General features: G+C 50.1%; 54 protein-coding genes (2 of these 54 cut by a window edge). 29 read left to right on the top strand and 25 right to left on the bottom strand.

Annotated features, from left to right (window positions below):
* Positions 1 to 495: the 3' portion of a DedA family protein gene (locus KTO58_RS10785; protein WP_095839352.1), read on the top strand. 102 nt of this gene lie to the left of the window's left edge; only the last 495 of its 597 coding nucleotides appear in the window; its start codon lies off the left edge, out of view; the stop codon is at positions 493 to 495.
* A gap of 182 nt (positions 496 to 677) precedes the next feature.
* Here KTO58_RS10785 and KTO58_RS10780 read toward each other — a convergent pair whose 3' ends face one another.
* Complete coding sequence (locus tag KTO58_RS10780) at positions 678 to 2,147, bottom strand: M28 family metallopeptidase (RefSeq protein ID WP_095841614.1); 1,470 nt, start codon at positions 2,145 to 2,147, stop codon at positions 678 to 680.
* A 217-nt stretch (positions 2,148 to 2,364) separates the two neighbouring features.
* Positions 2,365 to 2,619 carry a hypothetical protein gene (locus KTO58_RS10775; RefSeq protein WP_095839353.1) on the bottom strand — a complete coding sequence of 85 codons (255 nt, stop codon included), beginning with the start codon at positions 2,617 to 2,619 and terminating at the stop codon, positions 2,365 to 2,367.
* A gap of 278 nt (positions 2,620 to 2,897) precedes the next feature.
* On the opposite strand from KTO58_RS10775, the gene KTO58_RS10770 reads away from it, so the two are divergent.
* Entirely contained in the window at positions 2,898 to 4,994 is a 2,097-nt protein-coding gene (locus tag KTO58_RS10770; RefSeq protein WP_198314945.1) for an SEL1-like repeat protein, read from the top strand.
* A gap of 515 nt (positions 4,995 to 5,509) precedes the next feature.
* Here KTO58_RS10770 and KTO58_RS10765 read toward each other — a convergent pair.
* The 3 genes from KTO58_RS10765 to KTO58_RS10755 form a co-directional block, all read right to left on the bottom strand.
* A complete protein-coding gene (locus KTO58_RS10765; protein WP_095841615.1) occupies positions 5,510 to 6,418 on the bottom strand; it encodes an acyl-CoA desaturase in 909 nt (302 codons plus the stop codon).
* A 139-nt stretch (positions 6,419 to 6,557) separates the two neighbouring features.
* Complete coding sequence (locus KTO58_RS10760) at positions 6,558 to 8,777, bottom strand: multicopper oxidase domain-containing protein (protein WP_095839355.1); 2,220 nt, start codon at positions 8,775 to 8,777, stop codon at positions 6,558 to 6,560.
* Between the two features lie 118 nt (positions 8,778 to 8,895).
* Positions 8,896 to 9,294 carry an HYC_CC_PP family protein gene (locus KTO58_RS10755; protein ID WP_225860190.1) on the bottom strand — a complete coding sequence of 133 codons (399 nt, stop codon included), beginning with the start codon at positions 9,292 to 9,294 and terminating at the stop codon, positions 8,896 to 8,898.
* Between the two features lie 197 nt (positions 9,295 to 9,491).
* On the opposite strand from KTO58_RS10755, the gene KTO58_RS10750 reads away from it, so the two are divergent.
* From KTO58_RS10750 to KTO58_RS10705, 11 genes are all read left to right on the top strand, one after another.
* On the top strand, positions 9,492 to 11,924 hold the full coding sequence (locus KTO58_RS10750) for a heavy metal translocating P-type ATPase (RefSeq protein ID WP_095839357.1): 2,433 nt from the start codon (positions 9,492 to 9,494) through the stop codon (positions 11,922 to 11,924).
* Between the two features lie 35 nt (positions 11,925 to 11,959).
* Entirely contained in the window at positions 11,960 to 12,169 is a 210-nt protein-coding gene (locus tag KTO58_RS10745) for a heavy-metal-associated domain-containing protein (RefSeq protein WP_095839358.1), read from the top strand.
* 186 nt (positions 12,170 to 12,355) lie between these two features.
* A complete protein-coding gene (locus KTO58_RS10740) occupies positions 12,356 to 12,763 on the top strand; it encodes an HYC_CC_PP family protein (protein ID WP_095839359.1) in 408 nt (135 codons plus the stop codon).
* A gap of 111 nt (positions 12,764 to 12,874) precedes the next feature.
* Positions 12,875 to 13,480 (top strand): DUF2231 domain-containing protein, encoded by a 606-nt coding sequence (locus KTO58_RS10735; RefSeq protein ID WP_095839360.1) that lies wholly within the window; start codon positions 12,875 to 12,877, stop codon positions 13,478 to 13,480.
* 24 nt (positions 13,481 to 13,504) lie between these two features.
* Positions 13,505 to 14,173, top strand: a complete 669-nt coding sequence (locus KTO58_RS10730) for a DUF3347 domain-containing protein (protein WP_095839361.1) — start codon at positions 13,505 to 13,507, stop codon at positions 14,171 to 14,173.
* A 12-nt stretch (positions 14,174 to 14,185) separates the two neighbouring features.
* Complete coding sequence (locus tag KTO58_RS28790; protein WP_095839362.1) at positions 14,186 to 15,463, top strand: efflux RND transporter permease subunit; 1,278 nt, start codon at positions 14,186 to 14,188, stop codon at positions 15,461 to 15,463.
* Positions 15,460 to 17,415 carry an efflux RND transporter permease subunit gene (locus KTO58_RS28785; protein ID WP_255614328.1) on the top strand — a complete coding sequence of 652 codons (1,956 nt, stop codon included), beginning with the start codon at positions 15,460 to 15,462 and terminating at the stop codon, positions 17,413 to 17,415. Before KTO58_RS28790 ends, KTO58_RS28785 begins: the two co-directional genes overlap by 4 nt.
* 5 nt (positions 17,416 to 17,420) lie before the next feature.
* Positions 17,421 to 18,689: a TolC family protein gene (locus KTO58_RS10720; RefSeq protein ID WP_095839364.1), complete on the top strand. Its 1,269-nt coding sequence runs from the start codon at positions 17,421 to 17,423 to the stop codon at positions 18,687 to 18,689.
* A gap of 8 nt (positions 18,690 to 18,697) precedes the next feature.
* The gene (locus tag KTO58_RS10715) at positions 18,698 to 19,864 is read left to right on the top strand and encodes an efflux RND transporter periplasmic adaptor subunit (protein WP_095839365.1); all 1,167 of its coding nucleotides are present in this window, start codon (positions 18,698 to 18,700) and stop codon (positions 19,862 to 19,864) included.
* A 2-nt stretch (positions 19,865 to 19,866) separates the two neighbouring features.
* Complete coding sequence (locus KTO58_RS10710) at positions 19,867 to 21,099, top strand: efflux RND transporter periplasmic adaptor subunit (protein WP_157753039.1); 1,233 nt, start codon at positions 19,867 to 19,869, stop codon at positions 21,097 to 21,099.
* Between the two features lie 42 nt (positions 21,100 to 21,141).
* Complete coding sequence (locus tag KTO58_RS10705) at positions 21,142 to 21,453, top strand: four-helix bundle copper-binding protein (protein WP_095839367.1); 312 nt, start codon at positions 21,142 to 21,144, stop codon at positions 21,451 to 21,453.
* 4 nt (positions 21,454 to 21,457) lie between these two features.
* On the opposite strand, the gene KTO58_RS10700 is transcribed toward KTO58_RS10705, so the two are convergent.
* From KTO58_RS10700 to KTO58_RS10675, 6 genes are all read right to left on the bottom strand, one after another.
* Entirely contained in the window at positions 21,458 to 22,207 is a 750-nt protein-coding gene (locus tag KTO58_RS10700; protein WP_095839368.1) for a DUF4397 domain-containing protein, read from the bottom strand.
* Positions 22,208 to 22,426: 219 nt separating this feature from the next.
* The gene (locus KTO58_RS10695) at positions 22,427 to 23,176 is read right to left on the bottom strand and encodes a DUF4397 domain-containing protein (protein ID WP_225860189.1); all 750 of its coding nucleotides are present in this window, start codon (positions 23,174 to 23,176) and stop codon (positions 22,427 to 22,429) included.
* 207 nt (positions 23,177 to 23,383) lie between these two features.
* On the bottom strand, positions 23,384 to 24,433 hold the full coding sequence (locus tag KTO58_RS10690) for a DUF4249 family protein (protein ID WP_095839370.1): 1,050 nt from the start codon (positions 24,431 to 24,433) through the stop codon (positions 23,384 to 23,386).
* Between the two features lie 28 nt (positions 24,434 to 24,461).
* Positions 24,462 to 27,065 (bottom strand): TonB-dependent receptor, encoded by a 2,604-nt coding sequence (locus KTO58_RS10685; protein ID WP_095839371.1) that lies wholly within the window; start codon positions 27,063 to 27,065, stop codon positions 24,462 to 24,464.
* A 63-nt stretch (positions 27,066 to 27,128) separates the two neighbouring features.
* Entirely contained in the window at positions 27,129 to 28,127 is a 999-nt protein-coding gene (locus tag KTO58_RS10680; protein WP_095839372.1) for a FecR family protein, read from the bottom strand.
* Between the two features lie 63 nt (positions 28,128 to 28,190).
* The gene (locus KTO58_RS10675) at positions 28,191 to 28,766 is read right to left on the bottom strand and encodes an RNA polymerase sigma-70 factor (protein WP_095839373.1); all 576 of its coding nucleotides are present in this window, start codon (positions 28,764 to 28,766) and stop codon (positions 28,191 to 28,193) included.
* Positions 28,767 to 29,364: 598 nt separating this feature from the next.
* On the opposite strand from KTO58_RS10675, the gene KTO58_RS10670 reads away from it, so the two are divergent.
* Both KTO58_RS10670 and KTO58_RS10665 read left to right on the top strand, forming a co-directional pair.
* Positions 29,365 to 32,400: a SusC/RagA family TonB-linked outer membrane protein gene (locus tag KTO58_RS10670; RefSeq protein ID WP_225860188.1), complete on the top strand. Its 3,036-nt coding sequence runs from the start codon at positions 29,365 to 29,367 to the stop codon at positions 32,398 to 32,400.
* Between the two features lie 17 nt (positions 32,401 to 32,417).
* A complete protein-coding gene (locus KTO58_RS10665) occupies positions 32,418 to 33,824 on the top strand; it encodes a RagB/SusD family nutrient uptake outer membrane protein (protein ID WP_095839375.1) in 1,407 nt (468 codons plus the stop codon).
* 79 nt (positions 33,825 to 33,903) lie between these two features.
* Here KTO58_RS10665 and KTO58_RS10660 read toward each other — a convergent pair whose 3' ends face one another.
* Positions 33,904 to 34,935: an oxidoreductase gene (locus KTO58_RS10660; RefSeq protein ID WP_095839376.1), complete on the bottom strand. Its 1,032-nt coding sequence runs from the start codon at positions 34,933 to 34,935 to the stop codon at positions 33,904 to 33,906.
* Positions 34,936 to 35,071: 136 nt separating this feature from the next.
* Here KTO58_RS10660 and KTO58_RS10655 point away from each other — a divergent pair, with 136 nt between their 5' ends.
* The 3 genes from KTO58_RS10655 (at position 35,072) to KTO58_RS10645 (ending at position 38,424) form a co-directional block, all read left to right on the top strand.
* Entirely contained in the window at positions 35,072 to 35,677 is a 606-nt protein-coding gene (locus tag KTO58_RS10655) for a Crp/Fnr family transcriptional regulator (protein WP_095839377.1), read from the top strand.
* Between the two features lie 363 nt (positions 35,678 to 36,040).
* On the top strand, positions 36,041 to 36,925 hold the full coding sequence (locus KTO58_RS10650) for an EamA family transporter (RefSeq protein ID WP_198314946.1): 885 nt from the start codon (positions 36,041 to 36,043) through the stop codon (positions 36,923 to 36,925).
* Between the two features lie 227 nt (positions 36,926 to 37,152).
* Positions 37,153 to 38,424, top strand: a complete 1,272-nt coding sequence (locus tag KTO58_RS10645) for a DEAD/DEAH box helicase (protein ID WP_095839379.1) — start codon at positions 37,153 to 37,155, stop codon at positions 38,422 to 38,424.
* A 47-nt stretch (positions 38,425 to 38,471) separates the two neighbouring features.
* On the opposite strand, the gene KTO58_RS10640 is transcribed toward KTO58_RS10645, so the two are convergent.
* Together KTO58_RS10640 and KTO58_RS10635 are read right to left on the bottom strand one after the other, a co-directional pair.
* Entirely contained in the window at positions 38,472 to 39,386 is a 915-nt protein-coding gene (locus tag KTO58_RS10640) for a carbohydrate kinase family protein (protein WP_095839380.1), read from the bottom strand.
* Positions 39,387 to 39,424: 38 nt separating this feature from the next.
* Positions 39,425 to 40,012 carry a methyltransferase gene (locus tag KTO58_RS10635; protein ID WP_095839381.1) on the bottom strand — a complete coding sequence of 196 codons (588 nt, stop codon included), beginning with the start codon at positions 40,010 to 40,012 and terminating at the stop codon, positions 39,425 to 39,427.
* A 74-nt stretch (positions 40,013 to 40,086) separates the two neighbouring features.
* Between KTO58_RS10635 and KTO58_RS28995 the strand changes: the two genes are divergently transcribed.
* Positions 40,087 to 41,421: a TIGR00341 family protein gene (locus KTO58_RS28995; RefSeq protein WP_095839382.1), complete on the top strand. Its 1,335-nt coding sequence runs from the start codon at positions 40,087 to 40,089 to the stop codon at positions 41,419 to 41,421.
* Here KTO58_RS28995 and KTO58_RS10625 read toward each other — a convergent pair.
* The 3 genes from KTO58_RS10625 to KTO58_RS10615 are packed head-to-tail and all read right to left on the bottom strand — an operon-like array spanning position 41,395 to position 43,473.
* The gene (locus KTO58_RS10625; RefSeq protein ID WP_095839383.1) at positions 41,395 to 41,970 is read right to left on the bottom strand and encodes a GNAT family N-acetyltransferase; all 576 of its coding nucleotides are present in this window, start codon (positions 41,968 to 41,970) and stop codon (positions 41,395 to 41,397) included. The genes KTO58_RS28995 and KTO58_RS10625 overlap by 27 nt on opposite strands.
* 34 nt (positions 41,971 to 42,004) lie before the next feature.
* Positions 42,005 to 42,610: a hydrolase gene (locus KTO58_RS10620; protein ID WP_095839384.1), complete on the bottom strand. Its 606-nt coding sequence runs from the start codon at positions 42,608 to 42,610 to the stop codon at positions 42,005 to 42,007.
* A gap of 20 nt (positions 42,611 to 42,630) precedes the next feature.
* Complete coding sequence (locus KTO58_RS10615) at positions 42,631 to 43,473, bottom strand: alpha/beta hydrolase (protein WP_095839385.1); 843 nt, start codon at positions 43,471 to 43,473, stop codon at positions 42,631 to 42,633.
* Positions 43,474 to 43,537: 64 nt separating this feature from the next.
* On the opposite strand from KTO58_RS10615, the gene KTO58_RS10610 reads away from it, so the two are divergent.
* From KTO58_RS10610 to KTO58_RS10595, 4 genes are all read left to right on the top strand, one after another.
* Positions 43,538 to 44,131, top strand: coding sequence for a Crp/Fnr family transcriptional regulator (locus KTO58_RS10610; protein ID WP_095839386.1), 594 nt, complete (start codon positions 43,538 to 43,540; stop codon positions 44,129 to 44,131).
* An 83-nt stretch (positions 44,132 to 44,214) separates the two neighbouring features.
* Complete coding sequence (locus tag KTO58_RS10605; protein WP_095841616.1) at positions 44,215 to 44,697, top strand: DoxX family protein; 483 nt, start codon at positions 44,215 to 44,217, stop codon at positions 44,695 to 44,697.
* A 115-nt stretch (positions 44,698 to 44,812) separates the two neighbouring features.
* On the top strand, positions 44,813 to 47,089 hold the full coding sequence (locus tag KTO58_RS10600; protein ID WP_095839387.1) for a glycoside hydrolase family 20 protein: 2,277 nt from the start codon (positions 44,813 to 44,815) through the stop codon (positions 47,087 to 47,089).
* 218 nt (positions 47,090 to 47,307) lie between these two features.
* Positions 47,308 to 47,877: a DUF4142 domain-containing protein gene (locus KTO58_RS10595; RefSeq protein ID WP_095841617.1), complete on the top strand. Its 570-nt coding sequence runs from the start codon at positions 47,308 to 47,310 to the stop codon at positions 47,875 to 47,877.
* Positions 47,878 to 47,883: 6 nt separating this feature from the next.
* On the opposite strand, the gene KTO58_RS10590 is transcribed toward KTO58_RS10595, so the two are convergent.
* The 7 genes from KTO58_RS10590 to KTO58_RS10560 all read right to left on the bottom strand — a co-directional run bounded on the left by KTO58_RS10590 (position 47,884) and on the right by KTO58_RS10560 (position 51,696).
* A complete protein-coding gene (locus KTO58_RS10590; RefSeq protein WP_225860187.1) occupies positions 47,884 to 48,294 on the bottom strand; it encodes a DUF6691 family protein in 411 nt (136 codons plus the stop codon).
* Between the two features lie 20 nt (positions 48,295 to 48,314).
* The gene (locus KTO58_RS10585) at positions 48,315 to 48,881 is read right to left on the bottom strand and encodes a YeeE/YedE family protein (RefSeq protein WP_095839389.1); all 567 of its coding nucleotides are present in this window, start codon (positions 48,879 to 48,881) and stop codon (positions 48,315 to 48,317) included.
* A 97-nt stretch (positions 48,882 to 48,978) separates the two neighbouring features.
* Positions 48,979 to 49,260, bottom strand: a complete 282-nt coding sequence (locus KTO58_RS10580) for a GNAT family N-acetyltransferase (RefSeq protein WP_095839390.1) — start codon at positions 49,258 to 49,260, stop codon at positions 48,979 to 48,981.
* 22 nt (positions 49,261 to 49,282) lie between these two features.
* On the bottom strand, positions 49,283 to 49,714 hold the full coding sequence (locus KTO58_RS10575) for a (4Fe-4S)-binding protein (protein ID WP_095839391.1): 432 nt from the start codon (positions 49,712 to 49,714) through the stop codon (positions 49,283 to 49,285).
* A gap of 1 nt (position 49,715) precedes the next feature.
* Positions 49,716 to 50,174 carry an OsmC family protein gene (locus KTO58_RS10570; RefSeq protein WP_095839392.1) on the bottom strand — a complete coding sequence of 153 codons (459 nt, stop codon included), beginning with the start codon at positions 50,172 to 50,174 and terminating at the stop codon, positions 49,716 to 49,718.
* Entirely contained in the window at positions 50,171 to 51,118 is a 948-nt protein-coding gene (locus KTO58_RS10565) for a ring-cleaving dioxygenase (protein ID WP_095839393.1), read from the bottom strand. Before KTO58_RS10565 ends, KTO58_RS10570 begins: the two co-directional genes overlap by 4 nt.
* A 41-nt stretch (positions 51,119 to 51,159) precedes the next feature.
* Positions 51,160 to 51,696: a YceI family protein gene (locus tag KTO58_RS10560; protein ID WP_095839394.1), complete on the bottom strand. Its 537-nt coding sequence runs from the start codon at positions 51,694 to 51,696 to the stop codon at positions 51,160 to 51,162.
* Positions 51,697 to 52,009: 313 nt separating this feature from the next.
* Between KTO58_RS10560 and KTO58_RS10555 the strand changes: the two genes are divergently transcribed.
* Positions 52,010 to 53,398, top strand: a complete 1,389-nt coding sequence (locus KTO58_RS10555) for an exonuclease domain-containing protein (RefSeq protein WP_225860186.1) — start codon at positions 52,010 to 52,012, stop codon at positions 53,396 to 53,398.
* A gap of 322 nt (positions 53,399 to 53,720) precedes the next feature.
* Here KTO58_RS10555 and KTO58_RS10550 read toward each other — a convergent pair whose 3' ends face one another.
* Positions 53,721 to 53,939, bottom strand: a complete 219-nt coding sequence (locus KTO58_RS10550; protein WP_095839396.1) for a hypothetical protein — start codon at positions 53,937 to 53,939, stop codon at positions 53,721 to 53,723.
* A 220-nt stretch (positions 53,940 to 54,159) separates the two neighbouring features.
* On the opposite strand from KTO58_RS10550, the gene KTO58_RS10545 reads away from it, so the two are divergent.
* The 5 genes from KTO58_RS10545 to KTO58_RS10525 all read left to right on the top strand — a co-directional run.
* Positions 54,160 to 54,756: a TetR/AcrR family transcriptional regulator gene (locus tag KTO58_RS10545; RefSeq protein ID WP_095839397.1), complete on the top strand. Its 597-nt coding sequence runs from the start codon at positions 54,160 to 54,162 to the stop codon at positions 54,754 to 54,756.
* 12 nt (positions 54,757 to 54,768) lie between these two features.
* On the top strand, positions 54,769 to 55,908 hold the full coding sequence (locus KTO58_RS10540) for an FAD-dependent oxidoreductase (RefSeq protein WP_095839398.1): 1,140 nt from the start codon (positions 54,769 to 54,771) through the stop codon (positions 55,906 to 55,908).
* Between the two features lie 19 nt (positions 55,909 to 55,927).
* Positions 55,928 to 56,803 (top strand): NAD(P)-dependent oxidoreductase, encoded by an 876-nt coding sequence (locus KTO58_RS10535; RefSeq protein ID WP_198314947.1) that lies wholly within the window; start codon positions 55,928 to 55,930, stop codon positions 56,801 to 56,803.
* Positions 56,804 to 56,888: 85 nt separating this feature from the next.
* Positions 56,889 to 57,194: an ArsR/SmtB family transcription factor gene (locus KTO58_RS10530; protein WP_095839400.1), complete on the top strand. Its 306-nt coding sequence runs from the start codon at positions 56,889 to 56,891 to the stop codon at positions 57,192 to 57,194.
* Positions 57,195 to 57,239: 45 nt separating this feature from the next.
* Positions 57,240 to 57,671, top strand: partial view of a zinc-binding dehydrogenase gene (locus KTO58_RS10525; RefSeq protein ID WP_095839401.1) — the 5' end (the start) only. It continues 531 nt past the right edge of the window; 432 of the gene's 963 nt are visible here — the first part of the coding sequence; it begins with the start codon at positions 57,240 to 57,242; its stop codon lies off the right edge, out of view.

The raw sequence follows: 57,671 nt of genomic DNA, 5'->3' as shown, positions 1-57,671 counted from the left end.
GGTGGCTTCCTCTTTATGGGGGGCGTAATGGTGGCGACCGGCGTGCTAGACTATAGCCTCTTTACAATCCTGGCATTAGGTGTGCTAGGCGCCGTATTAGGCAACCTGACCGGCTATTGGATCGGCATAAAAACCGGCCCGTTGCTATACAAACGGCAAGACTCCCGGTTCTTCAAACAACAATACCTCATCAAAGCAGAGAACTTCTATAAAAAACATGGTGGCATCGCCCTGAGCATTGGCGTGTTCCTGCCTATCGTGAGAACTTTTGGCCCTATCGTAGCCGGTATAATTAATCTCAATTTTGTACGCTTTCTGCTATATGTTTTTACCGGCTCTGTAGGATATATCCTCAGCTTCACAATGGCAGGTTTCCTCATTGGCAGCATGCCCTTCCTACAGCCTTACCTCAAGTATGTCGTAACCGGTATCATCGTCGTTGTTACAGTCCCAGTAGTGATAAAGATCATACGCGAATTCAAAAAGAAAGACTAATGTCCGGTCAGCAATAACAAGTTACTTTTCCCATTTTTTCTTTTCCCATAAATGCAACTGCTTCAGTATCGCAATCAGTGCGGTGGCTTTCTCCGTGCGCTTGTAAATAGTTGGTGGCGGCACCGTTCGGAGAACATGCCCCTTCTCCACCACTCCTTCCTATACCATTTCCGCATGGCCGCCTACCGCTCCAGCTTGAACCCCTTCTCCAGGGCGGGCCTTTCCGGCATATTAGCCACAGTAAATCCCGTCGCATACATCCAGCGTGCAAACTTTGTCAGCTTTTCAATATTGATGGTGCTGGCTTCATCCGCCGGCGTATGATACAACGCATGCGGCAGAGAACTGAAATAAAGCACCGGGATGTTCTTCTTGGCATAAGGGAAATGATCACTGCGGAAATACCAACCTTCCGGATGCATAGCTTTATCCCAGGTAGTGTCCAGTTTGAAGCGCGGACCTTTATTGTTTGCCTCCAAACCTATCTTAGCCAGTGTGGAAGAACTCAGGTGGGGCGGTAACAGGCCCAATAAAGCCGCACTATCAGGCGCATTGTTACCGATCATATCAGCATTGAGAACAGCTACCAGCGATTCCCGCGGCACAGTAGGATGATCCGCATACCACGTAGAACCGAACAGCCCCCTTTCTTCAGCACCATGCCAGATGAAAAGCGCAGACCGCTTTCCGGGCTGGCGGTGAAAGGCCCTGCCTATAGCCAGCAAAGCAGCACATACCGTCGCATTATCGTCAGCACCATTGTAAATAGAGTCCGCTACACCTACCACATTCCTCACACCATCATGGTCAGTATGCCCGCTGAATACCACATACTCTTTAGACATGCGCGGATCGCTGCCTTTCACTTTAGCTACCACATTCACCGAAGGATAGCTGAACGTTTCGGAAAACAAATGCGCATAAAGCTGCTGTCCAGTAGCTTGTACCAATGGAAGTGCATCCTGTTGCAGCCATATAATAGGCACACCCGTGAGTAACTGCCGGTGAAACAAACTCCCCTCGATCTGGTAAGACCCACGGCTATTATACTGCGTAGCTTTAGACCAGTGCTGCGCCGCAAGGTCGTCCGAGATGAAAATGATCCCCACAGCTCCCTTCTCCGCTAACCGCCGTACCCAGTAGTTAACGACGATACCAACATAACGCATGGGGATATGAATACGCGGATCAGATATGCCACGGGGAGAGAATGGCAGGGCGACTACCTTGCCCCGGATAGTAGCAGCTGATACCGTATCGGCTTGCTGTATGAATACAATAGGCGCATCTATATCGGCAAAAGTAGGCTCATACACAATCGCATCTTGCCAGAGCTTAAAAGACCGGTTGCCGATCGATAGACTGCTGCGACTGCTCACCCGCTCGCGTATCATAGGGAAATACTGAAAATAAGTACCGTCATCCCCAGCCGGCTCCAATCCGGCCTTCCGGGCCTGCTCTGCCAGCCAGGCTGCCGCCTTCAACTCGTCAAGGGTACCTGCCTCACGCCCCCGGAAATGATCGTCCGCCAGGTCATAAAGGTCTTGTTTAATATCCGCCTGCCTGATGGCGTCAATAGGTTTTTTACTTTGGGTAATCCCCGTCAGGGACACCAGCAATGTCGCCAGTGTAATGGATAGTTGTCTCATCATAGGAATACTTTCTATAGTAAATATAGAACAGTAAATAATAAAAAGAGCATATCGTGGATACTGCTTGCCGATCTTGTGCATCATCGAATTGAACAAAACCATCAGGACCTAAAAAAGAGCATGCAAGAACTGGAACAACAAGTAATAGGAAATAGGAATAACAAATTAATAACACATCGGTAAGGGTGTCTCATACACGGATGAGACACCCTCGCTTTTATCGTAAAAACAGGATCTTCCCGTATTTACAGGGACGATATTTTGTACCGTCATAATAGTAAGTACAAGGCATGTCCCAGTCCGCTCCCGGACCACAGATAAAGTCCACATTCTCCACACCTGCAGGGTAGAACTGACCTTGGTAAAGATAATACTGTGTCTGCTTCGCACAGTCAAAGGGCTCTTGCCCGACAGCAGCAGTAATGCCTGCAAGAATAGCTAACGCAAATAGCGTAAATCGGATCTTTTTCATAGTGTAATAAACAATTGGTGATAAGAAGCTATTGGTATTATCCAGGGGCACAGGCGGTCGGGCAAAAGGTACCGTAACGTTATGAAGATAGAGAATAAATACTTATCATTATCTCCCTGTTTTCAGGTAATCAAATGGTGGTAAACACCGCCAGCGTCGTTATAATAGTAAGCAGTATAACCCATTAGTAACTTAACCATTCATATCGGCCCGGCAACGGGCGCAAGGCGAATGCAGCAATGCTATCGCCTTTACATAAAAGTTTTTATTATTGCAGTATGGCACAAGTACAGATTAGCATAGCGGGATTCATTCACCGGTGTATAGAAGACGGAGATATTGACGCCATCGAAAGCCTGTATACCGGGCTGCAGGAAAAATTCGAAAGTGACCCCTCTCACGAAGATTTCTTCAATGCCGTCAGCGACTATCCGTCAGAAACAGTCGCCGGTATGTCCATCGCGCAGGATTGGCTGGATAAATATCCCCGTTCCTATGTCGCACATATCCTACTGTCTCAATGTATACTCGCCGCAGGATATGCGCGCAGAGGTTCCGGCACCGCCGACCTCGTCTCCGCACATGGATGGGAAGCCCTTAACGAAGCCTTCGATACCGCAAACAACCTCCTCCAGGACGCACTCAAACTACATAAACAACCATTCTTCGCATGGCTCTATATCGGTAGGCTATACGGATTCGATCCCAGGTTCGGCTCCGATGAACGCGTACTAATTTCCGCGGGCGAACAAGGCATCGCCAAACCCACCGCCCCCGAAATTAACGATGGTCAAATGCCCCGCTGGTACCGAGAAGCCGCCCGCATCAGCCCGGCATCCTATGTATTGCGTGTAGTCATGATGGATGCCCTCCGCATCCGGTGGGGAGGCTCCGCGCAGGCAATGGAAACATTCGCCTACATGCAACATCCTGGCCTCACCGCCGATCAGCTCGCACAACTCAAGGCTTTCTATCATATCAACCACGCCGACTACATATGGCGCTGGGAAGGCACAAAAGAAGGACGCAAAGTATGGATAGAAGAACACTTCCTCCATGCATACACCCTCAGCCCCAGAAGAGCCGCCCACTACCTGGGCGAATTCTACTGGCACCAGGGCCATCCCGAACTGGCAGAAAAATATATGCTCGAAGATATCCGCCACTGGCCCGAAAGCGGCGATAGCTATCTGTCCTATGGCGAATTCCTCTCCACCATACCCGACCGCAGACACGAAGCCAGAGAACAATACGAAAAAGCCGCCGCCCTCGAACATATACCTGCCTGGATAAGACTAGGCTCCGGCTTCCGCGAAGGAATCGATGGCTGCCCGCTCGACTTCGACAAAGCCATCAGCTGGTACACCAAAGCCTATATGGCCGGCAACCTCGAAGCAGGCGAATACATGGCCTCCATGTACTGGGAAGAAGGCGATACCGATACCTCCATCGCCATGTGGCGCAAACTGGCAGAAGAAGGCCTCCCATTCGCCTGCGCCCGCATGGCCGATATGCACCTCCATGGCGATATGGTAGAATACGATTTCGACCAGGCCGTTGCCTACGTCACCCGCGGCATCTACCTCGGTAGCCCACAATGCTACTACCTCCTCGGCAGCCGCCTCCACGAAGGGGTCTTCATGCTCGACGACGACAACACCCTCATCCCGGGAAATGGCGAAGCCACCGACAAAGAAAAAAGCAGCGGCATCTGGTACCTCCACAAAAGCGCCGATCTCGGATACCTGAAAGCCATGCGCGACCTCGCTTACTGCTACTACACCGGCGACGGCGTAGAAGAAGATAAAGCAGAGGGCGCCAACTGGTACTGCCTCGTAGCCGACCGCGACCCGGAAGATACCCTCAATTGCTGCTGGGATGCCTTCATAGAAGTAGCAGAAGAACAAAACATCCCCCATAACGCCGATGCCGCCGCCAGGTACCTCCACCAGGGCGCCAGCCAGGATGGCTCCCAATGCCAGGTACGCCTCGCTTATGAACTCATGGAAGGTGGCTTCGCATACGACGAAAAAAACAACCTCCATGTACACGATGGCCCCGCCGATCAACGCAATACCGCCATCGCCGTCACCCTCTACGAACGCGCCGCCGCCGCCGGTAGCCTCAATGGCATCCATAACCTCGGCGCATACTATGATGCCGACGACCGGGACCTCCAAAAAGCCATGGCTTACTTCATGCAGGCAGCAGAAGCAGGATACGCCTACGCACAAACCCAGGTAGGCCGCTACTACCTGCAGGGCCGCGCCGTCCCCAAAGACAAAAAACAGGCTCGCTACTGGCTCGAACTCGCCATCGAAAATGGCGACGATGCCGCAAAACCCCTCCTTAAAAAAGCAAGATCCATCTGGTAAATATATTCCCCCCTCAACCACTTTTGTTATAAGTGATTGAGGATTAATTTGTTGTGTGTTTTTGGTGATAAGTGATTAATAACCATTAGTTTACTTATTATATTGAATATCCCAAGTGACTGATTATCAAATTGATGACTGCTCACGTCCACCTCTCCCTTAAGTAACCTATAGCTCTCCTGTATCATTCCTATAAGCATCCCCCTATACTACTTGTTTTCCAGTAACAGCAATTACAGGTATCCGGGTATTTCCCCTGCACCGGCCTTACAATACCTTTATAAAGTCGTGTTGCACTCCTCCGTCATCGTACGTGAAAGCGCATCAAATAGTGTCTTCCCCTTACAGGGAATATATTAATGACCAGGATAGCCCCTGGCACACGTTCATACTTATAGTTGGTTAAATGCAAATGCCGCTCCCTCTCCAGGAAGCGGCATCTTGTTGCCAGCACACAATAAAAAAGGGCCAGTGGTCCACCACCAGCCCCGTAAAAATATGCTAAAGGAGATATGTTAAACTGCTGCCTTACTCATCGGCCGCAATTCATTATCCGCACCGAGTTTATTACTCTCCTTGATCTTCTCAGATACTCCGCGTATATCCCACACAATACCAAAGAAACCAAGTAGACGCAAGATATAATAGGTCGGGTCAAATTCCCACCAGTAAAAACCCTGACGCGCAGTACTCTGGTAATAGTGGTGATTATTATGCCAGCCCTCGCCCATAGTAACAATAGCCAGAATGAAACTGTTGCGGGACTGATCGCCTGTCTTATAACGCTGCTTGCCGATCTTGTGCATCAGCGAATTGATCGTAAAAGTACCGTGGAACAGGAAAATAGTGCTGGCAAAGAAACCTATCAGCAAAGTAGACACACCCGCCCCCCAATCAAAGAAACCAGTACCGTTCACCTTATTACCAATCAGCCATACCGCAATGGCCAATACCAACGGTGGTACAAAATGATACTTGTTCAACCAGTACAACTCACGGTGTTTCAGATCACGGATCAGGTCATAACGGGTAGGTTTGTACTCAGGCCCCATGATCCAACCCATATGTGCATACCAGAACCCGTACACGTTCGCAGAATGCGGATCGTCCGGCGTATCACTGTGCTTATGATGTATACGGTGATTAGCCGCCCACCACAACACGCCTTTCTGCACACTGCTCTGCGCTCCACCCGCCAGTATAAACTGAAAGAAACGCGAAGTCTTGAACGTTCGGTGAGAGAAATAACGATGATAACCTCCCGTCACAAAAAACATACGCGCAAAATACAGGAACACACACAAAGCCCAGTCAAAGGCCGTAGTGCCCGTAAATATCGCAAAGAAGGGTATCAGGTGCATACCCAAAAAGTCTATCTGGCGCCACCAATTGGGCCCTTTTCTGTCTTGCTTTACCAATTCCATATGCCAAAGGTACACTTTTGCTGTTTTCAAACTATGATTTTCATCAGCACTATTTATTAGGTTACTTTCCAATGACATACATTCCGCCAGCATAAGCACAACGACCTTTGCCCCATTCAGGGCAAAGGTCTGCCCGTGCCTAAAAACGCATCACTAAACCACCGCCAAACTTATACCGCGAATCATACCCGGCAGACAACGAAAATCGCTTGCTCAGCATATACAAAAGATCCGTATGATACTCCCAGTCCGTATTCGCCCGCCAGTTCAGAAACAACCGGGGCAATAACCATTGCTCTCCCTCCAGCTGCAACCGTACCCGGCCCTTCAGATTCACCCGCAGATCCGCCTCCACAAAAAATGGCAAGGTATATCGTAAACCTACCACCGGCAAACTGAAATCCTGCTCAAACAACTTCCGGTTATTGAAAACGTTAAAATATTCCTGCCGCGTAGCAGAAAATCCTACATACGGACGCAACCAGCCATTTATATAACGCTCATAACTTCCCTCGATCTCATATTGCCCGGAGTAATTGGCATCGGCTTCCACCCGGAAAGCATTGTTCAGATTGATATAATTCGCCTGCAACTCCGCAATATGACTTTTCGCCGCCACACTTCCGTAAAAGAACCATTCCTTTTCCTCCTTTAACAATTTCTTTAAAGGAAATGCCTGCAACACCGTGTCCCTCGTACTGCCTTCATAATGGAAAATACGCCCCATCCCACTCATCATATGATACAACACATGACAATGGAAAAACCAGTCCTTATCTTCTACCGCATCAAAAACAATCGTAATGCTCGTCATCGGCGGCACATCCACCGTATGTTTCAGCGGCGAATAATCCCCTTGCTCATTCAACACCCGGAAGAAATGACCGTGCAGATGCATAGGATGGTTCATCATCGTCTCGTTCTTAAGCGTTACTTCCACTACTTCCCCGCGTTTAATAGCGATCTTATCCGCCTTCGAAAGCGGTACATTATTTATCGACCATACATAACGGTACATATTACCGGTCAACCGCAATGTCATCTTACGCACCGGCTTGCTACTATCAAATGTCGTCGGCGCCAGCGCCCGCAACATATTATAGTTGAAAACCACCATACCAGTGTCTTTCTTCAAAGAATGTTTGCTATGATTCATCGGCATATCCATGTCCATCTTCATCGTATCCTTCCCCATCATATGTTTGCTGTGATCCATCGGCATATCCATATCCATCTTCATCCCATGCCCGGAATGGTCCATACCTTCCATCCCCTTCATATTACCATGGTCCATCTGGCCGGGCATATTCACCGCCATGCCCATCATCATCTCGCTCATCTTCCACACATTCGGGCGGGGAATAGTGGGGGCAGCAATAGTATCCCCGTGGCCAATATATGCCGAGGCGTAACCGCTCACATCCTGTGCCGTCGCCCGCAATTCATAACGCCCGTGCATAGGCACCCGGATCACAAAATCATATGTTTCGGCAATACCGATCAGGATACGGTCTATCTGTACCGGCTGCACGTCAATACCGTCTGCGGATACCAGCTCCATCTTACCGCCCGCATATTGCAGGTACATATAAGTCGACGACGAACCGTTGATCACCCGCAAACGTACCGTACTGCCGGGCTTTAAATGGGATAGGTCCACCTTCGGCTGCCCGTTCAACAAAAATCGGTCATACAATACATCCGACAGGTCCATCGGTGGCATCCGCTCCAATCCTCCTTTTACACGCTCGCCCCAGGCCTTATGCTGGATCAGCTTGTCCAGACTCTGTGGATACCCTTTTTTAATACTGTACCATTCACTGCCGCCATCATTACGTCGCAGCGTTTTGAGTATCTCATGTGGCTTTTCATTACTCCAGTCAGAAAATAATAATACCACTTCCTCATCCGCAAGTGGCTTTTTGTCCCTGGGGTGTATCACAATACTCCCGTACAGACCACTCTGCTCTTGTAACATCGTATGCGAATGATACCAATAGGTGCCAGACTGCCGTAAGGGAAATTTATAAGTAAAAGTACTGTGAGGTTTAATGTAAGGAGTCGTCAGGTAAGGCACACCGTCCATCTCGTTGGGCAACAGCAATCCGTGCCAGTGCACAGAACTCTCATGCATCATCGTATTATGCACACGGATCACCGCCGTGTCGCCTTCTCTAAAGTGTAAGACCGGCCCGGGTATCTGCCCGTTGATCGCCATAGCATGCCGGACCTTACCAGTATAATTAACAGTAGTATCGCTGATGTAAAGATCGTACGTCGTAGTCGAGGAGGCCTCCTGGGCACGCGCAAAAGTGCTGATAAGTAAAGCCAGTAAGGCTATTAAAAAGAAACGGTTCATATCGTAGTAAATAAAGTATGAGCAGGCTGCCGCAGGTGTCAATATGTCGAATTAACAACGGGCAGTTACAATAGTTCGGAGATAAGCTGCAATAGCCGGGTGGGAAAAACACGAACGATCAGATCAGGAAGGTACAATGCCGGACAAATAGGGGAGTGGCACCGGCTGCCAATAATACCTGGGGCACAGCAGAACGGGGAAATAAATAGGTGGCAAAAACAGGATGATCCGCATACACCACAAATGGAAGTGATAATATCGCTGGCTGCAACTCCACATGCCCTTCCGCACTGTGTTGCTCCTGCGGCAACTTCAAGGGCACATGCGTATCCGCACAACAGTCCGCTGACTGCCCGCCACTACGCTTCATGCCACAATGCGTACACTTGTCCTCAGCACCGTCATGCCACAACTGCCAGCTCACCAGCTCACCCATACAACTGTGTATATGCATCGTTGCACCAGTCGAAGCGGCGAGATAAAGAAATAACAATATAGTGGCCAATATGCGTTTCATCAGGGCAAAGATAATACCTGCTATCATCTGGAATGCATAAAGTGGAAATTGTATAACACTTTGTCGGAATTCTGTAAGATCCACGTTAGCGCTGATTTACAACGCCTTCCCGCCGAGAAATTCTATAACACTTTATAGGAATTGTATAACACTCCCCAACCGCCTGCTTCGGACCTTTGCCATACAATCCTAAGACAATGAGAACTAAAGAAACATCGACGATCTATCTTCCACTTTCCGGCGTAGAAAGCGAACATTGCGCACTGACAGTCGACAAAGGCCTGGCAGGAGTGAAAGGTATCAACAAACATAAAGTCGAACTCAATAACCACCGCGCAGTAATAGTAACAGATGAAGATAATGAGACCGTAATAAAAGCAGTAGATGCCATCCGAGGACTCGGCTACGATGTGGACACCGTCAAACAACAGTACTCCCTTACCGGCATGAGCTGCGCTTCCTGCGCCGTTAGTGCAGAATCCACCCTCATAGCCACCAAAGGTGTAGTCAACGCCAGCGTTAACTTCGCCAACACCAGCGTACAGGTAGAATATATACCGGGTGTCATCGACGTTACCGGCCTCCGCTCCGCCTTGCAGGCTGTCGGCTACGACCTCATCGTCGGAGAAGAACAGGATGCACAGGAAACCCTCGAATCCATCCACCGTAATCAACTACAACAACTTAAAACAAAAACCCGCTGGGCCGTCATATTCTCTATACCACTGTTCATCATCGGCATGTTCTTCATGAACATGCCCTATGCAAACTACATCATGTGGGCACTCGCAACTCCCGTCGTACTGGTGTTCGGCCGCCAGTTCTTTGTCAACGCCTGGAAACAGGCATCCCATCGCCAGGCTAACATGGACACATTGGTAGCCCTCAGCACCGGTATCGCCTACATATTCAGCGTATTCAATACCTTATTCCCGCAATTCTGGCATAGCAGAGGCGTACATGCACATGTATACTTCGAATCCGCTGCCGTCGTCATCGCTTTCATCCTCCTCGGCAAACTCCTCGAAGAAAGAGCCAAAGCATCCACCTCCTCCGCCATCAAAAAACTGATCGGCCTCCAACCCAAAACCGTCACCCTCGTTCTTCCGCACGATGAGACAAAAGAAATTCCCATCAGCGAAGTAATAACCGGCAACATCCTCCTGGTTAAACCGGGAGAAAAGATACCCGTAGATGGAGAAGTAGTCGCTGGCAACTCATTCGTAGACGAAAGCATGATCAGCGGCGAACCCGTACCGGTAGAAAAAGAAAAAGGACGGAAAGTTTTTGCCGGCACCATCAACCAGAAAGGGTCCTTCCAGTTCGTAGCAGAAAAAGTAGGTGGCAATACCTTGCTGGCACAGATCATTCGCATGGTACAGGAAGCACAGGGCTCCAAAGCCCCGGTGCAGAAACTGGTAGATAGGATCGCAGGCATATTCGTTCCAGTAGTGATAGCTATCGCCGTACTGGCTTTTATCACCTGGCAAATACTGGGTGGTGATAATGCCCTCACCCAGGGACTACTGGCACTGGTCACCGTCCTGGTTATCGCTTGTCCTTGCGCCCTCGGCCTGGCCACACCTACCGCCATCATGGTAGGAGTAGGTAAAGGCGCCGAACAGGGCATCCTCATCAAAGATGCCGAAAGCCTCGAACTGGCCCACAAAGTCAACGCCGTCGTCCTCGATAAAACAGGTACCATCACCGAAGGCAAACCTTCCGTTACCGCCCTCCAATGGTTCGACAACAGCATGCCCGAAGCCGCACAGGTGCTTTACAGCCTCGAACATGCATCCGAACACCCGCTCGCAACAGCAGTCACCAGCTATCTGAAAGAGAAAGGAAATAATAAACTACTGCCACTGTCAGATATCCAGTCCGTCACCGGTGGAGGTATCAAAGCAGGGTACAGAAATGTCACCTTCTCCGTCGGCAACAGCCGCCTCATGAAAGAACAAAGCATCACCGTCACCACAGCAATAAGTACATGGGCATCCGAACAAAGCGCCAAAGCACAGACCGTCGTACTCTTCGCCGGCAATGGTAAAGTACTGGCAGGCATCGCCATCGCAGACCAGATCAAACCGACTTCCAAAGATGCCGTACAATCCCTGCAGGAACTAGGCATCGCAGTATATATGTTCACCGGAGATAACCAACAGACAGCCGCCGCCGTAGCCGCACAGGCAGGTATCAAAGAATACCGCGCCGAAGCCCTGCCGGCCGATAAAGCAGCCTTCGTACAACAATTACAACAGCAGGGAAAAGTAGTCGCAATGGTAGGAGATGGTATCAACGACTCCCATGCACTCGCACAGGCCGATGTCAGCATCGCCATGGGCAAAGGCTCCGATATCGCCATGGACGTCGCTAAAATGACACTCATCACCAACGACCTCACCAGGATACCGGCTGCCCTCAAACTGTCCCGCAAGACTGTCGCCACCATCCGGCAAAACCTCTTCTGGGCATTTATATATAATGTGATCGGCATACCCCTCGCCGCCGGAGTACTTTATCCCGTCAATGGCTTCCTCCTCGATCCCATGATCGCCGGCGCCGCCATGGCGCTCAGCTCCGTATCCGTAGTAAGCAACAGCCTCCGGCTCAAATGGAGCAAACTATAATGAATAATCATTGATAACTACTAACAATAATAATTATGGAAACGTTGAAATTTAAGACGAACATCAATTGCGCAGGTTGTATTAAAGCAGTAACTCCCCATCTCGAAAAAGCCGAAGGCATCAAACATTGGGAAGTAGATACCGCCAACCCCGCTAAAATACTAACCGTAGATGCAGAGGGCATCAGCGCCGAAACAATAGAACAGGTAGTGAAAAAAGCAGGCTTCGAAATAGCCCCCTTGTAAAAACAGGCGAACTTAAAATTATGTAAACTTTATAGTGAATTATATAAAGTTTCAAATAACACCAGCACTTACTTTTGTTACGTAAATATCCGAAAAGCAATGCTGGTTTTATAACTCAGTAGCGGATTACGGAAAAGCCTCTCAGCCGGTATTTACGTGATCCGCTATACTTTAAGATATCATATAGTGAAACGTTTTCTGACCACCATACTCGCAATCATCTACCTGGCTAGTGCCAGCGGTGCCGGCATACAGCTGCACTACTGCATGGGCCAGCTGGTAAGTATGGACACCGTCAGCCAAACGCCGGCAACACCCACACCGTGCCCCATGTGCGGCATGAAACAATCTTCACAGCAACACAATGGCTGCTGCAAACACGAACAACGCTCCGTTACAGAAAAAGACCAGGAAACAAACACACACCTGCTGCAATCCGACACCGCAGCATGTCCTCTAGCCATACCTATTCCCGTATTTCATAATCGCCCGGCCGTCACAGGTATACAAGTACCTGCTACAGACGTCACCTACCCCATACCTCCACTCACAGATATCCCCCTGTTTACACTCCACCGTACCTGGCTGATCTGATAGCATCCCAACCACTTACCGCCTGACAACCTCGTCAGCACAGCTTCCGCATTCACACGCAGATATCCGATTACTACCACCGGTACGCCCGCGTACCTCATCAACTTGCATATGAAAAAGGTTCGCTTTTTCCTGGCAGCAGTGACCATACTGTGCCTGCAACTATCATGGCCACTACTCGCACATGATGGCCATCCGCACAACTCCACCGCACAAACACACACCGCCTCGCAGACAACCATCAACGCAAACAATCCTTTCCCGTCCATACATCCCATGATCGTACACTTCCCCATAGTACTGCTCATACTGGCAGCAATACTGCAACTGGTAGGAATGTTCGTTTATCAGTCCATTTATCATTATACCATCACCGCCGTCCTGGCCGTCGCCACATTTACAGCCTGGCTGGCCAGCAACACCTTCCACGCACACACCGGTCCAATGCCGCCTGAAATAGAGATAGTACTACAACAACATGAAGTATTCGCTGCCTGGACCGTATGGCTCAGCACCGCCGCACTGCTACTCAAGATCATCGCCTGCGTCATCAAACGCCCCGCTTGGCGAACCTTCACGCAATGGGGCACCCTCCTAGTACTGCTATTGGTCGCCGCATGCGTCAGCATAGCAGGCCACTACGGCGCCGCACTGGTACATAAATACGGCGTCGGACCTCAGGGCAGACTACTCGAACAACATGTACACCAACACTAATATTCATCAACATAAAAAGTAAATATGAAAAAGATCAAATTTCCATCCAACATGCACACACGTATCCTCTCCATCGGACTACTGGCCTCCGCATTCGTAACCACCTCCTGGCTCGCAGCATGCAATAGCACACCGGCAGAAAAATCCCATACCGAAGAACAGGGACATCAACATCAACATGCTGCAACACCTGCCGAACAAGCTGCCACATCCGAAACCGCCACCGCCATCACACCGTCTTTCAAACAGGTCGATCCCCAGGCCGCCGCCCATATCAAAACATTGGTCACTGACTACCTCCGCATTAAAAATGCCCTGGTTGCCAGCAATGCACAGGAGGCCGCCGCCGCCGGCCAACAACTGGCTAAGTCCGCCGCCGGCTTCGATGGCTCCCTGCTCTCCGCAGACCAACTCAAAATATACAACGCACAAATAGCGGCAATCAAAGAAAACGCCACTCACATAGCGGGCAACAAAGAACTGCCACACCAACGCGAACACCTCGCCGATCTCACCTCACCAGTATATGAACTGGTCAAAGCCTTCGGTGCAGGAGAAACCGTCTACTACACACATTGCCCCATGGCCTTCGATAAAGGCGCTAATTGGCTTAGCGAAGTAGCAGAAATAAAAAATCCATTCTACGGTCAGGATATGCTTTCCTGCGGCGAAATAAAAGAAACAATTCAGTAAAAAAGATTAACAGTGGTACAGCAACTGATCTCATTATCCTTGCGCAATAGATATATCGTGCTGCTCCTCGCTGCCGGCCTCTTCGCATGGGGTATCTATGAAGTAAATCGTAACCCCGTGGATGCCATACCCGACCTATCCGAAAACCAGGTCATCGTATTCACCGAATGGATGGGCCGCAGCCCCCAGGTAGTAGAAGACCAGATCACCTACCCACTGGTCTCCAACCTACAGGGGGTCCCCAGGGTCAAGAACATAAGAGCCAACTCCATGTTCGGTATGAGTTTCGTCTACATCATCTTCGACGATGATGTAGACATCTACTGGGCACGGACACGCGTATCTGAAAAACTCAGCTACGCCCAACGCCTCCTCCCCGAAGGAGTCATACCTTCCCTCGGTCCCGATGGCACCGGCGTCGGTCATATCCTATGGTATACACTCAAAGCAGGCAACATGGACCTCGGCGAACAAAGAGCCTTGCAGGACTGGTACATCAAACTGGCCTTGCAAACTGTCCCCGGCGTAGCAGAAGTCGCCTCCTTCGGCGGATTCGAAAAACAATACCAGATCGTCATGGACCCCGTAAAAATGCAATACTATGGCGTCAAACTGATGGATGTCATGCAAAAGGTCAAAACAAATAACAACGATGTCGGCGGCCGCAAGTTCGAAATGAGCGACATGGCCTACATCGTCCGCGGAAAAGGATACATCGGCAACAAAACCGATGTAGAAGCCATCGTCGTCGCCAACTACAACGGAATACCCGTACGCATTAAAGACATCGCCTCTGTACAAATGGGCGGAGACCTCCGCCTGGGTATATTCGACAAAAACGGAGAAGGCGAAGCCGTAGGGGGCATCGTAGTCATGCGATATGGCCAAAATGCCGACGAAGTCATCAAAGCCGTCAAAGCTAAAATGAAAGATGTAGAAAAAGGCCTCCCCGCAGGAGTCTCATTCGATATCGACTACGATCGCAGCGAACTCATAGAAGGTGCCATCAATAACGTAAAAAGCAAACTCCTCGAAGAAATGATCGTCGTTTCCGTCATCGTCATCATCTTCCTCCTGCACTGGCGCAGCGCCGTCAGCATCCTCATACAAATTCCGCTGACCATCTCCATCAGCTTCATCCTGCTCAACGCCTTCGGCCTGAGCTCCAACATCATGTCCCTCACAGGCATCGCATTGGCCATCGGCGTAATCGTAGACAATGGTATCATCATGTCGGAAAATGCATACCGCCACCTCGCCGAATGGCAACAAAAAAACAATAACAAATGAGCCGTATCAATACATTTATCCGCCGCCTCTTCGGTGGGAAAAAAGACGAACAGGGCCACATCCCGGAAACCACCCGCCTGGCCATCATAGAAAAAGCTTGCCAGCAAGTATCCAGAGGCGTATTCTTCTCCACCGTCATCATCATCGCTTCCTTCCTGCCGGTATTTTTACTCACCGGCCAGGAAGGCAAACTGTTCAACCCACTGGCATATACCAAAACATTCATCCTCATCGTAGATGCCATCCTCGTAGTCACACTGGCCCCGGTACTGCTGTCCTTCTTTATGAAAGGAAAATTCCGCTCCGAAACCGCCAACCCAGTCAATCGTGGCCTCGAACGCATCTACGAACCCATCATCCGCACTTGCGTAAAATGGCGGAAGACCACCCTGGCCATCAATATCATCGCCTTGCTCATCAGCATACCGCTGATCATGAACCTGGGCCGCGAATTCATGCCGCCACTCGACGAAGGAAGCCTCCTCTTCATGCCAGTTACTCTACCAGACGTCTCCAATGCAGAAGCTAAACGCATCCTGCAAGTCCAGGACAAGATCATCAAGTCCCTACCAGAAGTGAGATCCGTACTGGGAAAAGCAGGCAGGGCCAACTCCGCCACCGACAATTCCCCGATCAGCATGATCGAAACCATCGTACTGCTCAAACCCTCCGCCGAATGGCGCAAAGGAATGACCAAAGAAAAGATCATCAACGAACTCAATAACAAATTACAACTGCCGGGCGTCACCAACGGCTGGACCCAACCCATCATTAACAGGATCAATATGCTGTCCACCGGTATCCGCACCGACGTCGGCGTAAAAGTATATGGACAGCACCTCGATACCATCGATGCCTTCGCCCAACAAATAAAAACCGCCTTGCAGGGAATGGAGGGCGTAAAAGATATCTACGTCGATCCCATCACCGGTGGGAAATATATCGACATCACCATCCGCCGCGATCAAATAGGCCGCTACAGCCTCAGCATCGACGATGTAAACGCCGTGATTGAAGGAGCATTGGGTGGAATGAAACTCACCACCACCATAGAAGGCCGCCAGCGTTTCTCCGTCAATGCCCGATACGGACAAGATTTTCGTAACAACCTCACCGCTCTCAAACGCCTCCCGGTCAACACCATGGACTTCGGCCCCGTACCCCTCGAAGCCGTCGCCGATATCAGACTCTCCGAAGGAGCCCCCATGATCAGCTCCGAAAACGCATTGCTCAGAGGCACCGTACTGTTCAATGTCCGCGGCAGAGACCTCGGCAGCACCGTCACCGACGCACAACGTCAGCTGGAAGCATTAGTTAAACAACTGCCCAAAGGCTACTTCATAGAATGGAGCGGCCAGTACGAAAACCTCATCCGTGGCGAACGTACCCTCAAATTAATATTGCCGGTCGTAATACTCATCATCTTCGCTTGCATGTACTTCGCCTTCCACTCCGCCAGAGAAGCCTTCTTTAGCCTCATATCCATCCCGTTTGCACTGATAGGAGGAGCCTACATGATATGGTTCTATGGCGTCAACCTGTCCGTCGCCGTCGCCGTAGGATTCATCGCCTTATTCGGCCTCGCCGTAGAAACAGGTATCGTCATGGTCATCTATCTCAACGATGCCATGCAGCAACTGGTAACCCTCAAAGGCAACTCCCGCGACACCATCACCCGGGACGACCTCCGCGAATATGTCATCGCCGGCGCCGCCAAACGCCTGCGCCCCAAAATCATGACCGTATGCGTATCCCTCTTCGGACTGGCACCCATTCTCTGGAGCCATGGCATCGGCAGCGATGTCATGAAACCCATCGTACTGCCCATGATAGGTGGAGTACTCACCTCCTCCACACATATCCTCCTCGTCACCCCACTCATCTTCCTGATGGTAAAAGAATATGAACTGCGCAAACATGGAAAGATAGATGTACTGGAAGTAAAACATTGATAAGTATGAAACAGATCCTTTTAATAATAGCATTCACCTTAACAATCACCTTAACACGCACACAGACACAGGCACAACAAACAGAACGCCTCGAAGACATACTGTCACGCATCGCCACCGCCAACCCGGCCCTCCAGATGTACGACGCCGAAGCCCGGTCCATGGATGCCGCCGCTAAAGGCGCCCGTAGCTGGATGCCACCACAGGTAGGCGCAGGATTCTTCATGACACCGTATAATGTACAAATGTGGAAACGCGATCCCATGATGGGAACCACCGGTATGGGCTCATTCATGATCTCCGGCGAACAGATGATCCCGTCAAAAAAGAAACAAAACACCGAAGCAGCATTCATGGGCGCCATGTCCGCCGTAGAAAAAGAAAAGAAAAGTGCCGCCCTCAACGAACTGCTCGCCCAGGCCAAACAATTCTACTTCGAATGGCTCATCATGAAGAAAAAACTAACCGTCATCAACGAAAATGAACGCCTCCTCCATTTCATGCTCCGTAGCGCAGAACTACGGTTCAAAAATGGCCTCGACAAAGTCAATGGCTACTACAAAGCTCAGGCAGCCCTCGGCAACGTCGCCAAAATGCGGCAAATGACCAGCAACGAGATCAGACAACGCCGCATCCGCCTCAACACCCTCATGAACCGCAACAGCATGACCGAATACGATATAGATACCGCCTATATCATCCACGACTACTCCGCACAACTCATCGATACCGCCACCATGATGCAAGCTCGCAGCGATATCAAAGCCATCGAACAGGATATCCGCCTCGCCAGCCTCCAGCAGGTAGCAGAAAAAGCCAAACTAAAACCCGACTTCGGCGTCAAATACGATCATATGTTCGGATTCGGTGGCCAACCAGCACAATTCTCCCTCATGGGAATGGTCAAACTCCCGTTCGTATCATGGGCATCAAAAATGAACAAAGCCAAAATAGAAAGCCTCCAATGGAAACAAGAAGCACTGACAGCACAAAAAAATATGCTGCTCAATGAAGCCACCGGCATGGCTTTCGGCATGCGCGCAGAAATGGAAACCGCCCGCCGCCAGGTTGCTCTGTACGAGAACAATATCCTTCCCGCCCTGAAACGAAACTACCAAAGCATGCAACTGGCCTACGAACAAAATACCGAAGAACTATTCATGCTGTTCGACGCCTGGGAAACACTCAATATGGCACAACAGCAATACCTCGACCAACTACAGCAAGTACTGATGGCACAGGTACAACTCGAAAAAGTACTGGAAATTAAATAACATCCGCCATGCAGATAAAATATCATCAACGTCTATACGCATTACTCCTCATCGTCGCCGGATGGGCCGCATGCCGCCAATCCTCCAAACCAGCAGGAGAGAAGCATACCGCACACCAGCAACATATCGCTACCGCAGGCATCAGCCTCGATGCACAACTACAGCCTACCAATAAGGCCGTACTGGCACAGCTGCCAGTCACCGTCATCAAACAACAGGAAGTGCCGGAAATACTTACCATACAGGGATTCATCGGCTACGATACCAGGAAGATAGGTACCATCGCTGCCAGGGTAGCAGGCAGGATAGAAAAACTATATATCAAACGCCGCTACCAGGACATTCAAAAAGGCGACCCCGTCATGGAAATATATAGCCCAGCACTACTCAATGCCCAACAACAACTACTACTGCTCCTCCAACAGGAGGCCTCCAATACACCCCTCCTCGAAGCAGCCAAACAAAAACTGCTCCTCCTGGGGGTAGCCCCACGGCAATTGCAACAGGTCATCGCAGCCCGCAAACCCGTTTACACCTTCACCGTATATAGCCCCTACAGCGGTCATATACATGAAGCAGCTGGCGCCGGCGCTACCATGGGAGCAACAGCCGCAGCTCCCATGACAAGCACCATCCCACAGACCGCCGAACTGCCGGTCAAAGAAGGCATGTACATCGAACAGGGACAGGCCATATTCGAAGTCAATAACCCCGCACAGGCATGGGCCGAATTATACCTGTTTCCCGAACAGGAAACATTGGTCAAATTAGGCGACCGCGTACGCATCACTCCAACCTCCGGCAAACAGGAAGGCTTCCGGGCCCAGATCAGCTACATCGCCCCCTTCTACAAAGCAGACAGCCGCCAACTCACCGCCCGGGTATACTTCGATAATAACAAACTACACCTCCCCATCGGCAGCGAAGTGAGCGCCACCGTATTCAGCGATGGCCGGCAGGGCTACTTCCTGCCACAATCCGCCGTCATCTCACTCGGCATGGAGAAAGCCGTCTTCGTAAAACATGACGCCAGCTTCCACGCCAGAAAAATTACCGCCGGCATCAGCAATGGCAACCTGATACAGATAAAAGAAGGACTCACCACAACAGATACCGTCGCCGTCAACGCACAATACCTGGTCGACAGCGAAAGCTTTGTTAATGTAAATGAATGATCATGAAAATGATAACAGCCAAACCATACCACATATACCTCCTGCTGATAGGCGTACTGCTCTTCACCGTAGTCGCCTGCAATAACAATAACAACAAACAGCCAAAGGATACCGCACAACAAGATACCTACTACACCTGCTCCATGCACCCACAGATCATAGAACATGGACCAGGACTATGCCCCATCTGCCACATGGACCTCATCCAGGTACATCGTAATGGCAACAACGCTCCGGGCACCCTGCAACTGAGCCGCGAACAGGAGATCCTGGCCAACATACAAGTAGATACCGTTAAGGAAAAGAACCTGGGAGACGAAACAGTCCTCACCGGCAGACTGGTCACAGACGAAGAACGGATCTCCGCCATCAGCGCCAGGATAAGTGGCCGAATAGATAAACTGTACTTTCGTAACGAAGGCGATTTCGTACAGCAGGGCGCACCACTATACGAACTTTACAGCGAAGAACTGAACAACGCTAAACAGGAATATATCCTGGCACTGGAGAAAAAAGAAGAACTGGGTACCGCCACCATCGACTTCACCCAACTGCTGGAGAGCGCCCGCCATAAACTACAGCTCTGGGGCCTCTCCGATAAACAGATCAATACCCTGGCTAAAGAACGTAAAACATCACCGCTCACCACCTTCTACAGCCCCGTAAGCGGATATATCTCAACATTAGCCACCACCGAAGGGAGCTATATCATGGAAGGAGGGACCCTGCTACGCATCGCAGACCTCTCCTCCATATGGGCCGAAGCACAGCTTTATGCCGCACAGCTGCCACAGGTAGACCTGGATGGCATGGCTATTGTAACCGTACAGGGAACAACGGAAACCGTCGCCTCCGGACACATCGCTTTCGTCAACCCGGAACTAAATACCGGCACTCGCCTGAACCTGCTCAGGGTGAAAGTGAACAACACCTCCGGCCTGCTACGCCCCGGAACACCCGTATACGTCACCCTCCGGCAACAACCCTATAAAGGGATCAGCCTGCCCATTGATGCCGTACTCCGCGATAGCAAAGGCGCCGCCATATGGATAAAAACAGCTGCCGGAAAATACCAACACCGCATGGTAAAGACCGGACCCGAAACAGGCCGCCAGATAACGATCCTTTCCGGCCTGACAGCAGGAGAACAAGTAGTCACCAGCGGCGCATACCTGCTCCAGAGCGAATATATTTTTAAACATGGCTCCTCCGCAATGACCGCCCACACCCACTAAATACAAGGAATATTATCCATTCACGTATAAACTGTAATTCACATGAAACATTCAGCCGTAATAGAAGCATGCGTAGCTTGTATGATTGCCTGCGAAAATTGTGTAACAAGTTGTATCAGGGATGGACAGCCCTTAAATTGCTGTCAGCTTTGCCGCGATTGCGCCGACATATGCGCACTCTGCATACGTTTTGAAGCAAGAGGTTCCGCACACCTAGCGGCCCTCTGCCGCCTCTGTGCCGAAATATGCGACGCCTGCGCCGCCGAATGCGAAAAACATGCCGCCCACCACCAGCATTGTAAAGAGTGTGCCGAAGCGTGCAGAAAATGCGCAGATGCCTGCACCAAGGCATAGGACATCAATTGTAAGACACCACGCCTGCAGACAACTTCGCCGCACCAACGCCGTTCACAAGCCCCTTTATATACAGGGTATAACTCTTACCATTCGTCAGGATGAGATTAGGTAATGTGATCAGCGTCCGCGGCACCGCCTCCGTCGTGCTCACCTCCAATGTATACGCACCGCTGTTGGTCGTATTAAATGGAGCAAAAACCCGCTGCTGCTCCAAACGACCCACATAAGTAAGTATACCTCCCACCTGCACCCGGCTATTGCCGCTGGTCAGCCATATCTGCACCGGCGGCATATCCGGCGACAGGTGTAACAACCGCAGGCCCGCCTTACTGCCACTCAACACCGGCACCGTATCCCGCAAAAGAAATGGCGTCAGCTGGTAATCCTTCACCTCTCCATAAGAAACCAATGTATAATATTGATCCCGCTCCAAAGTGATCCGCCCACTATGCAGTAATTTTTCCCTATCATCCGTTATCTTTAACTCCCGGTCCACCACCACATTCGACAAAAGATAAGGAGAACCGGATTTACCACTGTGATAACCCGAACCCACACCTCTGGTAATAATTTTTTTACCGTCTACCGACAATAACAATGGTGGCGCATTGTGAGCACCATTGATCAACGCAATATTAGACCGGGGAATGTCCGGAAGAGGAGGATGTTCCTGCTTTTTACAGGCGGAAAAACCTAATAACGAAATCGCCAGCGTGGAATACAGGATTTTTAACGTTGTAGGGTAATACATGGGCAACTTTTTTTGAACGCTCGTGTTATTTACAGATAAAAGAGTGCTACAGTACGAGAATACTACTTGAACTATGATGCTATAACTATACTTAATGCAATCCCCCTATGCCAATACGCTGTAAAAAAATTGTTAAGTTGACAATAATAGCCCTGCACATAAAAAAAGCCAGTAAGCATATGCTTACTGGCCGCAATTATAATTAATAGAAGGTGACAGCTAATTATGTTGGATCACCTGAAGCCCGAGCTCAGGATCTGAACTATCATTCAAGCCTTCCAGGTAAATAGTATAACTTTTTCCCTCCGCTAACTCCACACCACTCATCTCCAATAAGGTCTGCGCCGGGGTGCGCGACGTCTTTACCCGCAGATCAAAAGTCCCCGCATTAACAGGCGTGAACTTCTCCAATGCCTTCGTATCAGGAGAAGGGCCGATATAACGCAGACGCGTAGCGATCTTATTCACCACCGTTCCCTTCGAAAGCTCTATATCAACCGCAGGCGTATTGGTAGAAAGATGAAGGATACGCAATTGCGCCTTCCCCTTAGCTGGAGTACTCAATACATCATTCAGCAAAAAGAACACCGCCTCCGAATTCTCCTGCTCCCCAAATACAAAAAGTGAATAATGCTGATTGCTTTCCAATGTAATACGACTCTCAATAATAGGATAGTCATCCGCATCCGTCGCAATCAACTCCTTAAAATTAACAGGCGCTACCTCCAGGTAAGTAGCCTGCAACTTACTCACCTCCGGAGCATAACTAACAGGAGAGGAAGTCACCTTCTCCCCGTTAATATGAAAATCCAAAGCACCCACATTATAAGCAGTATTGTAAATAGCTAGTTGAGCAGGTTGCCGGACAGCAGGTGCCGGAGCATCTTTTTTACAACTCGCCGCGAAGCAAACGGCAAAAAAGGCCAAAGTAATGACCGGAAAAGTGTACAGGTAGTGTTTACGCTTCATGAATGCCAATTTATGGTATTTCTCCATAGTATTAACAACAAAATAACCCATACCCCTACGCCTGGTATTGTTTTTTTTTATTATATGCCCTGCCAGTATTCTGCATCTCCTGTAAACAGGCATATAGCTACCTGCTGCTCCTCGCACTCGCATTTGTATTATTGATAATGTTGCCTAAAAAGCATACCGCCGCATAAAGAAGATCAACTACAGCCGGTCGTAATAAAAGATGAAACTACTCTTACTGCAGCCGCCAAAAATACCAATACCATTATGGATATTGTTAACGCCCGGCCGCAGTAACCAGGAGTAAATATTACCCCCGCTCTCTTTTTGCTCTTCATACCACTTCAGATAACGGTAGAGATCTTCCGTAACAGATTTCACTTGTATAATGATCCGCCCTTTCTGTGCCGGGTCGGTCGTAGAGAAAAATTCCTTGTTAACAAACACAGTGTCGGTGATCGTACCGCCGTTAAAAGTACGGTCAGTATAAAATAATCGGTTATAAGGCCCCTCCGATAACGGCGAATGACGATTGTCAAATACACGGCTCTTACTATATAGCTCCATACGCTGATACTGAGGACTAGTCGTCGTATCCGACAACAATCGCACCCCTGGCTCTCCCTTCACCCGGTCATACAACGCCTTGTTCTCCTCCGTATCATAATCATACCGCTTCTGCTGCCAGATAAAATAACGCACGCGCTTCATCGGCTGCTTAAGCGCCTCAACAACGTAAAAGTTATTCTCCCGCGCATCATCCTGCAACGTGAAACGGAAAGAAAATACCCGCAATGTACCAAACAACAGCGTACTGGAAGTATCTACCTTCCGGATCGTAATAGGAGAGGGCATCATGACACTGGCCGTCGCCACATCATTACGCACCGTATCTTCCACCCGCAAAAAATATCGACGCCTGCTCTCTATCACCGAAGGCCCCGTATACACCGCCGCAGGATTTGTAGTATATATCGCATTCTTATTCAATTGTACCGGCAACGGCAATTGCTCATCATTCGTTAAGGTCAGCCGCGCAGTCTTCACCTTCTCAAATTGAGTAACCTGCCCCGTACCCGCCCGCATACTCCGCGATATAGGCAACGACACCGTATCACCAGCACTTAGCTCCGCCATGATCACCAGCTTATCCGGTAAGGGCGTATTCATGAACTGCCGCTTCTCCTTACAGGAGAAGAAGAGCATCGCTAATGAAAAAATGAAAGCTATGCGAGGTGATAAAATACGCATGTTAATCAGTTAGTCCCCTTTCATATCATCAAAAAGCCAGGGAGGCAGAAATATACGGCGTTATATCCAATAACTTGTTCTTGATCACATCTAACCGGGAAGTACCCGACTCGTCGCTGGTCAGACTATAAAGATACTGACTGGGTGCACCAGATACATTATACACTCCGGCAGTAAATGTCCATTGCCACTTCTTCTTACTCTTGGGCTTATACTGCCCCGATAAATCAAGCCGCTGGTAAGGACTCGTACGGAACTGGTTCACAGACGCATAATGATACGTGAACTTATAATTGTTAAAACCCAGGTTCGGATTAAGGATCCCCTGCGTATTGTCAAAGTCCGGTACCAGGTACTGTGGCAACGAATACATATCCCCGGATGCAATATTCCATAGCAAGGTAGCACTTTTCGTCTTATCAAAACGAACCGTCGCCGTAAGATTCAAATCATGCCGCCGGTCATACTTAAAAGGAAACCGCTTGCCGTCATTAATATCCGCAAACTTACGCCAGCTGTAAGACAAAGTATATGCCCCCGTCAACTGCACCGGACCAAAATCCTTGATCGCCGCAATCTCCAATCCCTGACTGCCACCATACCCCGACTGCACATTCCGCTCCCAATTGTTCGCATTGTAAAATACACTACGACCCTCCACATAATTCGTCACATTCTTCAGGTACTTCTTATAGATCTCAAACGTCAGACTGAACTTTTTCTTGCTCCGGAAACTGTAACCCAAATTAACCATCAGATTCTCCTCCGGCGCCAGCTGCGCCGTACTGGGCACCCACAAGTCCGTATTCACATCCATAAAAGGATTGGTCACCAAATGCAAATACTGCACCACCTTATTAAAAGACCCATACAGCTGATGCTCCGGACTAATATTGTATTGCAAATAAAAACGAGGCTGCATCACCTTGTAACGGAAAGTCTTATAGCGGTAAGAAGAAAAATGTAACCCCGGCCGGAATAACCACCGCGGACTGGGTTTCACCTCCGCCTCCAGGTACAGCGTACCCTCCCCGTAAGGCAACTGATCCGTCTTACGGAAATCCCCGGGGTCCAGATCCTGTAATACATCACTCACCAGGCTCTCAAAAGGATTAATACTGGTATACGATAACCGCATCCCAACATTGAACTTCAGCTGGTCATTGATATATTGCTCCAACTGCGACTTGATGCTGAAAAAGTAAATAGAAGAAAGCGTATTGATAGAACTATGCTCCTTCTGCTTACCCGTACTGTCTGCAGGCATATTCAACTTATAACCGGTCGCATTGTAATAACTGCTGAAAAATACAGACGTCGTAATGAACGACTTCGACTTCAACATGGAAAACCAGCTGAAAGAACCAGCCGCATTCCCCCAGCGCTGCCGGGTATTCAGAGAACCATCGTCAAAAGTATACGACAGCTTATCCCGACTCGTATAAAGATTAAGAGCAAGTTTATTATTGGGATTGATCCAGTGCGTTACCTTCAATTGCGCGTCGTAGAACTTTATCCGCGTATCCTGGTTCAGCAACCGCGTTACCGGGTCGAAAAGACTCTTCCGGAAGGAGAGAAGCAACGCCGTCCTGTCCTTTTTAATAGGCCCCTCCAGCGTCAGCGAACTAGCCACCGTACTCAGGTTAGCCTGCCCTCGCCAGTGTTCCATATTGCCGTCCTTACTATACACATCCATCACCGACGAGGCCCCACCACCAAAACGGGAAGGAAAATCACTTTTATAAAAAGCCGCCCCCTTTACCGTAGCACTGTTTACCACCGATAACGCCCCCAGCATATGCGTCGGGTTAAAAATAGGAATACCGTCCAGCATAAAAAGATTCTGGTCCGGCCCACCACCCCTTACTAACATACCACCGGAAAGGCTGGGTGCCATCTTCACCCCCGGCAACAAGTACAAAGACCGCAATACGTCCTGCTCACCCATCACATTGTCATAATAAGCCTGCCGTACCGTATCGTTTTTACTGCCCATACCTTGTAGCCTCGTCGGCGTAGCAGATACGATCACCTCGGGCAGATCCGTACGCTTCGCCATATGCACGTCCGCCCGTGTATCCGCTTTCAATTCCACAACAGGCGCATTCGAAGTATAACCAATATAACTCACGTCTATCCGGTGCATACCCTCGGGCAATTGTAAACTATAATATCCCGAATTATTGGTAACTGTACCACGCTGTGTCACAGCATCCCGCACCGTCGCACCAATAAGCGGCTCCCCACTGCCAGCCTCCCGCACAATCCCGAATATGACATATTGATTGCCTGACTCCACTATGATAGGTAATCTAGCCGCCGCAGGTGTAAGGATGATCTTCCCATTACGCTCCACAATACTGACCTGTTGCCCTTCCAATATCAAAAACAATAAGCCTCCTAGCGTATAGGTACGCTTCCGGAGCTGGATCACGCGGTTCCCGTCAATATGGTCAATGGCATATTCTACCCGGTAACCACTACGCGAATTAATATCCGATAAAAAGTCTGCAACGGTAGCCCGCTTTTGAGCTGGAGAGAAGCGAGACTGCAGGACAGCAGAATGCTGCCCCCTTAAAAGAAAGGGAAGAATACAAAATAAAACAACTAAAACTGCTGGTAACAGCTTCATCTAAGATGTGTACATGCCACTTGATCAGTACTAAAGCAGGTGGTGAACCGCTTACTTTTAATGTTATTTACGCTTCTTTACAACGTAAAGACTATCAGACTTTTCGATCGTATAGCCCGTCATTAGCTGAAGCTCATCCTTTACCTCTTCCCATGATTGTCCCTTGTTGATATGAAGTACAATGTTAAAACTGTCAATTTCAGCTGCAAGTTCGGGGCTTATACTGATCCCTATCTGGTAATGTACCTGCAAGGTAGTTAATACCTGCGACAAAGGCGTATGGTTAAAGTCAAGTATACCCGTTTTCCAAGAAATAAAATTGGAATCAACCACCGCAGACTGAGAGAAATTGTCCGCTTCCAAACTGGCCTTCTGGCCAGCCGTTAAAATAAGTTTATCCGTCTCCCTCAGCTTTTTCGCAAAACTGACTTTCCCGGAAATAACCGCCATCTCATCCCGCGTACGCTCCGCATTTACCCAAAACGAAGTACCCAGATCCCGGATAATAGCATGCTCAGTAATAATCGTAAATGGTTTAGACGCCTCAAACTCCACCTCGAAAAACCCTTCCCCGTCTAATTGTAACTGCCGGTGCGCTTGGTTAAAGTCCTTTGCATAAGCTAAAGTAGCCCCCTTACGGAGAAAGGCAATAGAACCATCCGGCAGCTTTACCCGCATATCCTTTTTCGATGCCGTGATATACTCCATGTCCCGACCATGCTCCATCATAGTAAACCAGGCCGCTACCGCCACAATCAACGTCACCGCTGCCGCAGCCATCCAGCCCCAGCGCAACGTACGGACCACACGACCCCCACTAACCGGCACAGGAACCACCACCACCCTACGGGGATCAATTTTCTGCCAGGCAGCCGCCTTATCATATGTAGATCGGTCAAATATCAGGGCACTATCTTCCCAGACAGTCCTGAAAGACTCATAGGTCTGATGGTTTTCGGCACTGATCGCTTTCCATTGCGCTAACTCCCGCTGCTCCGCCTCAGATGCCTGACCGCTCAGCTGTTTGTGTATAAGTGTAACAATATGTTCGGTAGTATTCATTGAACAAAATAATACGGTCTATCGCCTTTATAACATGAAAATAGGAGACACCCCTATGCCACGTTAAAAAAATCCTAAAAAAATTAAAATTGCCAATGGCACACCTTTCTCCTTCATAAAAGCCCTTAAGACCTTTAATGCCTTACTCATTTGATTCTCAACGGTTTTTATGGAAATATGCATCGTGTCGGCAATCTGCTGATAAGTAAGATTGCCAGATCTGCTCAATGTAAAAACCTCCCGGCAACGCTCAGGCAACAATGCAATACCTTCCGCAATCAATGCCCCCAGATCCCCGCTAAAACCATGATCCGGCCCCTTCTCCACCGGCACCTCATCCGCCAGATCCTCTCCGTCCCACTCCACCTGGATCATCCGGCCCTCCTTCTTCAGATAAGTAAAACAATTATTACGGACAGCCACATATAAGTATAACTTACATTCCCCCTTCTTATGCAAAATGTCCCGGTGTTTCTCCCATATCCGTATAAAAGTCTCCTGCACAATATCCTCACTGGCCTCCCTCGACTTCAAAAAAGTAAAGGCATAGTTACACAAGGCATCGTAGTGGACCTCAAATGCTTCCCTGAAATACCCGTATGTTATATCTTCTCCTTGGTAGTCTTTTTCCGTTTGCATGCAATCTGTCTCGATATATAGTGGCGAGGTAATTGGAAAGATCAGCAAATCTTCCGGGTTACATGCCCGCTGCAATTTAATGTTTCTAAGTCAAATAGTTAGCCCTCCCCCCATAGAATAACCCCGCACATCGCAAGCACAATCCTTTTATTACCCCTTTGTACAACTTTAACACGTTAGTGTAATAATTCATGTTGCATTTCAAGTTATCTTGCAACTCTCAGAGAGACAATGCCAAAATCTAAATAGTACTATAATTATAAATTTAAGAGCCAGAATTATAGACAGTCACGCGGTACATGCCATTTTATCATCCAGGTGCCTTACTCATCCGTGTAGCAGAAAGGACACCATAAAAAACGTCATCAAACAGAACAACTGAAATCGTCACTAAAATAGGGGAGAATCTGTCGCCAGCCATCAACTGTCAGATCACTGATCTTCAATATCTATAATCATCAGCCTTGGCCATTCGCTGATTAACCGAGTATTTAAAAAATCTGTTTTACCGGTCTTACCCGATATGCCGGTAGTGGGGCTTTTATACCTGCCAGGGTACATTTTTTTACTGTCAACTAAAATCTAAAAAGCAAGAACTATGAGGAAAACGTTTTGCTTGTGGCTAAGCGCATGCCTGCTGCTAGCTGGCTTTGTACAGGCGCAGTCAGTCACCGGGCGCGTGACCGATGCAACTGATGGATCGGCTATGCCAGGCGTAACAATCGCTATCAAAGGAACCAAAAGAGGTACTGTAACAAACAACGATGGAGCCTATACCCTCCAGGTACCTCCCAGATCTACACTTATGTTCACCTTCGTGGGATATAACAACAAAGAGATCACCATCAATAATAACACCGTAATAGATGTCGCCCTCCAGCGCAACGACAAACTGCTCGATGAGATCGTAGTCAGCAGTTATGATGCTACTACACGCCGTAAGTATACTGGTGCAGTATCCACTGTAAGCGCAGGCAAACTAAAAGATATCCCCGCTGCTACCTTCGACCAGGCCCTGCAAGGCCGCGTAGCTGGTCTTTACAGCACCGCAGGAAGTGGGCAGCCTGGTTCCGCCAACAGAGTGGTAATACGCGGGCAGGGTACCATCAGTGGCTCCTCCACACCCTTATATATAGTAGATGGTATTCCCATCGAAGGCTCTCAGTTCGCATCCCTCAATACGGCCGATTTCGAAAGTATCACCGTACTCAAAGATGCCAATGCTACTGCATTATATGGCTCCCGTGGCTCTAACGGCGTGATCGTGATCACCACCAAAAAAGGTAAAGAAGGTCGCGTCGTATTCGGTCTCCGTACCCAACATGGTATCTCCACACAGACACGCCCCCGCTTCGATATGATGAACGCTGCAGAACGCCTCAAATTCGAAGAAGAAATAGGACAGGAAACCGGCGCTACCTACGGCCCCGGATGGTCCCTCTCTCCGCTCAACCCACGCAACGCCAACCTCAGCGAAGCAGATAAAGCTAAAAACAAAGGTGTCCTCGATAGCTTACGCAATCTAAACACCGACTGGAGAAAGATCTTCTTCCGCGATAACGCCAGATTCCAGGAACATGAACTCACCGCCAGCGGTGGTAATGAAAGAACACAGTTCTACACCGCCCTCAATTACTACAAACAGGACGGTATCGCCCTGCGCTCCGGCCTCGAAAGATATAGCTTCCGTACCAACGTTGACTTTAAAGGAGATAAATTCAGCGCTTCCGTAAGCTCCGCCATCGCATACACGAACCTCAGCTTTATTGAACAGGAAAATACAACCTCCATCTTAAACCCATTCGCAGCCGTATACTACGCACTGCCTTACGAATACCCTTACATCAATGGCGTATTGGTAAATAGTAGTAATAGTGCTGCCTACAACGTTTATGACCAACGCGAAGGTTCCGATGCACTCGAACGCGTACTCAACACCACCAGCAAAAGCGGAGAACTGAAAGGCGTGATCAGCGCTCGTCTCAAATACGACCTGCATCCGCACCTGTACGCACGTACCACCGTCGGTATCGACTATCGCCAGCGTACCGGCTCCCGCTATATCAACCCCAATTCCTATACCGGATCACAAGCCACCGGAAGACAGGGTTCATACGGCGAATCCTTCTCCCGCTATATGCAATTCACCTCCACCTCAGGGCTGACTTATCACAACAGCATCAATAAGCACGACTTTGAAGTGTCCGCATTATACGAATTCAACCGCGCGAAATACAACGACAACAGTTTCACAGGATACGGACTCAATCCATTATTCCCCGAAACACCGGTAGGCATCACCCCCGGTAACAATACCAACGGATTTATTCCCGTAATCAGTGGCAGGAAAACAGGTAATGCCCTGGCTTCTGTAATCGCCATCGGTAAATACTCCTACGACGACAAATACACCCTCAACCTCACCTGGCGCCGAGATGGCTCCAGCACCGTGCCGGAGAAAAACCGTTGGCATTCCTTCTGGTCAGTAGGTGCCGGATGGGACCTTAAAAAAGAACAATTCCTGGCTAACGTAAACGCCCTCTCTACCATCCGCCTCAGAGGTAGCTATGGCCTGTCCGCTACTCCGTTCCCGTCCGACAGAGACTTCGGATATGTAGCCTCCTATGCACCCACCAGGTATGATGGTACCCCGGGCGTAACACCGAGCGACATCGGTAACCCCGACTACGATTGGGAATACAGCAATATGCTCAACTTCGGTATCGACCTCGCTGCCTTTAAAGACAGGCTGCGTGTGACCGTAGAATGGTACAATAAAAGAACCAGCAACCTCTTCGTCGATCAACAGCTGTCCCGTACTTCCGGATTCACCAGCCGCAGGATCAACGCGGGCGTTATGCGCAACCGTGGTATAGAAGTAGACATCGCCGGAGATGTCATCAGTAATAAAAACGTTACCTGGACCATCGGCGCCAACTTCGCCTACAACAAAAATGAAATACTCGAACTGGGTGAAGTAAATGAATTCGTTCAGGGTACCAGCATCATCAGAGTAGGACTACCCATCGGTACGCACTACGTAGTGAAATACGCAGGCGTAAATCCGGAAACAGGTAAAGCAGAATACTACTCCGCAGATGGAAAAACCAAATCCACCGCTTACAATACCGCCACCATGAGCGTAGCAGAATTCGGTACCTACAACCCGCCATTCCTCGGTGGTTTTAATACCAGCGTATCCTGGAAAGGCCTTACACTCGATGCCGTATTCTCCTTCGCCTCCGGCTACAAACGGTTCAATAACGAAGACTTCTTCAATCAGAACCCGTCCTTCGCTACCAGCAACCAATCTACCCAGTGGTTCAACCGCTGGAAAAATAAAGGAGACCAGACCGATATCCCCGCATTCGGCGATCCGAGAAGATTCTCCTCCAAAGACATCCAGGACGCTTCCTATATCCGCTTCAGAAACCTGCGCATCGGTTACTCCTTGCCTAAAAAATGGCTGGCAGCAACTAAACTGCTCAGCGATGTGCAGATCTATGCCTCCGGACAGAACCTCTTTACCATCACCAACTGGAATGGCTTCGATCCGGAAGACAATAACAATATTTCGACATTTGAATACCCTGCAGCTCGTACCTACACTGCCGGCGTGAGAGTTAATTTCTGATCTTAAGCGTATAAACCATGAAACTGAATATAAATAAACTACTATATACCAGCCTCGCCTTCTCCGTACTTGCCACCGGATGCCTGGCCGATCTGGATCTGAAACCAACCGACTCAGTAGACCAGGCTACGTCTATCAAAACAGTCAGTGACCTGAATACCGGCGTAGTCGGTGTATATGCCGGCTTCGCAGCAGCAAATACCCAATACGCCACCTCATTGCTCACCGACGAAGCCACCATGCCGTTAGAAAATAATACGGGTAGGGGAGTGATCGTATATCGCTGGCAATATGATGCCGGCGGCGGAGAAACAGCGCCGGCCTGGGCCAACTATTACGATGTCATCGACAGGGGAAACAGACTGCTGAAAGTCATCGATGGCATCCCTGCCACCGATGCCGAACTGGCAACCAAAAATAGATTGAAAGGAGAGCTACTGGGATTACGTGCCTTTGCACACCTCGAATTGTTACGGTACTACGCTGTAGACTATGAACCAACTTCGCCGGGCGTACCGGTCATGACCGTATCCCAGCTCAGCAAACCTGGCCGCGAAACAGTGGGTAAGGTCCTCGAACAGATCAACAAAGATCTCACAGATGCCAAAGCACTGATACCAACAAGTTTTACCCCCAACACCCGCATCACACTGAACGCAATCACCGCCATTCAGGCCCGCGCAGCACTGCTGCAAAAGAACTACGATGCCGCTATAGGTTTCGCCACCGAGATCATCAACAAAGCAGCACTGGCTTCCCGTACTCAGTTCCCCAATATCTGGCTGGATACCGACAACACCGAAGTAATATGGAAATTGAAAAGAGATAACGGACAGGAACGCCTCGGTACCAACTACCGCGATCTCACCGGCCGTATCATCTACGCACCTGCATTCAAACTGATGGATCTATTCGATAAAACAAATGATATCCGTTTTGCCAGCTACTTCAAAGCACTCAACACCAGCCCCACCAACCCTCGCTGGACCGTGCAGAAGTTCGTCGGCGGACAGGCAGCACTCGTCAATCTCGCCGATGCTAAATTGTTCCGCGTAGCAGAAATGTACCTCATCCGTGCAGAAGCATATGCAAAACAAGGTGCCGCCGGTCTGCTGTCAGGCAATGCCGACCTCACCACACTACGTACAGCTCGCATCGCAGGATATGTACCCGTAGCCTACGCTACACCTGATGCTCTCCTTACCGCCGTGATCGAAGAACGATTCAAAGAACTGGCTTTCGAAGCCCATCGCTATGTAGACTTGCGTCGTAACAACCTGCCTATTAACAGGGGACCCAACGACGTGGCACAGGCACAGGGTGCCGTGAACCTGACCACCGACCGCAGAGAGTATTACATACCTATACCCAATGCCGAAATCATGGCGAACGAAGTCATAAAACAACATCCTAAATGGCAATAAAATAAGCTATAACTGTTACACATAAAAAGGGCGGCTCCCCATAAAGGAGACCGCCTCTTTTTTTAAATATACAGGCTGACTATATCCCGAATTGCAGCCGGGGCCAGGATGGATCCTTCAACGCCGCCCTGCCGATCGCTACCAGGTCCGCATGCCCTTCCTCCAATACCCGCCGGGAGATCGTCATATCATGCAAACCGCCGTTCGCGATAACAGGCACACCCAGCATCGCCTTGGCCAGCCCGCTGTAAGAACTGCCGTCCGGATAATGTGTCTCCGCAACCCAGTTACCTCCTTCCGCCGCAATATGAACATACGTCGGCGCACTCGCTTTCACCGCCGTCAGGACCGCTTGTGCCGTCGCCGCACCGTCCGGCCAGCGATAATCTAAATGATTGACCTTGCCTTCTGACAAACGCAATCCCACCACAAAACCTGCCGGTACCACCGCTCGCACCGCCGCCAGTACCTCCGCAGTAAAACGGAAACGGCCAGCTACATCCCCACCGTAACCATCCTCCCGCTCATTCGTATAGGCTGTCAGGAACTGATCAGGCAGATAACCGTTGGCAGCATGTATCTCTACACCATCAAAACCCGCAGCTACCGCATATCGCGCCGCCTGCGCATAGCCAGCTACTGCCTGATCGATATCCGCTTGCGTCATCGCACGGGAAACAGAGTAGGGGCCGGCCCCGCCATATCCTTTCAACCGTTCGCCTAAAGGCTGCAACGCAGAGGGGGCCTTCGGTACCGCATGATATTGTGATAGTCCGCCCGCATGCATCAACTGGGCCATAATAAAAGCACCTTCCACATGCACCGCCTTCGTAATAACCTGCCATCCCGCCACCTGCTCCTCATTTACAAGCCCCGGCTGCTGCGGATAAGCCTGGCTGAAATGATCGTCGGTATAGATACCCTCACTAATGACTAAACCGAAGCCGCCCGCAGCGTAACCTTGATAATATGCCAGCATCGCCGCCCCAGGCACTCCGGCAGCATCCGCACTGATACGTGACATAGGAGCCACCGCCAGCCGGTTTTTTAATGTCAATTGTGCTATATGGGTAACCGTCGTAGCAGGATGAGTAGTAAGTGTCGTTTGCATATCTGCTCGTTTTATTGTGCCCACAAAATTAGTAGCACAACAGGCCGCCAAACGTTAAACTATTATAATAAACAGCGTTATAATAATTGTATCCCCCCCTCCCGTTTTAGTACCTTTGCCCCAAACAAAAGCGTTCATGCAGGAACAGGTAGACACCGCCAGACAAAAGATACTCGCACAGGTAGATAGATACATCACCCTCACCACAGCCGAACAGGAATACTTCCTGTCTTGCCTGCAGGTCAAAAAACTACGCCGGCGACAATATCTCCTCCAGGCAAGAGAGATCTGCCGGTATGAAAGTTTTGTCGTGGAAGGATGCCTCCGCTCTTTTTATGTGGATGATAACGGTGATGAACATACGCTACACTTCGCAATAGAAGATTGGTGGATATCTGACCTGGGGTCCTACCTTCGCCAACAACCTGCGGCTGTGCATATCGAAGCACTAAGCCCCGTTACAGTATGGCAACTGGACCTGCCGGCACTGGAACAACTATATCGTGAGGTCCCTGCCTTTGAAAAGTATTTCCGCATCCTGCATCAGAATGCCTACATCGCACAAAACGAACGCATCCTGCACAACATCAGTATGACAGGTGCCCAACGTTATGAAGCATTCCTGAAGAAATACCCCGCTTTACCACAACGTATACCACAGAAATATCTCGCATCCTATCTGGGCATTACACCAGTATTCCTCAGCCAGATCAGGTCCAAAAACACTGGTAAAGAAGAATAACTGCCGTCACCGATTTGCTAATTCCATTTCCTATAGTTATCTTTATCGCATGATAACAGCTGCATACCATATTTTACAACATGCCCCCGGATATCCCGGTGGTCGTACCGTTGTATTATGTGCAGCCGTACTCGTAAATAACCTGCCCCCTCCTGTACTGCCTCCTCCACCTGTTGTTTAAGACAACATTTTCCATTTAAAATATTGCTGAAGTACCATCACCTGTATACATGGCTGGCGTATGCCCGTATACAGACGGCTGATCGCCGTCTGGTCACTCACGCATGACCGTCTCTTATAGGGTCAGATTCTTTATTCACTGTTGCCACAGATCGCATGGGCAACAGACAACCGTTTAATGACATGTTCAAAGGAATGATCCTCGTTCTCATAGGCGCCTGCTGCTATGGCGTACTTTCTACATTAGCCAGTATTGCTCACAGTAAAGGATATGCGATGGGGGATGTCGCAGGAGCACAGGCCTTTTTTGGCATGCTGGCGCTATGGTCCCTGCAGCTGCTACCACATAATAAACAAGCAACTTCCACAGCCGCCTCGCCAACCACACCAGCATGGAAAGTAATATTGGCAGGCTCTTCTATCGGAATGACTACCTACATTTATTATCAGTCCGTCATCTATATCCCGGCTTCCCTGGCAGCCATATTGCTGATGCAGTTCTCTTGGATCAGCATGCTGATAGAATGGATCCTGTTTAGTAAACGCCCCGCCAATACACAATTCATTACCATGGCAATATTGCTGCTGGGCACCGTATTAGCTAGCGGGATAATAGGTATACACAACGGATGGCCCGATATAAGAGGTGTAGCTATCGCCTTCCTGTCCGCTATCGTATACGCCGTCTACGTAGTCGTAAATGGCAGGGTAGGAAATGGCTTACCTGCCCTCCGAAAGAGCGCCTTGATGATCACAGGCTCCACATTGGGCATCCTCCTCGTAGGTACCCCCACCTTCCTCATCTCAGGCTTGCTATTCACCCCTTTCGGATGGCAGATGGCAGTCGTCGCATTGCTGAGTACGATTATCCCGCCGCTCTGTTTCGCCGCTGGCATCCCCAGAGTAGGAGTGACCATCAGCGCAATGCTCATGACCGTAGAACTCCCGGTAGCCGTCGTTAGCGCACACCTCCTCCTGGGAGAACCCATTTCCGCCTGGCAATGGCTGGGAATTGTCATCATGCTCGGGGCCATGTCCGCCCCACAATGGCTGGAAAACCGCCGCTAATACCCAAAAGCCGGTGCCCAGGCACCGGCTTCTATTAATACTGATTCAATATGATAATCATATAGATTAAAATAAAGTCAAACGTCTTTCTGCCAAATAAGCCGTACCTTTGCGGCATCGAAAAGCAATAAAGTCACAAGATGGCAACTCACAGCGGGCATCTTGCCCCGGTGCTTCCGACCTTGTGACTTTATTTTTTTAGCTGTTATAAAATAAAAGAAAAGAGTTTGTCATTCGCAGATTTACAACTGATAGCGCCCATACTGGACGCACTGAACGAAGAAGGATACACATCGCCAACACCAATACAACAACAGGCCATCCCGGTCGTGTTACAGGGGAAAGACCTCCTGGGCTGTGCTCAGACGGGTACCGGTAAAACCGCCGCTTTCGCCATACCCATACTGCAACTTCTATATCAACACAAACAGGCAGCCGGCAGTATACGCGCACTCATCCTCACACCCACCCGGGAACTGGCCATACAGATAGATGAAAGCTTCGCCGCATATGGCCGCAACACAGGACTCAAACATGCCGTGATCTTCGGCGGCGTATCCCAACAAAAACAGGTAGAAGCCATCCGCAAAGGTGTTGATATACTCATCGCCACCCCGGGTCGACTGCTCGACCTCATCGCTCAACGCATCATCACCCTCCGACACCTGGAGTTTTTTATACTCGATGAAGCCGATCGTATGCTAGACATGGGATTCATCCATGACGTGAAAAAAGTGATCACTCAACTGCCAGCTAAAAGACAGACATTGTTTTTCTCCGCTACCATGCCACCGGAGATCGCCAAACTGGCAAATACCATACTCACAGCACCGGTCAAAGTGGAAGTAGCACCCGTCTCCTCCACCGCAGAAAAAGTCGCGCAATGCGTGTATATGGTCGAGAAAAAAGACAAAGCCGCTCTCCTGCAATATGTCCTCAAAGACAAATCCATCGATCGCGTCCTAGTATTCACTCGTACCAAACATGGCGCCGACCGCGTAGCCAAACAACTCAATAAACACAATATCAAAGCTGACGCCATCCATGGCGATAAATCCCAGAATGCCCGCCAGCGCGCACTTACCAACTTCAAATCCGGAGACCTCCGCGTACTGGTAGCCACCGATATCGCCGCTCGTGGTATCGACGTCGAAGAACTATCATACGTCATCAACTACGAACTGCCTAACGTCCCCGAAACATACGTACATCGCATCGGTCGTACAGGAAGGGCCGGATGGAGCGGTAAAGCCTTGTCCTTCTGTGACTTCGAAGAAAGGGAATACCTGCGCGATATCAACAAACTCACCGCCCAGTCCATCCCCGTTATCACCGAACATCCCTACCTGTCCGCAGGCGCACCGCCCACAGTACCTGTCCCTCAACACATGACAGCACCGAAAAGCAACACGCCGGCCAGGAAAGAGGGAAAACGCAATGGACCCAATCCTCGCAGAAAATGGAAAGGTCATGGCAACAAGACCAACAAACCGTCCTGATAAAAGAGCATATTAGTAAGAAAGCCTCCCGCAAAAGGAGGCTTTCTTTATTTTACAGTAGCTAAAAGCGAGTCTATGTCTGCCGGATCGTAATCCGGACACGCACCGGGAAAAGTAGCCACCAGTGCCCCCAACGCCGCCGCATATGATAAACATTGTTCCGCAGGCCTACCCAGATTACGCTGCGATAAATAGCCGGCCAGAAATGCATCCCCGCTGCCAATAGTATCTACCACCGTCACAGGAAACGCCGCTTGCCGGTGCCATTGCCCATCCCGGTACAATAACGCCCCTTCCGATCCCATCGTCACAATCACCTCCGGTATCTGGAACCGCTCGCTCAACGATATCACCACCTCCCGAGGAGCCGCCTCCGGCAAATACCAACTTCCCAACAGCTGCAGCTCCGTTTCATTCAACTTCAGAATATCGCATTGCGACAACAGCCATTCCAACCGCTCTCGCGTATAATGAGGCGCCCGCAGATTAATATCCAATACCCGGATGCCGGCCCTCGGCAATGCCTGCGCCAATGTCTCCCTGCTCACATCATGCCGCACCGCCAGGCTGCCAAATATAAAGTAACCGCCTGCCGTCGCCGCCATCAAATGCTCAAACTCCCGGTCCCAACTGATAAAATCCCAAGCCACCGGCGCCACAATCTCATAACGTACATCCTGCCGGTTGTCCATATGCGCATACACCTTTCCTGTCTCATGCACCGTGTCGATCTGCACCGACGTTATCGCCACCTCCTTCGAACGCAGGAACGCGACCAGCTGCTTGCCTAATTCATCCTGGCCGATCCGGGATACCGGCGTCACCTGCATACCCTGACGGTGCAGGTGATAGGCCACATTCATAGGCGCACCCCCGGGCGATGCGCCCTCCGGTAACAAATCCCAAAGCATCTCCCCAAAGCAGATAAAGGAACGTATAATGCCTTCCTGGTGTTGCATCATATATCGTAAAATAAAATGGTATTAAATAAATAACAGCATCATATAGGTCCCTTCACATACATCCTGAGCAACAGGTCCGGAGAAGAATCTACCATCTCATAACCACTGGGCACCTCCTCCAGGTTGTGATACGTCACCAACCGCGTTCCGGCAGGACGCTGCTCTAACGCCTGGAAAAGATAACGGCTGTAGTATTTGTACAGTCGCAATGAGGGATGGTAGAAATGATCGATCCGGTCGTTGGTGTCAACATTCTCAAAAAAGGAATTATAAAAGTAGAAATGATCATAATCATCTAACTGCAACTGCGTGAAATTAGCGTGTAGAAAATGAACATTCTCCAACTGCATCGCCGCTTTCGCCATCAACGCACATTCATACAACTCTACCCGCTGCTCTACTCCATAAAAAATCGACTCCCGGAAATGCTGCGCTCCAGTAAGACAAAACTTACCAACCCCGCTGCCAATATCCAATATCCGCGCACCTGGCCGGTCAGCTAGAAAATGTGCCGCCTTACGGGCAACCCCGATAGGGGTCCAATGTCTCTTGGACAACTGCTGCACCCACTCAGGGTACAACCAATCAAAAGCGTCGTCCGTCTTATAAGCTCCTGGGTTAAACATATCGTTGTCAAAGGTACACTAAAAAACCTCCCATATCAGGTGAACATTCCGGTAACCTGACTTGTAAATGATGCATGAACAGAATATTTCGACTACTACGCCAATGGCTGCATCGTTATTTTAACCTGGATGACGATAAAGCAGAGTCAGAAGAAATCATCACCGCCATCACTAAAGGGATCTACTTTAAAGGGGTTAACCTGTGGACCCTCGTTTTCGCCATATTCATCGCCTCTATCGGACTAAACGTCAACGCTACCGCCGTTATCATCGGCGCTATGCTCATATCCCCCCTCATGGGCCCCATCATGGGCGTCGGCCTGGGTATCGGCATCAACGACTTCGAACTGGTAAAAAAAGGAGCATACAACCTCCTCGTTGCCACCATCATCAGCATACTCACCTCCACCATATATTTTTCCGTTACCCCACTGCATGAAGCTAACTCAGAACTACTGGCCCGTACCACCCCCACCATTTGGGACGTATTTATCGCCTTTGTCGGCGGACTGGCAGGCATCGTAGCAGGCACAAGAAAAGAGAAAACAAACGTTATTCCAGGCGTAGCCATCGCCACCGCCCTCATGCCCCCACTATGTACCGCCGGCTTCGGCCTCGCCAATGGCAACTGGTACTACTTCCTGGGCGCATTATATCTCTTCTCGATCAACAGCGTATTCATTTGTTTCGCTACCATCCTCATCGTACGTTATCTCCACTTCCCAAAAAAATCCTTCCAGGACCCCGCCCGCGAAAAAAAAGTAGCCCGGTATATCTGGATAGTGGTCATCATCACCATCATCCCTAGCATCTACCTGGCGTATCGTATCGTCAACCGAAGCATCTTCATGGCTAATGCCAACAACTTCCTGAAGAACGAATTCAACTTCAAAAACACACAGGTAGTCAATAAAACATTCGCCTATAATGGAAAAAATAACCGCATAGAACTACTGCTAATAGGAGAGGAGCTGGAAAACACGACCATAGATACACTAAGTGCACACATGAAAAATTATCACCTCGGCCAATGCGAACTCGTGGTCAAACAAGGCCTTAATGCCAAACAGGAAATCGACTTCTCACAGATCAAAGCCAGCATACTCGAAGATGTCTTCCGTCAGCAGGCCATCACCACACCAGCCGTCACTAAAACACCTGCCCATGATACGGCCATCACCAACACACTTACATCCGAATTAAAAACACTATTTCCGTCTATCACCGCATATAGCATCAGTAACAACGCATTCGTCCGCATAGCAGACAACAATCGCGATACCGCCACCTATTTTGTAGCTCGTACCAAACGACCGCTGAACCGGCAGGATAAAAACAAATTACAACAATGGCTCCAGGCACGACTGTCAAAAGATACCCTACTACTCTCCATGGAGATCGTACGCTGACGCCTGGGATACCACCCACCCCAGCTCCAGCCGTACCTCTCCTTGCTGCACGTCTTCGTTGGAATAACTGATAGTATCCAGCCCCACCAGGTCAAAACCTTGTGACAAATAAAAGCGGATAGCAGGATAATTGGAACTCTGCGACTCCAGTACAACAGCCCTCGCGCCTTCTTGCCTCGCAGCTTCTTTGACATGTTGCATCAAGGCACTGCCGATGCCCCGCCGCTTGAATGCAGGGGCTATATACAGATCCCATACCCGGATCGTATTGTTCCATTCCTGGAAATTGTAAGCGACTAATCCGGCTTCTACACCGTCCCACAAGGCCACAAAAGCACGCAGGTCCGTCTTATGCGCCTCAAACAAAGGTCCTTCCATCGGCGCCTTCACAAAAGGAGCCGCCAGGCGCTCCGCCTGCAGCCGGATCTGCCAGCCTTCCGCTTCGCGCTGCAACACAACCTTATAATGATAATCACTGGTGTAAGTAAAATGAATATGCTTTCCGCCGTCCGGATGATCGTCGGCAAAGATCTCTTGGATCGTTAACATGGTCTCCGCTTTATAGATGTATGCTAAAAATAGGCTAAGCTGCCACGGCCGGCTGATGACGGATAATGAACTGTATCAGGTCATCTTGCTCTATCCCGGCGCGGTTACAGGCATCCTGTATATCCTCCCGCGATACGTTCGCGGCAAAGGATTTCTCCTTCAACCGCTTTTTTACGCCTTTTAGATCCATCCCCTCATAACCGCCTGGACGCATCAGCGAATAAGCATGTACCAGCCCCGATAACTCGTCAAAAGCATACAGCATTTTGTCCATATCTGTTACCGGCTCCACTCCAAAATGTAAATGACCGTGTGCCGCGATCGCCCGGATCACCTCCGGACAGACATGCCGCATCTCCAACTCCTCTACGATCTTCTTACAATGCTGCTCCGGCCACTGATCCCAGTCAGCATCATGTAGTAACCCCGCCAGCTCCCAACGCCACTGCTCCGCTGCTGACAACCCCAGCCGCTCCGCAGCCCAGCATCGCATTAGGTGACCTACCTGCCGCATATGCAGTTGCAATCGTAAGTTCTTCACCCATTCCTCCAATAATGTATTCGCTTCCGCTTTCGTTAGTACCTTCCCCTGATCCGCCGGATCACCAAAAGTGTCTCTCCCCAGGTGTAATGATGCCATATTGCCCGTTTGTCGATGAGTTATTTATTTTTTAACCAGGTCGCCGCCAATCCCGGCCATACTGCCGCCGCTGGGTTACCTGGCCTTAATCCATATCCGTGCCTGCCCGTCGCATACAGGTGCGCTTCTACCGGTGACTTGGCGAGCCGTAACGCCGCCGCCATCACCGGGATACTGTTACCGTGCGAATCGTCGCTGGTGCCAAATAAAAATATAGGGGGCGTTTCCGCATCCGGCTGTATTTCAGGAGTCAGCGTATTAGAAGGCCCCTTGTCCAGGTAAGCAGGATAGATCAACACCGCATAAGCAGGCTTCGCCGACTGCTCATCCGCCTTGTCCACCGCAGCATACAATGTCTCCCGGTAACGGGTACTCGCCCTCGCCGCCAGGCTGCCGCCGGCAGAAAAGCCCAACACACCCACCCGCTCCGGCTGCACCTGCCAACGCACGGCCTGAGATCGCACCACCCGCAACGCTCGCTGCAGATCCTGCAACGCACCCGCCTGCTGCTGAGGCACCCGGTATTGTAACACAAACGCCGTATAACCCAGACCGTTCAGCCACTCCGCAATCTCATAACCTTCCAGGTTAATAGCCAGCAGATTATAACCACCGCCAGGACACACCACCACCGCACCGCCATTACCCTTCCCCGCCGGCGCCGGATAAACCTCCAGAAGAGGATCGGTCACATCCGTCAGCCGCTTCACACCCCAGCTCGTATCCGGTGTCACCACCGCCGCATGCTTGCTCCGCTGCTCCCCCGGCACAGCGCCGGGCCATAAATGGATCACCTCCCGCTGCTGAGCAGCCAAAGGCGCGCTGAATAATAATGCCATGGATAGAATATTAATGATCTTCATATCGTGGACGACTTTTGAATAGACAAGATACAAATATCCGCTCCTAAACGCTAATTTTGATCTTATGTCATCAGCGCCGGACAAAGCACAACAAATAATCAATCACATTCGCTCCTATGTAGATTTCAGCGACCAGGCAGCAGCCGACCTCATCCCATTGCTATCCCCACAACGCCTGCGGAAAAGACAATACCTCCTCCAGGAAGGACACATCTGCCGCCAGGAAAGTTTCGTAATCAATGGCTGCCTCCAGGCATATAAGACAGACGATAAGGGAAAAATACACATCCTCCAGTTCGCCGTCGCCGGATGGTGGATAGGAGACCTCGACAGCTTCCTTAATACAACACCCTCCCAGCTCAATATTGAAGCCCTCGAAAATACCGAAGTACTCAATATCACCCGCGAACAACTCGACTGGGCCTATCAGCAATGCCCCGGACTCGAAAGATATTTCCGCCTCATGATACAAAAAGCCTGGATCGCCACCCAGCAACGAACCCTCTCCGCTATGTCCCAACCAGCACAACAACGCTACGAAGAATTCATAGCCCGCTACCCCTCACTGCTTCAACATATTCCCGATCGCCATATCGCCGCCTACCTCGGCATCACCCCTCAAAGCCTCAGCCGTATAAGAAATCAGCGTAAACATTAACATAGGTGAACGTCTTTTGTTAACACAGGTGCTTGCCCCCGCCCACCTGCACAGGCTACTTTTGTAGGATGAAAAACAAAGACATGAACCAAACAGATAGATCCCTGATCCATAAACTCACTGCAACAACCGACAACTACGCAGGGCTCATCTTACGTGTCACCCTCGGTGGCGTCCTCTTCCCACATGGCGCGCAGAAAGTATTCGGCTGGTTCGGTGGCCCGGGCTTCATCAAAGAAATGGACCACCTGACTCACGCCGCCGGCCTCCCCGCCTTCATCGCCATACTCGTCATCTTAATAGAATTCCTGGGTGCCTTATTCTTGCTCTGCGGATGGCACACCCGCCTCACCGCCGCCACCGTCGCCGTACTCTTTATCGGTATCATCCTCAAAGTCCACGCCGGTATGGGGTTTTTTATGAACTGGTTCGGCAACCGCCCCGCTGGCGTAGAAGGATTCGAATACCACCTCCTCGTCATCGGCATATGCGCCGCCCTGATAGCCACCGGTAGCGGAAAATATGCATGGGATCAACACTACGCCCGCCTAAAAACCAACAGATAGATCGCAGTCAACGGAAACCCTGCGTAACAGACACCTGCGGATTATACGTGGGTGTTTCCTTTTTTACGCCGCACGTAGTATCTTGGCATACATACAACCAAACTGAAAGCACGCTATGAACAAATTACGACTCCTATGGAGCGTCACCTGCGCTTTGCTAATTACAGCTACCGCTATCGCACAGCCGTCGCAACCCATCATTCCCGCACCGGTTAAGTATGAACGGACCCCTGGGCATTTCCAGCTCAACAAAGCGATCACCATCCACACCGGCAATAACACCCTGACCATCGCCAGGCTTTTAAAGGAGGGCATCCAAAGCGTACAGAATGTGCCAAATGGAATAGTGATCAAAGAGGGGAGAGGACAACAGGGCATCTCCCTCATCATCGACTCCGTATCCATATCCCAAAAAGAAGGATACCGCCTGCAGATAACACCAACTGCCGTCCTGATCGCCGGCCATGATGCCGCAGGCGTATTTTATGGTGTACAGACCCTCTTGCAACTGGTGCAACAGGCGGGCAACAGCCCCCTGCAGGCAGCTACCGTCGACGACTACCCGCGCTTCGCTTATAGAGGCATGCACCTCGATGTAGGCCGCCACCTGTTCCCGCTATCCTTCATCCGTAAATATATCGATCTCCTAGCCGCATATAAATACAACAACTTCCACTGGCACCTTACAGAAGACCAGGGCTGGCGTATCGAGATCAAAAAGTATCCGCGCCTCCAAAGCATAGCAGCCTGGCGTAAAGAGACCATGATAGGCCATAAAAAAGAAACACCGCATCGCTTCGATGGCAAACGTTACGGTGGATACTATACCCAGGATGAAGTAAAAACAATCGTCAGATACGCACAGGACCGGCAGATCAATGTCATCCCGGAAATAGAAATGCCGGGGCACGCACAGGCTGCACTGGCCGCATATCCCAACCTGGGTTGCACCGGTGGCCCTTACGCACCGGCTACCTTCTGGGGCGTCTTCGATGATGTATTCTGCGCCGGCAACGATAGCACCTTCACCTTCCTGCAAAATGTACTCGACGAAGTACTGCCGTTGTTCCCGTCAGCATATATCCACCTGGGTGGCGACGAATGCCCCAAAACTCGCTGGAAAGCCTGCCCTAAATGCCAACAACGCATCCGCCAGGAAAACCTCGGCGACGAACATGGCTTGCAGAGCTATTTTATGAAACGTATGGAGAAATACCTCCACAGCAAAGGTCGTCGCCTCATCGGCTGGGACGAAATACTCGAAGGTGGCCTCACCCCCGATGCCACCGTCATGAGCTGGAGAGGCACAGAAGGAGGCATCGCCGCCGCCGCCCAAGGCCACGACGCCATCATGACCCCAGAACACGAAGTATACCTCGATCACTACCAATCCCGCTACCCGGACGAAAAACCTGGGCCGCAGGGTTTTACCCCGCTCGATGAAGTATATCACTACGAACCCGCCCCTACATCCCTGCAGCCTGCCGTCGCCCGCCATATCATAGGCGTACAGGGTGGCTTATGGAGCGAATACCTGCCCACCGTAGCCCATGCCGAATATATGCTCATGCCGCGCGCCATCGCATTGGCAGAAGTAGCCTGGTCATCGCCGCACAACAAGGATTATCCCGCATTCCTCCGCCGCCTGCGTAAGCAACTGCCCGAACTGAAAAGGAAAGGAGTCAACTACGCCACCAACTTCGACGAAATACGCGATAGCATTACCTCCTCCGCCGCCGGCATGCCCGTCATCCACCTCTATAGCACCTTGCCGGACGCAGAGATCCGCTACTCGCTCAACGGACAACCACCAACGGCAACAGGTACACTATATACCACGCCCTTGGAAATCACTCATACCGCCGGCTTACGCGCACAACTATACGTAAATGGCAAACCAACCCAACGTATCTACACAAAAGATGTCCGTATCCATAAAGCAGTAGGCAAACCGGTCACATTGACCAACCTGCCCAATAACCCGTACGATCCGGGTGCAGCCACTTTGGTCAATGGCCTCAGCGGTACACATCGCTACAACGATAACCAATGGATCGGCTACGCCGGCAAAGACCTCATCGCCGTAATAGACCTCGGCTCCTCGCAATCCATCACACAATTGGGTACGCACATCCTCAACTATCACTGGCAACGCATGTGGCCTCCCGTAAGCCTCACCTTCCTGGTATCAGAAAATGGCACTGACTATAAAGAGGTCTATACACATACCAGCTTCCCGCTCAATGGTATCAATACCGTAGCAGCTACTATCCCAGCCATAAATGCCCGATACCTTAAAGTAGTAGGTACCTCAAAGGGTAAAGTCCCCGCAGGAGAATATGGCGCCGGTGGCAACACCTGGCTGATGATCGATGAGATCATCGTTGACTGACCTGGGGAAATCCATCTACAACACCAGATATAAATATTTCACCCTACATAGGGTCAGCCAATAGCTGACCCTGCCGTATGTAAACGCCCGCCAGTAAAGTGTTGAGAGATACAAAGCTCATCTGTAAAGCGTACAACACACCTTGGATGGTATCCTTTTTGTCTCTTTCATACGAGAAACAAGGAATAACTGTAATGACCATCCAAAAAAGAATTCTTATGAAAAGAGTAAGCGTATTCGCCTTGGCAGCTATTACCGCCTGGACCTTACAATCCTGCGGCGGCAGTAACACAAACAATAACACCGGCGACAGCGTAGACAGCGCCAAAACCATCAACGAAACCGTAAAACCGGTAGATGAAAAATCCTCGGAATTCGCTATCAAAGCAGCCAGCGGAGGTATGATGGAAGTAGCCTTGGGCAAATTGGCACAGGAAAAAGGTATGAATCAACGGGTGAAAGATTTCGGCGCCATGATGGACCGCGATCATACCAAAGCCAATGATGAACTGAAAAACCTGGCCGCAGCTAAGAATATCACCTTACCCGCTACCGCCGGCGAAGATCACCAGAAACACATCGACAACCTGAGCAAAAAGAATGGCAAAGACTTCGATAAAGACTATATCAAAATGATGGTAGACGACCATAAAGAAGATATAGACCTCTTTGAAAAAGCTGCGAAAGATGCACAGGATCCAGAGATCAAAGCCTTCGCAGAAAATACCCTCCCCACACTCCGGGCACACCTGGACTCTGCTAAAGCAGTGTGGGAAGTAATAAAATAATAAAGGTTAATGAGGTAATCGATTCTTAACGGCTCCATACACCCACGTGCCGGCAATAGCACTGAATAGTGTTACAATGACAACCGTGAACCCATTGCCGATAAGTGCAAACAAAGGTCCGGGACAGGCGCCTGTAATGGCCCACCCAAGACCGAAAAGCAGCCCGCCGAATAGCTGACCTTTATTGAACGTCTTGGGCGCTACCGATATCGGGGCGCCCAAGATGGTTTTTATACCTGCCCGCTTGATCACCTGCAACGACAACATCGCCGTCAGAATAGCCGTAAAGATCACCCCGTACATATGAAAAGATGTCAGCTGAAACATCTCCTGTATACGGAACCAACTCACCACCTCCGCCTTCACCAGCACAATACCAAAAAAAGCGCCCGCTAGTAAATATTTAATGTTGCTCATCTTCAAGTACATTTAATTGGTTAGGAGACTAGCCCGAATACCCAGGGCAATATCACATGCGTGCAGAAAAAACCACCTGCCATAAAACAAGCAGTGGCCACCATAGATGGCCATTGCAGATTCGCTATGCCCATGATCGCATGCCCCGACGTACAACCGCCGGCGTAACGCGTACCAAAGCCCACCAGGAAACCGCCGATCACAAAAAAGATCAACCCCTTCCAGGTCAGTAACTGCGACCACGAAAAGATCTCCGGTGGCAATAACCGCGAATGATCGTAAATACCATAACCAGCCAGCCGCTCACGCGTAGCCGCCGCAATCTCCACAGCATGCGGGTCCCGCAGCCAATGCCCGGCAATAAAACCGCCTAGCAGAATGCCGCCGACAAAAAATAAATTCCAGGATTCTTTCCGCCAGTCATATTTGAAAAAAGATAGGTTGGCAGGTAAACAGGCAGCACAGATATGCCGCAGAGAAGAAGATATTCCAAAGGCTTTATTGCCTAACAACAATAATAAAGGCACCACTAATCCGATAAGAAAACCGGAAACAGCCCAGTGCCAGGGTTGTGTGAGAAGTTCCATGAAATACGGTTGGTTTAGAATACCGGAATATATACAATTTTAGTGGACTATTCCTCACACATTTCAGCCCCAATAAGTATATATTCCGGTAATCTCCCTAAAATCCCTGGGTAAGCTCGTTATATTCCGGATGCTTTTTAACATACGCATTCACGTAAGGACACAACGGTACCACCCGCAAATGCTCGCGACGCGCATACTCCAGCACATACTTCGCCAGCTGGGCAGCTATACCTTGCCCCTCCAATGCTTGCGGTACCTCCGTATGATTGAAAATAATCCCGTCCGGGAAACGGCTGTACTCTATAAAAGCAAATTCGCCGTCTATCTCTGCCTCAAAACGATGCAGCTTCTCATTGTGTTTAATGTTCAACTCCATGTGCACTTATTTAATGGTTCAATTATCCCTGAAAACCGGCCTTCACATGAGACCCGTCACAGAATGGTTTATTACCCGATGCCCCGCATCGGCAAAAAGCAGTCACCTTATGCTTACGCACCTCCTGACCACTATGATCCTTCACCACAATATTACCATATACTAACAACGGCCCATTGGGCACCGTCTCTACAACACTCTCCGCACTTATATCCGGCGCCCCTTCCTGCTCCGCCGCCTCGTTCATGTAATAGGTCAGCGCACCAGACGGACATCGCTTTACCTGCTCCACGATCCGCTCCGTCTCCGCTCCGTTGATAGCAATCCATGGCCGCGCCTTCGGATCAAATACAGCGGGCAACCCATTCCAGCAAACCTTGGAATGCACACACACATCCGGCTTCCATACCACCGTTACCTCACCATTACTATAATGTTTTGTTATGTTGGTCATATTATGCTGGTTTAGTCTGGATGATCACAGGATGTGTCAACACCTTATGTATCGGACAGGCATCCGCAATCTGCATCAACCGCTGCTGCTGCTCCGCAGACAATGGCCCGAACAAAGCGATCTCACGGTCTATCACCGTCGTATCCCCGTCAGGTTTATCCGCCTTGTTAAATCGTAAAGTGATCTTCACATTCTCCAACGGCCATTGCTTACGATTGGCATACATCTGCAACGTAATAGCCGTACAAGCTCCCAGGCTCGATAATAACAACTCCCCGGGCTGCGGCGCCGTATCCGCACCGCCAACTTCCACAGGCTCATCCGCCAGCCAGTGATGTCCACGGGCCGACACATTCACCTGGTACTGCGCTCCCGTACCCGTTACTACCACATCTGGTGTCGCCACGATCGCCTCGCCTTTTGAAATAGGAGGCCGATCCGGTAAGGAGGTATTCGTCATTTTACAGTCTGTTGAATAGGTGAAAGATGCCCCTCTATCTCCGCACGCTGCGTAGCATATTGAGGGGGTAACATTAAATGAGTGCCTAACTCCGCCATTGGCTCATCTACCGCAAATCCCGGCTCGTCAGTCGCCAGCTCGAACAACACCCCGCCTGGCTCACGGAAATACACACTCCGGAAATACTGCCGGTCCAGCTGCTCCGTCACATGCAGCCCCATCTGCTCCGCACGCTCCCGGAAACGTAACTGCGTCGCTCCGTCAGCTACCCGGAAGGCCACATGATGTATACTGCCTCCGGCAACATGCCCGCGAGCCTCGCCCTTAGCCTCCACCACATCAATGTATCCGTTGTGTACATCCACAGGATTGAAAAACCGGTAACGGTTCGCATGATGCAGTTTCAACTCATAACCAAGCAACGATACTAACACATCCGCAGTAGGCTGCACATCCTCCACCGTCAACGTCACATGATGCAGCCCGCGTATCGCATGCTCCCCTCCAATCTCTCCGCCCGTCCAGGGCACACGCTCATCCGCCTGCGCCGGCACCGTCAGCTCCACCTTCATACCGTCAGGATCATAAAATGGAATATATAACTCCCCAAACTGCTGCGATGGCTTGTTGTACAACAAATGCGCCGCCTCTAACCGATTCACCCAGAAATCAATACTGCCTTCCGGTATCGAATAACCAACCTCCGTAGCCATATGCGTACCCCTGCGCCCACTCATAATATCCTCCCAGGGAAAGAACGTCAGGATAGTACCAGGCGTACCTCGCTCATCACCATAATAGAAATGATAGGTCTTAGGATCATCGAAATTCACCGTCTTCTTCACCAGCCGCTGACCCATCACCCGCGTATAAAAATCATAGTTCCGTTGGGCCTTCCCTGCAATCGCAGTCACATGATGTATGCCCAGGATCTTGTCTTCCATGAAAACTCCTTGTATTTAAAAGGGCTACAAAGCCCCCTGGTTTAACTTTGCTTGATCAACTGCACCTCACACACAATACGAACATCCTCACTCACCATAATGCCGCCAGCCTCCGTCATCGCATGCCAGTTCAACCCGAAATCCCGCCGGTTCACCTTCCCGTTGATCGTAAAACCGGCCTTCGTATTCCCCCATGGATCTACCACCACACCGCCAAATTCTACAGACAACTTCACCGGCTTCGTTACATCACGTATCGTCAGATTCCCGTGCAACTCATAAGAACCGTCATTATCAACAGACTCATACTTCGTCGCCTCAAAACGGATATAACGATACGAATGGTCATCAAAAAACTCCGGAGAACGAAGATGACGGTCACGCTCCGCATTACCCGTATTCACTGATGTAGTATCCGCACTGAAATGAACCTTCGCACTCATAAAATCATCTTCCTCCGTCTCCACATTGATCTCATATTTACCGAAAGTCCCCGATACATTCGTGATCATCAAATGCTTTACCTTAAAACCAATGCTGGAATGCGCCGGATCGGCTGCCCATACTCTTTTTGCCATAGACTGAATTATAAATTTTTTAAGATAATTGATTACAGTTCGCGTTTATTTAAAACAATCCGCCGACATCACACAGGATAGCTGGGGTGTAATGTAAAACAGACGGCTACGTGGTTTGTTTGCTGATAACGGGTACAAAAATCAGCTATTTGCCGCAACGCACACATGGACAGTTTTTAGATTCTGATAGATAGAAAATAAACCGCCTTCCACTATCCCGCAAACTCCTTACCGGAAGATATAAATATTCACCCAGCCACCGAAATTATAAGAAAAGCTAAAATTTTTAGTATTTGCAGGATCTGACCTATATTTGTACAGACTAGAAAATGATATGTACGCGATCGTCGATATAGAAACCACAGGAGGCCACGCCAGCGCAAACGGCATCACCGAAATAGCCGTCTTCATCCATAACGGAAAAGAAGTGATCGAACAATACGATACCCTCGTCAACCCCGGCATGCCCATCCCTTATTACATCCAGTCCCTCACCGGCATCACAGACGAAATGGTGGCAACAGCACCCGCCTTCTCCGAAATAGCACCCCGCCTCGCCAACCTCCTGCAAGACAAAATATTCGTCGCCCATAACGTCAACTTCGACTACTCCTTCGTCAAATACCAACTCAATACCGAAGGTTTCGAACTACGCAGCAAAAAACTATGCACCGTCCGCCTCGGCCGCAAAATATTCCCCGGCCTGCCGTCCTATAGCCTCGGCAACCTCTGCCGGCAACTGCAGATCCCCATCCAGGACCGGCACCGCGCCACCGGCGACGCCGCCGCCACCGTCAAACTGTTCGAACGCATGCTCGCCGATGACCATCAGCATGCCATCGCCTCCGCCCTCAAAGCGGGCTCCAAAGAACAATTCCTGCCGCCCAACCTGCCCCCCGACCAGGTCAAACAACTCCCCATGACACCAGGGGTCTATTACTTCCACGACCAAAAAGGAAAAGTAGTCTACGTAGGCAAAGCCAAAGACATCAAAAAAAGGGTCAACAGCCACTTTACCGGCAACAAACCCAATCGGCAACGACAGGAATTCCTGCGCAATATATACAGCATATCCTGCCAGGAAACAGGCACCGAACTGATCGCCCATATCCTCGAATCCGTCGAGATCAAACGCCTCTGGCCTCCCTACAACGCCGCCCAGAAACATGTAGAACTCCGGTATGGCTTCTACACCTTCGAAGACCAGGCCGGATACCTCCGCCTCGCCATCGAAAAAAAACGCAAATACACCACCGCCCTCTACGACTTTAACCTCCTCGTCAATGGACAACAGGTACTGCGCAAACTCATCCGCCAGTTCGACCTCTGCCCCAAACTATGCTTCCTTCAGAAAGGACATGGCCCCTGCACCGTCCTCACCGGCCATATCTGCCACGGCGCCTGCGAAAAAAGAGAAAGCGTCACCGAATACAACCTTCGCATGCAAACCGCCATCAATTTCCTGCACCAGCAATTGCCGTCCTTCATCATCACCGGCGCAGGCCGGCACCCCGCAGAACAAAGCTATATCCTCGTGGAAAAAGGCCGCTTCTATGGCATGGGATACCTCTCCCGCGATGAAACCATCACCGACCCCGCCGCCCTCAAAGAACACCTCACCCCATACCCGGAAAATGAATATATCTCTCATCTCCTCCGGGTACAGGCAGATGGCCTCCCCAAAGGAGTCATCCGGTTCTAAATGAATATGTTAAGAAGTACATTTTGTGGAGAATAGCCACAGTACGAATTATACTATAAATAAATGATGTCTGAGTTGTTGGCAGCGAATAAGATAAGTGCTCAGGTCCACCTCTCCTGTAGTTAGGGTATAACATTCGTATAAGCTAGGTATAACCATCGCTACTTATTACCTACCAGCAACGCCGCGTATAATCGCAGATTCTCCTGATCAAAACAAACAAAGAACACCTCCCGCACCGTATTCACACCCCATAAAAAAGAGGCGCCCCCTGCAAGTAGGAACGCCTCCATCACATTGGGCAACAATAGCTAGATCCTGCCTAACCTAGTTTACACATCGAATTCGGTACCACACCACCACAAACACATAATTCCCCCGTGATCTCTGTGTGCATTTTGCAAAAACTCAACCAGCTTAACGGCCCGATCGCATTACAGGGCATGATACTACAAGTATCATAAGCCGCACGGCCTCCGCCGCGGATAAACCGCAAAGCCTCCCGGCTGAATGCATCGGTGAATGTCATCTTCTTTTTCATAAACAGTAGATTTTGTGTGGAGAAATGAACGATTACAGGTGCTTAACCCAAGCTGCCGCCTCCCCAAAAAAGAGAAAACATGCCTGCTATACCAAGATAATCCCACCAACTGACCTCCCCCCGCAGGATCGACCAAACACCTCCACCCAACCACTGTAGAAATAAGATTTGTTAGTAAGTAAATGTTCATTTACTTTTGCATGGTCAATGTGAAAATACCATGAGACCAAAAAACCTCGAAAAAGAACAGGCCATCCGCACCATCGCCCTACAGATCATCGCTGAAGAAGGACTCGAAAACCTCAGCATGCAAAAACTGGCCAAAGCAGCTAACATATCCCCGCGTACCATCTACCTCAAATACGAGAACAAAGAAGACCTCCTCGTCAAATTAATAGTGGAAGAGGGGATAGGTGCCTTTGAAACAGCCGTCCTCGAAAACTTCCATGCCTCTATGGACTTCGCAGAGGGCGTACGCACCCTCTGGCAAAACACCTTCCAATACTTCAAAACCAACAAACCGGCATTTACACTAATGCAGTACGGAAAGTCTTCGCCGTTACTCGTCAGCGCATTGCAGCAGAACAATAGAGTAGAAGGGGATGCCTTTGTCCCCATACATCAGTTCTTCGCCCGCCACACCGCCGCAGGACATATCATCGATCTGCCTTTCCAGGTACAGCGGGCCTTATTATTCGCACCCCTGTTTGATATCATCACCGAATATTTCGAACACACAGAAAGAGATCAGCAAATTATTACCGATAAAGTTGGCAGTGACGCTTGTAACGCCGTCATCAAAAGTTTACTGCGCTAAAACCAAAACACCATGAACAACAACATAACCGACAAACAGATCGCTATCGTAGGTGGTGGCCCGGGTGGCCTCACCCTCGCCAGACTCCTTGAGCAGGCTGGCGCACAGGTAAAAGTTTATGAAAGAGACATAAACAGCGACGTGCGCATACAAGGCGCTACCCTCGACCTACACGAAGAATCAGGCCTGGCCGCTTTGGAAAAAGCCGGACTAACAGCAGCCTTCAAAGCAAACTACCGTCCGGGTGCCGACAAAACACGCATCGTCGATAAACACACCCACATCGTATTCGACGATCATCTCAACAACCGCCAATCAGATCGCCCCGAAATAGATCGCGGCCCCTTGCGCAAAATATTACTGAACGCCCTACACCCCGACACCGTCGTATGGGATAGCCAATTCATCGCACTACATCCCGACAACGGTGGCTGGCAACTACAGTTCAAAAATGGCGCCTCCGCCTTCGCTGATATCGTAGTCGCCGCCGATGGCGCCAACTCCCGCATCCGCCCCTACATCACAGACATAAAACCGTTCTACTCCGGTGTCACCGTCATAGAGGGGACCGTGGCCGATGCCGAAACGAACATCCCCGTATTGCACGAACTGCTCAAAGGGGGTAAGGTGTTCGCCATGGGCGACAGTAAATCCCTTATCCTCAGCACCAAAGGCGATGGCAGCGTTGCCTTCTACACCGGCTGCCATACCCCCGAATACTGGTACCGAGATAACGGCCTCGACTTCACCGACAATAAACAGGTGCTCAACTGGTTTCATAACACCTTCGCCGGCTGGCATAGCGACTGGGACAACCTGTTCAGAAAAGCAAAGGCCTTCACAATCCGACCACAATACTGCATGCCGCCAGATCAAACCTGGACCTCCTTGCCCAACCTCACCATGCTGGGCGATGCCGCACACCTCATGCCGCCATACGCAGGTGAAGGCGTCAACATGGCCATGCTCGATGCACTCGAACTGAGCAACTGCCTGCTCGATAACGCACTCCCCGATATCGCCTCCGCCATCGCCCACTACGAACAACAAATGCGCGCCCGCGCCGGCGATGTCGCCCGCCTCACCTTACACCAAACCGACGTTTTGCACGCTCCCGACGCAATCCCTAACTTGCTGGAAATTTTTAGCTAACAATCAAAAAGGAACAGTCATGAAAATAGGATTCATCGGATTAGGCAATTTAGGCTTCGTCATCGCAGAAAACCTCCTGGCCACCCGCCAGCCCCTATACGTATACAACCGCACCGCCGCCAAAGCACAACCGCTCATAGAAAAAGGCGCCATCAGCTGCACATCGGTAAAAGAATTGTCCGCACAGTGTGATATCGTATTCAGCATCGTCTCCGATGATGCCGCACTGAAAGAGATCACCGATGGCCCGGATGGCATCGCCGCCCACCTCAAAAAAGAGGGCATACATGTCTCCATGAGCACAATTCTTCCCGTAACAGCCACAACACTCACAGCAGTCCACCGCCAACAGGGTAACATCTATATCGCCTGCCCGCTGCTGGCACGCCCCGATGCCGCTAAAGCCAGGAAGATCAACTTCCTCGTAGCAGGAGAGGAGCAGGCCATCAAAACCATCAAACCCCTGCTGCAAGAAGCTGGTGGTATCAACGTATGGGAATATGGCCGCGAAGAAAGCGCCGCCAACGTCGCCAAACTGGCTTCCAACTACCTCATCCTGACCGCCATGAGCGCCTTGTCAGAAAGTATCAACATGACCAAAAGAAGCAACATCGAAGTCGATACCTGGTTTAACATGATCACACAGACCATCTTCAACGCACCGGTCTATATCAACTATGGTAAACATATCCTCTCAGAAGCATTCCAGCCTGCCCTCTTCGGCCTCTCACTGGGCCTGAAAGATATGAACCTGGTACTGGAACAGGCTGCCACCGTCAAGGCCGCCATGCCGCTGGGAGCAGAAGTTCGCAGCCTCCTGCAAGAATCAAAAGATGCCGGCCTCGGCGATCACGATGTCACCGCAGTAGCACTCACCATCCAACAAAAACAATAAAACAAAAAGAAGGGTGTCCCCATAAGACACCTTCCTTTTTATTCTATTATTTCGGCATTTCGAATAATACCGATATATTTGCCCCATGGAACTGATCACGGTTTTCAAAGCACTGAGCAATGAAACAAGGATAAACATACTCATCTGGCTCAAAGAGCCCCGTCTCCACTTTCCAGCAGAAGAACTCCTGGACTATGATCCCAACCTGGGCGTCTGCGTAAGCGACATCACCCAAAAGACTGGTTTATCCCCCTCCACAACATCAGACTACCTGAGCTTATTGCAAAAATGCGGACTGATTGAAGCCACCCGCGTCGGCCAGTGGACCTATTACAAACGTAATGAAGCTGCCATCAATACACTGAATAAATTAATCAAAAAGGCATTCTGACCTTTTTTTAGGTAAGGATTTCGAAATTAAGCGAAATATCAAAATATGAAAGCAGTTGTCATAAATAACTACGGAGGACCGGAAGTCCTCCAACTGGAAGAAGTACCCACTCCCGTCATAACAGCTCCCTCCCAGGTGCTGGTCAAAGTAAGGGCCTCCGCCGTCAATCCGCTCGATTACCAGGTGAGGAGAGGAGACTATGCCTCCCTGTTCGAGTTACCAATCATAACGGGGCATGATATAGCAGGCGATGTCATAGCAGTAGGCGATGCCGTGAAAAATTGGCGCCCGGGAGATAAAGTCTACTATTCCCCGCGCTTTGGTGGCCCGGGCAGCTACGCGGAATATCACCTCACACACGAGTCCGCATTGTCCAGGATGCCCAATAACCTGACCTATGAAGAAGCAGCCGCCATGCCGCTTATAGGTGGCACCGTATGGGAAATGCTGGTGGTAAGGGCTAAATTGAAAAAAGGA

It is taken from the genome of Chitinophaga pendula (genome assembly GCF_020386615.1).
GTDB classification, from domain to species: Bacteria; Bacteroidota; Bacteroidia; order Chitinophagales; family Chitinophagaceae; genus Chitinophaga; species Chitinophaga pendula.
Note: the sequence above shows the minus strand (reverse complement) of the source record. Positions and strands in the feature narration are given on the sequence as shown.

Excerpts from the sequence above, each read along its gene's own strand:
- KTO58_RS10590 (WP_225860187.1), bottom strand. The coding sequence starts at position 48,294 with ATGAGCAACATTAAATATTTACTAGCGGGCGCTTTTTTTGGTATTGTG.
- KTO58_RS10780 (WP_095841614.1), bottom strand. The coding sequence starts at position 2,147 with ATGATGAGACAACTATCCATTACACTGGCGACATTGCTGGTGTCCCTG.
- KTO58_RS10580 (WP_095839390.1), bottom strand. The coding sequence starts at position 49,260 with ATGGAGTTGAACATTAAACACAATGAGAAGCTGCATCGTTTTGAGGCA.
- KTO58_RS10770 (WP_198314945.1), top strand. The coding sequence starts at position 2,898 with ATGGCACAAGTACAGATTAGCATAGCGGGATTCATTCACCGGTGTATA.
- KTO58_RS10750 (WP_095839357.1), top strand. The coding sequence starts at position 9,492 with ATGAGAACTAAAGAAACATCGACGATCTATCTTCCACTTTCCGGCGTA.
- KTO58_RS10650 (WP_198314946.1), top strand. The coding sequence starts at position 36,041 with ATGTTCAAAGGAATGATCCTCGTTCTCATAGGCGCCTGCTGCTATGGC.
- KTO58_RS10655 (WP_095839377.1), top strand. The coding sequence starts at position 35,072 with ATGCAGGAACAGGTAGACACCGCCAGACAAAAGATACTCGCACAGGTA.
- KTO58_RS10545 (WP_095839397.1), top strand. The coding sequence starts at position 54,160 with ATGAGACCAAAAAACCTCGAAAAAGAACAGGCCATCCGCACCATCGCC.
- KTO58_RS10550 (WP_095839396.1), bottom strand. The coding sequence starts at position 53,939 with ATGAAAAAGAAGATGACATTCACCGATGCATTCAGCCGGGAGGCTTTG.
- KTO58_RS28785 (WP_255614328.1), top strand. The coding sequence starts at position 15,460 with ATGAGCCGTATCAATACATTTATCCGCCGCCTCTTCGGTGGGAAAAAA.
- KTO58_RS10535 (WP_198314947.1), top strand. The coding sequence starts at position 55,928 with ATGAAAATAGGATTCATCGGATTAGGCAATTTAGGCTTCGTCATCGCA.
- KTO58_RS10745 (WP_095839358.1), top strand. The coding sequence starts at position 11,960 with ATGGAAACGTTGAAATTTAAGACGAACATCAATTGCGCAGGTTGTATT.
- KTO58_RS10700 (WP_095839368.1), bottom strand. The coding sequence starts at position 22,207 with ATGTATTACCCTACAACGTTAAAAATCCTGTATTCCACGCTGGCGATT.
- KTO58_RS10570 (WP_095839392.1), bottom strand. The coding sequence starts at position 50,174 with ATGACGAATACCTCCTTACCGGATCGGCCTCCTATTTCAAAAGGCGAG.
- KTO58_RS10660 (WP_095839376.1), bottom strand. The coding sequence starts at position 34,935 with ATGCAAACGACACTTACTACTCATCCTGCTACGACGGTTACCCATATA.
- KTO58_RS10565 (WP_095839393.1), bottom strand. The coding sequence starts at position 51,118 with ATGGAAGACAAGATCCTGGGCATACATCATGTGACTGCGATTGCAGGG.
- KTO58_RS10755 (WP_225860190.1), bottom strand. The coding sequence starts at position 9,294 with ATGAAACGCATATTGGCCACTATATTGTTATTTCTTTATCTCGCCGCT.
- KTO58_RS10640 (WP_095839380.1), bottom strand. The coding sequence starts at position 39,386 with ATGATGCAACACCAGGAAGGCATTATACGTTCCTTTATCTGCTTTGGG.
- KTO58_RS10620 (WP_095839384.1), bottom strand. The coding sequence starts at position 42,610 with ATGGCATCATTACACCTGGGGAGAGACACTTTTGGTGATCCGGCGGAT.
- KTO58_RS10775 (WP_095839353.1), bottom strand. The coding sequence starts at position 2,619 with ATGAAAAAGATCCGATTTACGCTATTTGCGTTAGCTATTCTTGCAGGC.
- KTO58_RS10605 (WP_095841616.1), top strand. The coding sequence starts at position 44,215 with ATGAACCAAACAGATAGATCCCTGATCCATAAACTCACTGCAACAACC.
- KTO58_RS10695 (WP_225860189.1), bottom strand. The coding sequence starts at position 23,176 with ATGAAGCGTAAACACTACCTGTACACTTTTCCGGTCATTACTTTGGCC.
- KTO58_RS28995 (WP_095839382.1), top strand. The coding sequence starts at position 40,087 with ATGAACAGAATATTTCGACTACTACGCCAATGGCTGCATCGTTATTTT.
- KTO58_RS10735 (WP_095839360.1), top strand. The coding sequence starts at position 12,875 with ATGAAAAAGGTTCGCTTTTTCCTGGCAGCAGTGACCATACTGTGCCTG.
- KTO58_RS10670 (WP_225860188.1), top strand. The coding sequence starts at position 29,365 with ATGAGGAAAACGTTTTGCTTGTGGCTAAGCGCATGCCTGCTGCTAGCT.
- KTO58_RS10760 (WP_095839355.1), bottom strand. The coding sequence starts at position 8,777 with ATGAACCGTTTCTTTTTAATAGCCTTACTGGCTTTACTTATCAGCACT.
- KTO58_RS10715 (WP_095839365.1), top strand. The coding sequence starts at position 18,698 with ATGCAGATAAAATATCATCAACGTCTATACGCATTACTCCTCATCGTC.
- KTO58_RS10635 (WP_095839381.1), bottom strand. The coding sequence starts at position 40,012 with ATGTTTAACCCAGGAGCTTATAAGACGGACGACGCTTTTGATTGGTTG.
- KTO58_RS10600 (WP_095839387.1), top strand. The coding sequence starts at position 44,813 with ATGAACAAATTACGACTCCTATGGAGCGTCACCTGCGCTTTGCTAATT.
- KTO58_RS10710 (WP_157753039.1), top strand. The coding sequence starts at position 19,867 with ATGAAAATGATAACAGCCAAACCATACCACATATACCTCCTGCTGATA.
- KTO58_RS10560 (WP_095839394.1), bottom strand. The coding sequence starts at position 51,696 with ATGGCAAAAAGAGTATGGGCAGCCGATCCGGCGCATTCCAGCATTGGT.
- KTO58_RS10585 (WP_095839389.1), bottom strand. The coding sequence starts at position 48,881 with ATGGAACTTCTCACACAACCCTGGCACTGGGCTGTTTCCGGTTTTCTT.
- KTO58_RS10765 (WP_095841615.1), bottom strand. The coding sequence starts at position 6,418 with ATGGAATTGGTAAAGCAAGACAGAAAAGGGCCCAATTGGTGGCGCCAG.
- KTO58_RS10705 (WP_095839367.1), top strand. The coding sequence starts at position 21,142 with ATGAAACATTCAGCCGTAATAGAAGCATGCGTAGCTTGTATGATTGCC.
- KTO58_RS10730 (WP_095839361.1), top strand. The coding sequence starts at position 13,505 with ATGAAAAAGATCAAATTTCCATCCAACATGCACACACGTATCCTCTCC.
- KTO58_RS10675 (WP_095839373.1), bottom strand. The coding sequence starts at position 28,766 with ATGCAAACGGAAAAAGACTACCAAGGAGAAGATATAACATACGGGTAT.
- KTO58_RS10530 (WP_095839400.1), top strand. The coding sequence starts at position 56,889 with ATGGAACTGATCACGGTTTTCAAAGCACTGAGCAATGAAACAAGGATA.
- KTO58_RS10665 (WP_095839375.1), top strand. The coding sequence starts at position 32,418 with ATGAAACTGAATATAAATAAACTACTATATACCAGCCTCGCCTTCTCC.
- KTO58_RS10575 (WP_095839391.1), bottom strand. The coding sequence starts at position 49,714 with ATGACCAACATAACAAAACATTATAGTAATGGTGAGGTAACGGTGGTA.
- KTO58_RS10615 (WP_095839385.1), bottom strand. The coding sequence starts at position 43,473 with ATGAAGATCATTAATATTCTATCCATGGCATTATTATTCAGCGCGCCT.
- KTO58_RS10690 (WP_095839370.1), bottom strand. The coding sequence starts at position 24,433 with ATGCGTATTTTATCACCTCGCATAGCTTTCATTTTTTCATTAGCGATG.
- KTO58_RS10610 (WP_095839386.1), top strand. The coding sequence starts at position 43,538 with ATGTCATCAGCGCCGGACAAAGCACAACAAATAATCAATCACATTCGC.
- KTO58_RS10595 (WP_095841617.1), top strand. The coding sequence starts at position 47,308 with ATGAAAAGAGTAAGCGTATTCGCCTTGGCAGCTATTACCGCCTGGACC.
- KTO58_RS10540 (WP_095839398.1), top strand. The coding sequence starts at position 54,769 with ATGAACAACAACATAACCGACAAACAGATCGCTATCGTAGGTGGTGGC.
- KTO58_RS10680 (WP_095839372.1), bottom strand. The coding sequence starts at position 28,127 with ATGAATACTACCGAACATATTGTTACACTTATACACAAACAGCTGAGC.
- KTO58_RS10720 (WP_095839364.1), top strand. The coding sequence starts at position 17,421 with ATGAAACAGATCCTTTTAATAATAGCATTCACCTTAACAATCACCTTA.
- KTO58_RS10685 (WP_095839371.1), bottom strand. The coding sequence starts at position 27,065 with ATGAAGCTGTTACCAGCAGTTTTAGTTGTTTTATTTTGTATTCTTCCC.
- KTO58_RS10625 (WP_095839383.1), bottom strand. The coding sequence starts at position 41,970 with ATGTTAACGATCCAAGAGATCTTTGCCGACGATCATCCGGACGGCGGA.